Source organism: Sphingomonas populi, assembly GCF_004208535.1.
GTDB classification, from domain to species: domain Bacteria; phylum Pseudomonadota; class Alphaproteobacteria; order Sphingomonadales; family Sphingomonadaceae; genus Sphingomonas; species Sphingomonas populi.
Genome location: NZ_SGIS01000033.1, coordinates 1 through 56,895, shown reverse-complemented (window position 1 = coordinate 56,895; position 56,895 = coordinate 1). Strand labels below are relative to the sequence as shown.

Sequence of the window (56,895 nt, the reverse complement as noted above, 5' to 3'; positions counted from 1 at the left end):
GCGGATTTCCCCGGTCAGCCGGTCCACCACCACCGGCACCGTGTCGCCGGCGTAATCGACGAACAGCCGGTCGCCGCCGACGTGGTTCTGCCGCATCGTCACCGGCAGCCGGGCTTCCCAGCCGCGATACAGTTCGCAGAACCGGCTGTAGCGATAGCCGTCCGGATGAAGCTCGATATACTCGTCCCAAAGCACCTGCAGCGTAACGTGCTTGCGCTTGAGCTCACGGTTCACCGCCGCCCAGTCAGGCTCCGCGCGCCGTCGATGACCCTGCGACCCCGCCGGACCATATAGACGGCTCTCCAGCGCCGTATCGTTCAGCGCCGTTGGCAGCGGCCATTCCATGCCGGACGCCTCGAACCGACGCACCGTCTCCCGCACCGTCGAGGCCGCCACGCCAAGCTGGCGGGCAACCGCGCGGGCCGGCATGTCCGCGTCACGGATCAGCCTCAATATCTCGCGTACACGACGCATGCTCAGTCTCTCCGTCGGCATCGGACCTCCCCAAAAGGAGCGATCCTCGACGACCGAAACTGACCTTCCAAACACCGCACCGGGTGGGCGGCATCATTCCGGAATGATGGGCGGCATCAAATCGGAATGCCGGGCGACATCATCTCGGAATGCCGGGCGCGATCACCCCGGAATCCGCAATCTGACGATCTGCATCCCGGCGAGCGTGAGTGCCGATCATATCGAGCGCGTGTTCCTGGCGGCGCGAATGCTGTCGTGATCATCCCACCTGGGCCGTTGAAGGTGATGGTCGCGACGAAGCCCGTCGACTTCCGCAAGGGTGCGATCGGTCTTGCCGCACTGGTCGAGCACGAGTTGGCCAGCAAACCCTTCTCGGGCGTCGCATGGGTGTTCCGCTCGAAGCGGGCGAACCGGATCAAACTGCTGGTCTGGGACGGCAGCGGCCTAGTGCTCGCCTCGCCTATGTGCTCGCCATTATCGTGCTCCGCAACGATGAAGATCCGATCGATGACCTGCTGCCCTATAACTGGGTCGACAGCCGCATCGCCGCCGCAGATCCCGAGATCGCCAAAGCCGCATGAGGCCCCCGTGTGGGTGTCTTAGCGCTTACGATCTCCCGCATGGCTTCGCGGATGGCTCCATGGTCCGGCGGGCGTTCGCGCCGGACCGTTTTGGGATCGACACCGATTAGGACGCAGGCCCGGCGCTGGGAGATGGCATAGCCTTCCAGCACCTTGAGCACCGCGTCTCGCCGCAAACCCGGTGTCGTCAGACTTTTCCCAACAAATCCTTGAGGATCACATTGTCGAGCATACTGTCGGCCAGCAACCGCTTGAGCTTGCCATTCTCGTCCTCAAGCTGGCGGAGCCGGCGGGCATCGGACACTTCCATCCCACCGTACTTGCCCTTCAGCTTGTAAAACGTCGCCGTGCTCAATCCGTGCTTCCGGCAAATCTCGACCGTTGGCAGCCCGGACTCCTGCTCCTTGATCATCCCGATGATCTGCGCCTCGGTAAAACGGCTCTTCCTCATATGCCTGCTCCTTCTCGTGGACAGACTCTACATCAGAATGAGGGACCTTTCGGGGGGCAGGTCATGCGGCATGCCGCCGCCCGACAGTCCCCCTCCTCGAAGCCGTTGGTTCGTACCTTCAGTCCGAACCGAACAGATCGCGTGTGAAAATCTTCTCCCGTACATCCAAAATCTCAGCTGTTATGCGATTGGCGATGATGACGTCGCATTCCTGCTTGAAAGTATCGAGATCGCTGATGACCTTCGAGCCGAAAAATTCTGTTTCGTGCATCGCCGGCTCATAAATGACGAGTTCAATCCCCTTCGCCTTGATCCGCTTCATGATGCCCTGGATCGACGACTGGCGAAAATTGTCCGACCCCGCCTTCATAACGAGACGAAACACACCGACCTTGGCGGGCTTCCTCGCCATGATCTGATCCGCCAGGAAATCCTTGCGCGTGCGGTTGGCATCGACAATCGCGCGAATCAGATTTTGCGGCACTTCCGAATAATTGGCCAGAAGCTGTTTGGTGTCCTTTGGCAAGCAATATCCGCCGTAGCCAAAGCTGGGATTGTTGTAATGCCCGCCGATGCGCGGATCGAGACCGATGCCGTCGATGATCTGCCGCGTATCCATGCCACCAGCGATCGCGTAGCTGTCGAGTTCATTGAAGAAAGCGACGCGCATTGCGAGATAGGTGTTAGCGAACAGCTTGATTGCTTCGGCCTCATTCGCATCGGTGAAGAGGATTTCGACGTCCTTCTTCTCAGCGCCTTGAAGCAGCAGGTCGGCGAACACCCTCGCCCGCTCGGAACGCTCACCGACGATGATACGCGAGGGATGGAGATTGTCGTGAAGCGCACTGCCCTCGCGCAGAAACTCCGGGCTAAAGATCACTTGGGAGGTGTTGAAGCGCGCTCGCACGTCGTTAACGAAGCCAACGGGGATCGTCGATTTGATCACGATCGTCGCATCGGGATTCGCCGCGATCGCGGTGCGGATCACGGCCTCAACCGAAGAGGTGTCGAACTTGTTGGTCTCTACATCATAATTGGTCGGCGTGGCGACAATAACGTAGTCAGCACCGGCAAGCGCCTCGTTGGCATCGAGCGTCGCAGTAAGATCGAGCGGCTTCGTGGCGAGAAACGCCTTCAACTCCGCATCGACGATTGGCGACTTGCGAGCATTGAGCATCTCGACACGATCGACTGAGATATCAACCGCTGCTACCACGTTGTGCTGCGCGAGCAGCACCGCGTTGGAAAGACCGACATAGCCAAGACCAAAAACCGCAATTTTCATGCCTGCGTCACCATCCGCGCGCGCTCGTCGATATGCCACCGTGATGCCCACTCAAGCAAACGCTCGCTTCCGTACACAATCATGCACACTCCCAAAGTCGCCCATCAGCCATCCAACATCGTCGCCGACCACGCCAACGCGTTTATGCTGCACCTGCACAAAGCGCGTATGGGAGATTCTCTTATTAGATCAGAGGCAAGTTCGGCCACGCCGATTCCAGCTCTCAAGAGCCAGGATTCGCATCTCACGCGAAGTGTGAGAAAAGTGAGGGCTAAATGATCGAGGCCGAGCATATTTCGTTGTTACATCAAATTATACGGTGGAATGATTCCACCCGCGAGTTCGTATCCGATTTGTGGGCGGGGGCAAACCGCGCGTGAGATGCGCCCGACGAATCACCTCCAGCGCAGGCTCGTTTAATTGCATTTCGTCCAACTATGTTTTCCGTACATTTTCCGTACGGCCATCGCGGCATTCTGCTAAGTGATTGAAAAGATGGTGCACCCGACTGGATTCGAACCAGTGGCCTCTGCCTTCGGAGGGCAGCGCTCTATCCAGCTGAGCTACGGGTGCCTGGGGGCAAGCGCGTAGCAAAGCGCGGGCGCTTGCGCCAGTCGTTTTGTCAGGCGGCGTTCGCGCGTGAGGGCGGTGCGGGCGTCTTGGGTTTGTAGGCGCACAGATCGGCGACGATGCAGCGCCAGCATTCGGGCTTTCGCGCCTTGCAGACGTAGCGGCCGTGCAGGATCAGCCAGTGGTGCGCGTGGAGGCGGAACGGCGCGGGCGTCGCCTTGTCGAGCTTGAGTTCCACCGCGAGCGGGGTCTTGCCGCGCGCGAGGCCGGTGCGGTTGCCGACGCGGAAGATGTGCGTGTCGACCGCGAAGGTCTCTGCGCCGAACGCGACGTTCATCACCACATTGGCGGTCTTGCGGCCGACGCCGGGCAATGTTTCCAGCGCGTCACGGTCGGCGGGGACTTCGCCGCCGAAATCGGCGATCAGCTTCTCCGACAGCGCGATCACGTTCTTGGCCTTGGTGTTGAACAGCCCGATCGTCTTGATGTGCTGCTTCAGCCCCGCTTCGCCGAGCGCGACCATCTGTTCGGGGGTCTTCACCTCCTCGAACAGCGCGCGCGTCGCCTTGTTGACGCCGATATCGGTTGCCTGTGCGGACAGCGCCACCGCGACGACGAGCTGAAACGGATTGCCCGCTTTGAGTTCGGTTTCGGGGTGCGGATTGTCGGCGGCGAGTCGCGCGTAGAACTCGATGACGTCGGACTTCTTCAAACGCCCAATCCTCAGACTCCCAACACTTCCGCCATCGTGTAGCTGCCGGCGGGCTTGCCCGCGAGCCACAGCGCCGCCGTCACCGCGCCGCGCGCGAAGATCGCGCGGTTTTCGGCGCGGTGGCCGATCTCGACGCGCTCGCCCTCGCCCGCGAACACGACCATGTGATCGCCCGCGACCGAGCCGCCGCGTAAAGACGCCATGCCGATCGTCCCCTCGGAGCGCGCCCCGGTCAGCCCGGCGCGGTCGGTCACCTTGGCGTCGGACAAAGCAATCCCACGCCCCGCCGCCGCCGCCTCGGCGAGCAGCAGCGCGGTGCCGGAAGGCGCATCGACTTTATGGCGGTGATGCATCTCGACGATCTCGATGTCCCAATCGCTGCCGAGCCGTCCGGCCGCCTCGCGCACCAGCTTGGCGAGCAAGGTGACGCCGAGCGAGACGTTGCCGGTCTGGAGTACCGCGATCTCGCTGGCGGCTTCCTTGACGAAGGCGTGATGCGCGGCGCTGAGGCCGGTCGTGCCGATCAGGATCGGCGTACCGGCGGTGCGCGCGGCGGCGAGATTGGCGGCGAGCGCGGAGGGTGAGGAGAAATCGACCAGCACGTCGGCGCGCTCGGCCAATGCGGCGAGCGCGGCGCGATCGGCGCCGGCGTCGATACCGCCGGCGATGGTGCCGCCGAGATCGGGCACCGCCGCCGCGATGGCCTGGCCCATCTTGCCAGCACTTCCCAAGATGCCGATCGCCGTCATGCCCGAATCCCGCTTGTCTGGTGTCGCGGCGCGCATGACAGAAAGCGCGCGACGGGGACAGGGGCAATGCGCTTTTCCGGCGAGCCCCCTCGCCTTGCGGTGCGCAGGCGGGCTATCGTGCGCGCCATGTCCGACATGCGCAACATCGTCATCCTCACCGGCGCCGGCGTTTCCGCCGAGAGCGGGCTTGCCACGTTTCGCGGGCCGGGTGGATTGTGGGAGGGGCACCGCGTCGAGGATGTCTGTACCCCCGAGGCGCTCGCGCATGATCCCGAACTGGTCCACCGCTTCTACGATGCGCGGCGGGCGGCGCTTGCGACGGTCGTGCCCAATGCCGCGCATGTCGCGCTGGCGCGGCTCGATGCCGAATGGCTGGGCGACCTGTTGATCGTCACGCAGAATGTCGATGATCTGCACGAGCGCGCCGGGGCGACCCGGATGCTGCATATGCACGGCGAGCTGCGGTCGGCGCTGTGCGCGTTGTGCGGGGTACGGACCGAGTGGAGCGACGACCTGCCGCCGGGCGAGCCTTGCCCGAACTGCGATGCGCCCGCGCTCCGGCCAGACATCGTCTTTTTCGGCGAGATGCCGTACCAGATGGAGCGGATCGAACAGGCGCTGGCGAGCGCCGACCTGTTCGTGTCGATCGGCACCTCGGGCGCGGTCTATCCGGCGGCGGGGTTCGTGCGGGGCGCCACCGCCTACGGCGCTGATACGCTCGAACTCAATCTGGAAGCTTCGGCCGGGAGTGCCTATTTCGCCGCGACACGGCTCGGCCCGGCGAGTAAGCTGGTGCCCGAATGGGTCGATGCGATGCTGGCCTGAAGGAGATATCGATGCTTGGACGGACTATTCCCGACGTCACGCTGAAGACGCGCGTGCGCGACGAGAGCGTCGGCGGCCCCAACCCGTTCCGCTGGCAGGATGTCGCCACCGGCGAATTGTTCGCGGGCAAGCGGCTGGTGGTGTTCAGCCTGCCGGGCGCGTTCACCCCGACCTGCTCGACCGAGCAATGCCCGGCGTTCGAGCGCGATTACGATGCGTTGAAGGCGCATGGCGTGGACGAGGTCTATTGCATCTCGGTCAACGACGCGTTCGTGATGTACCAATGGGGCCGCCACCTCGGCGTGGAGAAGGTGAAGCTGCTGCCCGACGGCTCGGGCGATTTCACGCGGCGGATGGGCATGCTGATCCGCAAGGACCATCTCGGCTTCGGCGAGCGGAGCTGGCGTTACGCGATGGTGGTCGATGACCGTGAGATCGTCGGCTGGTTCGAGGAGCCGGGCATCAACGACGACGGGCTGGACGAAGATCCGTATGGCGAGAGCGCGCCGGACAAGGTGATCGCGTGGCTGGAGGCCAATCCGAAGTAAGGGCGGGCGTTTCGTTCCTTGCCTCAGCGAAGGCTAAACCTGCGCAAAGACCTTCTTGTTCTCCCGCGCACGCGGGAGTCCTGAGAGTCCCAAGAGCCGTGGATCGGTGTTTTGCTTGGCTCTGGATTCCCGCTTTCGCGGGAAAACCGGAAAGAATGCGCCTTTGAGGACTTGCGTAGAGGTCATCTGAAGGATGGCGACGGCGCGGCTATAGCGCCAGTTCCCACGTCTCGCCTTCAACGGGTTCGCCGAAATCGGTGTGGGTCGCGGTCGCTGTGATGCGGAAGCCGTGCGCGGCGTAGATGCGGCGCGCGCTGTCTAGGATCGTGTGCGTCCACAGCGTCATCCGTGTATAGCCGGTCTCGCGCGCGAAGGCGATGCAGCGGCTGACGAGATCGTTGGCGATGCCGAGGCCGCGTGCGTGCGGTTCGACATAGAGCAGGCGCAGCTTGGCGACGCCCCCGCCCCCATCGGTCGCGAAGATCGAGCCCGCGATCGTGCCGCCGCATTCGGCGATCCAGCAGCGTTCGCGGGCCGGATCGAAGCTGCGCAGGAACGCTGCCGTCACCTCGCCGAGCAGCGCTTCCATCGGCGCGCCCCAGCCGAACTGTTCGGCGTAAAGGATCGCCTGACGCGCGGTGACCATGCCCATGTCGCCGGGGCGGTGCGTGCGGATCGTGTAACCCGCGCGCGCTTCGCCGGAGAGCAGGCCGCGCGCGGTGTCGAGCGCGCCGACCAGCGCGCGCCGGTCGGCGCCTCCGAGCGGCTTGAGGCGAGTCTCCAGCACCGCGCGCTGGCGCGTGTCGAGATCGGCGAGCAGCGCCTGCCCTGCGTCGCTCAGCGCGACCGGGCGCTGGCGCGCGTCGCTGCCCCGCCCCCGCACGATCCAGCCTTCCGCCGCGAAACGGCGCAGCAAGCGACTCGCATAGCCGGGATCGAGCGCGAGGAAGTTTTGCAACTCGACCGCGAGCGCTTCGCCGCGCGTGCCGATCTCGTAGAGCAGCCGCGCCTCGGTCAGCGACAGCGGCGTGCCGAGATAGTGCGCGTCTAGGCCGACGACGAACTGAGTGTGGAAGCGGTTGAAGGCGCGCAGCGCGAGCAAGGTCTCGTCCATGCCGCGATCCTGCCGTAAAACTTGACGGAGTCAACTATTCGCGTGGACGCCGAAGAACTCGTCAAGCACTTCGCACGGGCGTTCGAACACCATGTCGGGTTCGCAGCGCAGCAGCACCTCGCGGTTGGCATAGCCCCACAGCACCGCGCCCGCCGCGATGCCGACTTTGCGCGCGGCGGCGATGTCGCGGGTTTCGTCGCCGATCGACAGCGTCGCCTCGCGCGCGATCCGCATCCGGCGCAGCACCTTGCGGTAGCGCGGCGCCTTGCCGAACAGCGACGCGCCGCATTCGAACATCTCGATGCGGTTGGCGAGCGACCCCAGCACGGCGCGGGCGTTGTGTTCCGAATTGGAGGTGACGACCGCGATCCGCACGCCTGCGTCGGCGAGCGTGTGGATCACGTCTTTAACGCCGTCGAACAGTGCGATCCGGTCGATCTGCTCGGCCAGCCGGGCATGGACGTAGCGGCCCATCGCCGGCAGCTTCCAGCGCGGAATGCCAAGGTGGCGGATCACCTCGCGCGTGGTGCGGCCGCGCAGCGATTCGACCTCGCCGGGCGCGACGCGGCGGAACTTGAAGCGATCGGCGAGTTCGTCGGCGATCGACAGGAACCAGTCGCCGCTGTCGGCGAGCGTGCCGTCGAAATCGAAGATCGCGAGTGCATAGCGCGCAGGCCGTGGGCCGGTCGGGTCGAGCATCTGGGTCACGGTGCCTCCGGCCCGCCGCGCGTCTTGCCGCGCTTGCCGGGCGGGCGGTCGCCGCTGCCGACGCCGCTGCGGATCGTCAGCAGCTCGGCGCGGGTGAGGTTACCATCATGGTCGCGGTCGAGCCGGGTGAAGATCGCGGCGAACCGCGCCTGCAATTCAGCGGGCGTGATGCGGTTGTCGCCATCGCTATCGACTTCGAACGGACTGGGCAGCGCGTTGGCGTCGCCCAGCCATGTCCGCGCCCAATCGCCATAATCGATATAGCCGATCGATCCCTTGTGGCCGGTGTCCGCGCTCGCGAAGCTGTGCGCCACGCAGGCCGTGAGTTCCGCGCGGCTGACGATCGCGTCGCCGTTCGCGTCGCACGCGGCGATCATCATCGCGGCCGGTTCGGCGACGATCGTGGCGAGCGGCTGGCCCGGTGCCGGGGTGCCGGTTGCGGGTGCGGGCTGTTGCGCGTTGCCCGCGCAGGTGAGCGCCGACAAAGCTGCAAGAGCGGCAATCCGAACACACGGTCTCATCACGCCTTCCCCCAGACATCAGCCACCAGCGTCGCCGCGGCCACCAAAGCGATAGCCGAAATTGGCGGCGTGGCGATAGGCTTGCCGCGCCGCGCTGAAGGCAGGCGCGAACCGGCGGCGATATTGCTGCACTGCGACACAATATTAAAACCGTGACAGAAACGTCACGGCGGCGAAATACATCACACCCACAGCGCCCCGAACTGATCTGGGGGACTGATCCATGTTGCCGTACTCGTTGTCATCGTCGCGCCGCCTGCTGGCCGCGACCGCACTCTGCCTGAGCCTCGCCGCCACGCCGGCCTTCGCCGAAGAGCCGGCACCCGCCGCGCCCGCACCCGCCGATGCGAGCGACACGCAGGGCCTCACCGATATCGTCGTCACCGCGCAGAAGCGCCCGGAAAGCCTCCAGAAGACGCCGATCTCGATCTCCGTCATCAGCGCGGAAGGGTTGCAGGACCGCCATGTCGTGTCGCTGGTCGATCTCGGCGACGGTGCGATTCCGTCGCTCAAGGTTGCGCCTTTCTATTCGCGCAACTCGGCGCTGATCGTGAACATCCGTGGCGTCGGCGTGCTGTCCGACGGCAACCAGCCAGCACGCGACCAGGGCGTCGGCGTCTATGTCGACGGCGTCTATATGGGCCGCGCGCAGGGCCTCGGCACCGCGTTGTTCGACATCAACAGCATCGAGGTGCTGAAGGGTCCGCAGGGCACGTTGTTCGGCCGCAACACCGAAGGCGGCGCGGTCAACATCACCACCAAGAAGCCGAGCGGCGAGTTCCACGTCAACGCGATCGGCGGCGTCGGCAATTACGGCAGCTACAAGGGCGAGTTGCACGTCGATCTGCCCGAGTTCAACAACATCAGCATCAAGCTCGATGGCGTCACCGCGCATCGCGGTCCGCTGGTGAAGAACCCGCTGCAGGGCGCCTATGGCTTCAATTTCTACGACAAACAGGGCGCGCATGTCGAAGCGCTGTGGCAGCCGACCAGCGATTTCAGCGCGGACTATTCGTATGATGTTTCACGCGACGCATCGACGTCGTTGTACCTGCAACTGGTCGCGCCCGGCACCAACAAGCAGGCGGTGCTCGGCACCGTCCAGTCCAAGCGCGCCAGCGTCGCCAACGTTGGCGTGCCCGAGCAGCCGAGCGTCGGCGACGTCAGCGGCCACCGCCTCACGCTGGAATACAAGATCGCGCCGAGCCTGTTGCTCAAGTCGATCACCGCATACCGCGAACTGACGCAGAGCCAGTATGACAACGGCTCGGCCGCGACGACGATGTCGGTGGCGCTCTCCGCGACGAACCCGACCGGCAATTTCACAAACATCGGCTTCGCCCGCTACAGCCTCGCGCAGTTCCGCCAGAACCAGTTCAGCCAGGAAGTGCAGGCGGTCGGCGATCTGCCGAGCTTCAAATACGTGGTGGGCGCGCTGTATTATCAGGAGCACGTTCAGGACAATGCGCAGGCGTTCAACACCAACACCTTCACCAACGCGGACGGCAGCGCCTATGCGCTTCTGACCGGCCCGAAGTTCCTCGACTATACCCAGCAATCGGTTGACCGCGCCAGCTATGTCCAGACCACCAGCATGGGCGTGTTCGGCCAGGGCACGTACACGCCGCCACTGCTCGACGATGCGATCCATATCACCGGTGGCCTACGCTGGACCCGCGACATCAAGCACGGCAAGCTGCTGACCGTGAACAATCTGCCGCCGGTGGATCGCAACGGCGTGTCGGGCGCGATCCACCTCGACCATAGCTGGTCGCGGATCGATCCGATGGTCAACGTCGCCGTCGATGTCGCGCACGGCGTGATGGTGTACGGCAAGTGGAGCACCGGCTATAAATCGGGCGGCGCCAACTCGCGCTCGCAGAATTATGACCCGTTCAACCCCGAGACCGTCTCAATGTTCGAGATCGGCGCGAAGACCGAGTTCCTCGATCGCCACGCGCGCTTCAACGTGGCCGCCTATGCCGGCAGCTACAAGGATATCCAGGTCGATTTCAGCCGCCCGTATGAGACCGGCGGCGTCCGCACCAACCGCACCACCACCTCAACGATCAACGCACCGGGTACGGGCGGCCTGCACGGCGTCGAGGCCGAACTCACGCTGCTGCCCGTGCGCGGGCTGACGCTGACCGGCTCCTATGCCTATAATTATGTCCGCATCCCGGCGACGGTGAACCCGTATCCGAATGCGGCAGGCGCGATCAGCACGATCGCGGTGCCGATCTACCAGACCTACACCCCCGAGCATTCGGGCAGCGTATCGGCCGATTACGAACTGCCGCTCGATGGCTTCACGGTGCGCGCGCATCTCGACGGCAATTTTGACTCCGGTTTCTACGCCAACGCCAACGATCCGGTGTATCTGGGCGTCGGCGCGGCGGGCAACGTGCCGCAGCCCAAGGGCGAGAAAGCCACCGTGTTCAACGGCAACATCGCGCTCGCCGATATCGAAATGGCCGATACCGGCGCGAAGGTCTCGCTGTCCTTCTGGGTGCGCAACCTGTTTGACGAACAGCACATGTTCTACAAATCGCTCAGCCCGACCAGCGGCGTGAATGGCTTCTTCAACGAACCGCGCACCTTCGGCGGCCAAGTGCAGGTGAAGTTCTGATGATCGCCAGCCAGGGAGCCACGATGATGCGTCTTTCCAACCGCCTGCGGCGTATCGCCGCGCCGATCCTTATCCTGTCGCTGGCGGCAGGCGTGCCGGTGATCGCCCGACCAACTCCTGCAGGGACAGTAGCGCACGAGCGCCTGCTGCCGTTGCAGGGTGGCCGCAACTTTCGCGATCTCGGCGGCTACCGCGCCGCCGATGGCCGCAGCGTGAAATGGGGCGTGCTGTTCCGGTCGGGATCGATGCACGGGCTGACCGAGGCGGACTACCGTTCGCTCGAAGCACGCGGCATCCGCGTGGTGTGCGATTTCCGTGACCGGCGCGAGCGGGCGAACGAGCCGGCCACCTGGCCGGCACCGGGCGCGCCGCGCGTGCTGAGCGACGATTATGATCTCGACATGCACTTCCTGCCCGCCGGCAGCCCGAAGAGCTGGACGCCAGACCAGGTCCGCGCGGCGATGACCAACGCGTATCCGGCGATGCTCGGCCAGTTCAACGGCCAGTATCGCCGCATGTTCGCGGAACTGCTCGCCGGCCACGCCCCGCTCGCGTTCAACTGCTCGGCGGGCAAGGACCGCACCGGCATCGCCGCCGCGCTGCTGCTCACCGCGCTGGGCGTGCCGCGCAAGGACGTGATCGCGGATTATCTGCTCACCAACCGCTATCTCGACGCAAGCGCGCTGACCAAGGGCACGCCGAACCCGGCCAACCCGCTCGCCGGCCTGCCGCCGGAGACCGCCAAGCCGCTGATGGCCGCCGATGCCGCCTATATCGAGGCGGCGCTGGCGGTGGTCGACGCACACAAGGACGGGGCGAAAGGCTATTTCCGTGACGAAATGGGCCTCTCCGCCGCCGACCTGACCAAGCTGCGCAACGCCTATCTCGTGCGCGCATGATGTGAGAGCGCGGGCGGCTTCTCCTTGGGAACGTGAGCCGCCCCGCTAGGATTTCGTTCGCGGATCGATCGTCCACGCCTGTTTCGCGCGGAGATCGGCCAGCGGGCCGGCGACGCGGGTCGGGCCGGTCGCCTTGCCACGGATGTCGCTTTCGACCCCGTCGAGCGCACGCACCCGTGGCAACGGCGGCGCCGCCGCTACGGTGAGCTTGAGCGTGGCGGGATCGAACGCAATCCGCGCCTCCGCCATCAGCGACGTGCGGTCCCAGCCGTGAGCATCCCGCCACGTCGCCAGATCGCTATATTGAACGCGACGCCACGCATCGGGTGCGGACGCCACGGTCTGCGGCTCCGCCAGCACGCCGAGAAACTCTTTCGGCATATCGACGTACACGTTGCCGTCTGACGTATTGTTCGTGCTGAGGAAAACGATTGCCGACTTGCACGCCACGAAGATGTTGTTGGCGACCTGATTGTTATCCGCGATCGGGCGGCGGCGATCGGGGCGGACGATCGTGAAGATGCCGGCATTGTCGCAGCGGCCGATCAAATTCTGCGCGATGACGAGGTTGCTGCTCGCATTGTCGAAGATGCCCGAGCCTGCGCAGCCGCGCTGGCCGGGCGTGCCGGGTTCGGCGTTGCGCACATCCCAGATGATGTTGGTGTCGATCATGTTGCGCGCCGGCGTCATCTCGAAATGGACTGCGGCGCTGACCGTGAGCACGTCGGCGACGACGTTGCGCGTCACGCGGCAATTGACGTTATCGACATCCCACCACGCCGCATTGGCGTGGCGGATGTGGCGGATGACGTTGCGGCGGAACAGCATGTTCTTGGCGCGGTGGAACTTGGCGCCGGCCGCTTCCCAGCCGCGTTCGGCATCGGCCCAGCCGCACCATTCGATCAGATTGTCCTCGATCAGCGCATCGGTGGTGCCCATGCCGCCGATCCCCTCGACGCCGCAGTAGCGGATGGTGTTGCGGCGGACGATGATCGCCGTGCCCGGATGCGGCGCACCGGCGCTGTCGCCATCGCTGCCGATGGCGAGACCGATGCCGTTCGCCCATTCGAAAACATTGTCCTCCAGGATCCAGTGATCACCACCGGCGAGCGACACCATGCCATATTGCGGAAACGGATAGGCATTGCCGACGTGACGGAAGGTGATCCCCTTGACCCGGATGAAGCCGATGCCGCTGTGTGCCGGGATGAAAGCATGCTGGCGGGTGGTGACCTCGATCTCGTGATCGGCGGGCGTGCCCGACGCCAGCCGCACGTACACCGCCGTGCCGGCATGATCGGCCCAGAAACGCGCGGTCGGCGTACCGCCGATCTCCTGCATGATCGGCCCGCCGCGCCGCCGCGCCGGCATTCCGCTCTGCGGCGTCGCCGGGCGGGTGAAGTCCGGCATTGGTGGCAGATCGGCCATCGCCAGCTCGCGGAGCTGCTCCATCGGCTCGAGCGGCTTGCCATCCACGAACACGAGGCCGCGCCGGCGCAGATACGGGCCGAGATCGGCGGTCGCGCCGTCGAGCCAGCCCCATGACCCCATGATACTCGGCAACGCGAACGGATTATAGGCATCGGGGAACAGCGCGCCCGTAAGGTCGTGCCGCCAGACGGTGACGCCCGGCCCGACGGGGCTTCCCGGAAAGGCGAAACCGGGCGCGACCGTCTGCTGCTGCCAGCCATCCTTCAGCACCTCCGACCCGGTGATATGGACCGTCGCGCCCGGTGCGGCTTCGTAGCTGATCATCTCGGTCGGGCTGGTGCCGCCGCGCGGCGGACGGACGCATTCGCGGTAAGTGCCTGCCGCGATGACGACACGCTCGCCGGGCTGGAGGATTTCGGCGGCCTTGCCGATGGTGCGGAACGGCCGGGCCGCGTCGCCGGGGCCGGCATCGTCGGCATTCGGCGCGGTGTTGTCGACGTAATAGGTCCTGGAGAAGGTCAGCGGCTGCTCCCAGCGCGGAAACTGGGTGCCATCCGGCAAGCGCGCGTCGCTTGCAGGGGCATCAGCGGCGCCGACCTGATCCCATGCGCCCGCCCCGAGACCGGCAAGCGCTCCGATCAAGGCCACGCTTTCCAAAAATCCGCGCCGGTCGACGCCAGCCAGCCGCTCCTGTTCTGAACTCACCAATCCTGCTCCTGTTGTTCTGCGTCGGCGTCGGCTGGTGTTCGGCGCGCGCGCTTAGCTGCCGGCCGGCTCCAGCACCACGGTCGCGCCGCCCGATGGCGCCAGCGTGAGCTGGATGCGGTCGCGCGACTGGACCTGCGTGGTCGACGTCCTGAGGTGGTTCATGTCGGCGCCGTCCTGCCAGATGCGCGCGCGCCAGCGCTTGCCGGCGCCCAGCATCGACAACGGCACGGACACCTTGCGCCCCTGCTCGTTGGTCATCGCGCCGATATACCAGCGGTCGCCCTTGCGCCGCGCCAGCACGATCGACTGGCCGATCTCGCCCGAGATGAAGCGGGTTTCGTCCCAGCTTGTCGGCACCTGCTTCAGGAAGTCGGCGCCATCGGTCAGCCGGCCATCGGCGCCGATATAGGCGTCGGGGCTGTCCGACAGCATCACCAGCGGCGATTCATAGACGACATACATCGCGATCGCCTGCCCGCGTGTGGTCTGGACATAGGGGCGCAACAGCCGGTGCCTGGTCGCAAACTCGGCAGGCGGGAGCGCGCGGAAGCCGCCGGGCGTATAATCCATCGGGCCGAGCAGCATGCGGGTGAACGGCAGCGTGACGTTGTGCGTGGCGGTGATCCGCGCGCCGAACTTGTTGTATTCGGCGCCGAGCACGCCCTCCTGAGTCACGAAATTGGGATAAGTGCGCAGCAGCCCGTCGGGCGGATACGCGCCGTGCAGGTCCACCATCAGGTGATGCGCCGCCGCCTTGGACAGCAGTTCATGGTAGAATTCGACCATCTCCTGGTCGTTGCGGTCCATGAAATCGACCTTGATGCCCTTGATGCCCCAGGCTTCGTACAGCGGCAGCGCGGCATCGAGCTGGCGCTGGAGCTGCTTCCATTGCAGCCACACCCACACGCCGACGTTGCGCTCGGCACCATATTTGACGAGGCCGGGGATATCGACCGCCGGCACCGGCACGGTCACGTCGGCCGGACGCGGGCCTTCGGAACTGCCCTTGTACCAGCCCTCGTCGATCAGGATGTATTCGAGGTTCATCGACTTCGCGAAATCGATATACGCCTGATAGGTCGCGGTGTTGATGCCGGCATTGGGCACGTTGACCGCCCAGCCGTTCCACCAGTCCCACGCGGATTTGCCGGGCTTGATCCAACTCGTGTCGGCAATCGCGGAAGGCGCGGCGAGAAGCTGGACGAGGCTCGACTGGATCAGGTCGCCCGGGCGGTCGCCGATCATCACCGTCCGCCACGGCGTCAGCAGCGGCCCCGCCGCGAGCGCGGCATGCGCCGATACCTTGAATGCCGGGCTGTCCGGGATATTGTCGCGCCGCGAGGTTAGCGCGACGCTCACACCTAGGCCGGCATCGGCGCGCCCGGCGTAATAGGCGCCCGGATAGTCGCGCTTGTCGGCTTCGACGATGGCGAAGCTGGTCTCGCCCTTGCCGGTCCGGCACAGCAAAGGCGCGTCATAGAGGTGGAAGCCGCGCATCGCCGATGCCTTGATGGGATCGAACTCGGTTTCGTGCGAATTCTCGAACCGGCCGCTGTTCGCGCCCCAGCAGCCATAATCGGCCGGAAAATAGAAGCCGGTCGTCTCCCAATATACGTCGATCGCCTGGAAGCGGGGCTGCGCCGCGACCGCGAAGCGAAAGGCGACGCCGTCGTCATAGGCGCGCGCGATGAGATCGTAAGTGACGCCGTCCTTGGCGCGGGTGAGGTGGAACACGATTTGATTGTAGCGGTCGGCGACACGGCTGGCCTTGCCCGCGACCGGAACATAGCTGTCGTTGACCGCGCTCGCCTCCGAAGACGTGACGGCGGACTCGCTGGTGCCGAAAGCGCCCTCGCTCGTGACCATGCCGATCGGCGACGTCGCGATCACCACGTTGCCGTCGCGCACCACACGGTAGCGCAGCCCCGAAGCGGAATCGATCTCGATCCGGGTGCGACCGTCCGGCGAGACGACGGCGGGCGGCGTCTGCGCGCTCGCCATCGTTGGTGCGAGCGCGGCGGCGGTGGCAAGCAGGATCGTTAGCAATTTCATGACCTTCCCCTTGTTCGTGCCGCAACGACGCGAAACGCCCGGCAGGCACGCACCCGCCGAGGTATCTACCGGGACGGCACCGAGACGCCGGCCTCGGTCTGGACCACCGGCTTCATCGTGCCATCGGGATTGTAGTGGAGATATTCGACCGTCACCGCGCGCCGCCCGATCGCGCCGCTCTGATCGCCGATCGCGATGTTCGCATTATGCAGGAACAGATACGACTTGCCCTTGAACTCGGCGATGCCGGGGTGAATCGTGAAGCTGTATTTGCCCGATCCGGTCAGTTCGCCGCGATAGGTCCACGGGCCGGTGATCGCCGGCGCGGTCGCGTAGGAGACATGCTCGTCGCGCTGGGTCGTGCGGTCGAGCGAGGCATAGGTGAGGTAATAGAGCTTGCCGTGTTTGTGCAGCCACGGCCCCTCTTCGTAATGCGGCGGCGTGATCTCGGTGATCGGCCCGTCGAGTTCGATCATGTTCGGCTTGAGCTTGGCGATGTAGCAGTTGCGGTTGCCCCACGCGATCCAGGTGGTGCCGTCGGTATCGGTCAGCACGGTGGGGTCGATGTCCTCCCAACTGTGCGGGCCTTTGGGGGTCATCTCGTTGGTGATGAGCGCGGAGCCGCGCGCATCGACGAACGGGCCGGTCGGTTTGTCCGAAACCGCGACGCCGATCGCCTTGCCGGGATGCGTATTGTCGTGCTCGACGGGCGCGTAGAAATAGAATTTGCCGTTCTTCTCGATCGCCTGCGGCGCCCAGGCGTCCTTCTTGGCCCATTTGAAATCGGTGACCTTCATGACCGGCGGGTGTTCGGTCCACGTCTTCATGTCGGTGGTCGAATAGACCAGCCACTCGCGCATGTTGAACATCTCGTCACGCTGCGCCTCGTCGTGATCGACGTAGAGGTAGAGCGTGTTACCCACCACCAGCGGCGCGGGATCGGCGGTGAACTTGTCGCGGATAATCGGGTTCGATCCGGGCGCGGCGCGGGGTTGATCCGCCGCGCCGGACGGCCCCGCCGTCAACGCCGCCAGCACCACCAGAGCCGCCGCACCGATTGTCCGTTTCATCATCATCTCCCGGTCTTCGTTAGCGTTAACAATAGTCCGACCAAACGCGCCGTCAACCGGCGGTCGCGCGACGAAAGCAGCGCGACGCGATGCGCGCGACGTCGCCATTTCGATGGAGGTCGCGTGGGACCAAATCGGCGCGCGTGCGTTGGCGCTGAAATCTTCATGAGAACAGGCGGCTGACATGGCGACGATCACGGCGACCTTCGACACGCGACGCGAGGCGGAACTTGCGGTGGAACATCTCGTCCAGGAGCATGAGATCGAACGCGGCGACATCGTGATCGAGAGCGCTTCGGACGAGAACAGCGCCGGCAACGAAGCGGGCGGCGCGGATCTCGAGACCGATTTCGAGGACGGCAATGAGGACGAAGCCGCCTTGAACGGCAGCGTCAAAGTAACCGTCACGCTCGACGACGAGGACTTGGCCGAGGATGTCGAGGACGTGCTTCACGAATTCGGCGCGAGCGACGTCCTGCAGGATTGAAGGCTGCTTCCCGCCGGCGCGGGGCTCGCCTAAAGGCGGGCGATGTTTCGTCTCGCGTCCATCCGAACGGCGTCGCTCGGCGGCGCGCTGCTCGCGCTGTCGGCCTGCGCCGGCGGCGGCTTCCGTACCCCGAGCGACGTTCCGGTCAGGATCGGCAAGCCCTATGTCGTGCGCGGCGCGACCTTCGTTCCGGCCGCCGACCCAAGCTACGACATGCTCGGCTATGCGAGTTGGTATGGTAGCGAATCGGGCAACCGGACGGCCAATGGCGAGCGGTTCCGGCCCGACTGGATCACCGCCGCGCACACGACGCTGCCGCTGCCGACCTATGTCGAGGTGACCGCGCTCGCCACCGGGCGGCGGATCGTCGTGCGGATCAACGACCGTGGCCCGTTCATTCCAGGGCCACGCATAATCGACCTGTCGCGCGGCGCGGCCGAGCGGCTCGGCATTCGCGCGGCCGGTCAGGCGGCGGTGCGCGTGCGCCGGATCGAACCCTCCGAGACCGAGCGGCAGCGCTTGCTCAAGGGCAAGCCGACCCCTGAGCTTCCCCCGGTGCCCCAGCCGGTGCTCGACACGCTTCGCCGGCAGTTCGAAGCCGCCGGAATGTCGGTTACCGGGCCGACGCGGCGGGCCGCCGGGCGGTAAGCGCCGGGCGGTTGCGGCCAGATATCGACACGATGGCGAAGCAACGCACGTCCGCGACCCGAAAGACGCAATCCGTCAGCGCCGTCCGTGGCGCCGCGTCGGACGGCTGGGTGTTGCTCGCCATCGTCGCTGCCGTCACCCTGATCGCCGGTGTGTTAAGCCCACTGGCGACGCACCCGCCCGACACCCGCCCCAAGCCGATGACGATGGCGCAAGCGCGCGCCTCGAACGCGGCGGTGCCGATCGATACGCGCCGCCGCCTCGCTGCGGCGCCCTATCGTTTCCGGGGCGGCCCGGCCCAGCGCGAGCAGGCGGCCGAATGCCTCGCGACCGCAGCGCTCTACGAAGCCGGCGATGACGCGCGCGGGCAGCAAGCGGTGATTCAGGTGATCCTCAACCGCGTCCGCGCGCCGGGCTTTCCGCGCACGATCTGCGGCGTGGTCTATCAGGGCTATACCCGCGCCACCGGCTGCCAGTTTTCCTTCACCTGCGACAGATCGTTCGATCGACGGCCAGTGCATCTCGGCTGGGCGGCGGCGCGGCGGGCGGCGAAGCGCGCGCTGGCGGGCCGCGTCTTCGCGGAGGTCGGGCGCGCCACGCATTATCATGCCGACTGGATGGTTCCCTATTGGCGGGACTCGCTGGCCAAGATCGCGCGGGTTGGCTCCCATGTCTTCTACGTCCGGCGCTGATAGCGCGCCATGACCTTGAAAGCGCCGGTTCCATCGGCCATCTGCTGCGCACGCTCACCTTGGAGATCATTGGAAAACACCATGACAACGACGACCGAAGCCGCGCCTGAAACCCGTTCCTTCGAAGCCGATGTCGCCAAGCTGCTGCACCTGATGGTGCATTCGGTCTACTCGGACAAAGACGTCTTCCTGCGCGAACTGATCTCGAACGCCGCCGATGCGTGCGAGAAGCTCCGCTACGAGGGGCTGAGCGACGCCGCATTGCTGGGTGACGACGGCCAGCCACGCATCACCGTGACGCTCGACGCCGAAGCGCGCCGCCTGACGATCGAGGACAATGGCATTGGCATGAGCGAGGCCGAGCTCGCCGACGCGCTCGGCACGATCGCGCGCTCGGGCACCAAGGCGTTCATGGACAAGATTGCCGGCGCGAAGGACTCGGGAGACAGCCATCTGATCGGCCAGTTCGGCGTCGGCTTCTATTCCGCGTTCATGGTCGCCGACCGCGTCGAGGTGGTCTCGCGCCGCGCCGGCAGCGATAGCGCCGCGTCCTGGGCGTCGGACGGCCTCGGCACCTATACGATCCAGCCGGTCGATACCGCTGATGCCCCGGCGCGCGGCACCCGCGTGCTGCTGCACCTGAAGGAAGATGCGGCGAGCTATACCGAGAGCTACACGATCGAGCGCACAATCAAGACCCAGTCGGGCCATGTGCCGGTGCCGATCTTCCTCAAGGACGCGCCGGACGCCGAGCCGAAGCAGATCGCCGATGGTGCGGCGTTGTGGACCAAGCCCAAGTCCGAAATCACGGCGGAGGAATATCAGGACTTCTACCGCAGCGCCGCCGGGCAGTTCGACGCGCCAGCGCTGACGCTGCACTACCGCGCCGAGGGCTTGCACGAATATACCGTGCTCGCGTTCGTGCCCGAGACAAAGCCGTTCGACCTGTTCGATCCCGATCGCGCCGGCCGCGTGAAGCTCTACGTGCGCCGCGTGTTCATCACCGACGAGGCGCAGATCCTGCCCCGCTACCTGCGCTTCGTGCGGGGTCTGGTCGATTCGAACGATCTGCCGCTCAACGTCTCGCGCGAGATGATCCAGGAAAGCCCGGTCCTCGCCGCGATCCAGAAGGCGGTGTCGAACCGCATTCTGTCCGAACTCGACAAGCTCGCCACCAGCGACACCGAGCGCTACCTCAAGATCTGGGACACTTTCGGCCCGGTCCTGAAGGAAGGTCTCTACGAGGATTTCGCACGGCGCGAGACGCTGCTCGGCCTCGCCCGCTTCAAGTCCACCACGTCGGGCGGCGCATGGCGTTCGCTCAAGGATTATGTCGCGGATCTCAAGGACAATCAGACCGCGATCTATTACGCGACCGGCACCGATCTCGAACGCCTCGCCACCTCGCCGCAGCTCGAAGGCTTCCGCGCGCGCGGGATCGAAGTGCTGCTGCTCGCCGATCAGGTCGACAGCTTCTGGGTCACGTCGGGCGTGGATTATGAGGGCAAGCCGTTCAAGTCGGTCACGCAAGGGCTCGCCGATCTCAGCCTGATCCCGCTCGCGGATGGCGAGCAGCCAGCGGCGGCGGCCTCGGATGCCGTCAACGACTTCATCGCATTCGTGAAGGAGACGCTGGGCGATGCCGTCGCCGACGTGCGCGCGTCCGACCGCCTCACTGAAAGCGCGGCCTGCCTCGTCGCGCCCGAACACGGCATGGACCGCCAGCTCGAAAAGCTGCTCGCGGGTGCGGGCCGGCTCGACGCGGCGGCGAAGCCGGTGCTGGAGATCAACCCGCGCCACGCGCTCGTCGAGCGGCTGAGCGCGGCCGATGCCGGTGACGCCGATGTGCGGGCGGATGCGGCGCATCTGCTGTTCGACGAAGCGCGCATCGCCGACGGCGAACTCCCGGTCGATCCGCGCGCGTTTTCGGCGCGGCTGATGCGGGTATTGCAGCGTGGGATGAACTGATCCGGGGCGGCGGGCGCGGTGAAGACCGCTTGCTGATCCGCGTGGATCAGGCCCGCCGGCGCAGGCTGACGATTTGCAACGCTGCCGCGACCAGCGCGAAACCGCCGCCGAGCAGCACCACCGCCGTCCAGCCGCCCGCGTTCCAGGCGATCGTCGCCCCGGCCGATCCTACCGCGCCGCCGAGGAACATCCCGCCCATGAAGATGGTGTTGAGCCGGGAGCGCGCCTCGGGCCGCAGCGCGTAGACGATGTGCTGGTTGGAGACGAGCGCGCTCTGCACCGCGAAATCGAGCAGGATGACGCCAGCGACCAGCCCCGCGACCGACGTCCACAGGCCGAACACCACCCACGACGCCAAGGTCAGCACCGCGCCGAGCGCGATCACCTGATGCGGCCCGCGCCGATCGGCGACGCGGCCGGCGATCGGCGCGGCCAGAATCCCGACCGCGCCGACGACGCCGAACAGCCCGGCGATCTCGGCGCCGAGCGCGAAGCGCGGCTCCTGCAAGTGCAGCGCGAGGATCGTCCAGAACGCACTGAACGCGGCGAACAGCAGGGATTGCGTCACCGCCGCCAGCCGCAGCGCACCGAACTCACGCCACAGATCGACCAGCGAGCGCAGCAACGCGCCGTAGCGCAAGCCGCTGTCGGGCTGGCTGCGCGGCAGGCGCAGCGCCATCAGGGCGGCGGCGGCGATCGCCATCGGCACGCCGACCCAGAACATCGCCCGCCATCCCCAATGCGTCGCGACGAAGCCCGCCAGGGTGCGGCTGAGCAGGATGCCGCAGAGCAGCCCGGACATGACCACGCCGACGGTCGCGCCACGCCGTTCGGGCGCGGAAAGATGCGCGGCGAAGGGCACGATCTGTTGCGCGACCGTCGCCGCCGCGCCGACCAGCAGCGAGGCGAGGATGACCAGACCGACCGTAGGCGCCGCCGCCGCCGCGACCAGTGCCAGCGCGAGCACGCCGAACTGGATCAGGATCAGCCGCTTGCGCTCGACCAGATCGCCGAGCGGCACCAGCAGAAACAGCCCGGCGGCATAGCCCAATTGCGTCGCGGTCGGGATCATCCCTGCGGCAGTGCCGGGGAAGTCGCGCTCGATGATGCCGAGCATCGGCTGGTTGTAATAGATGTTGGCGACGCCGATCCCCGTCGCCGCCGCCATCGCCAGCGTGACGCCATAGGTCAGCGGCTGCGCGGGCGGTGTTTGTGTATCCACGGGCACTCTGGTCGACATCAGATACTCCTGGGAAGATCGTGGATCATCTATCCACGCGCGCCTGCCCGACATACCGATAGGAAGATTGGGGGCGATCGGCCAGCCGGGCCGGGGCTCGGCCGCGATCGTTACCCGGGCGTCATCGCAGCCGCTGCGGCACATTCAACCCGCTATCGATACGGCCTAGCCGCGCCACGCCTGCATCGCCGCATCGTAAGCCGTCTGCGCCTGCTCAGCCTCAGCGCGCAACGCGGCGACCTCGGCTGCCTGGCGCTTCTCGGTTTCGCGCCGTTCGCGCGCCAGTGCCGCCTCACGCTCGCCGAGGGTGTCGCGTTCGCGGCGGTGGCGGGCGGCCACGTCGTCAAGCGCGGCGCGGGCCGCGTCGAGCGGCGCGCGATCCGGCCTTGGCTTGGGCTTAGGTTTGGCCTTGGGTGCGGGCCGGGGTGGCTCCGCCGCAGCTTCGCGCGCACGCTTCGGGCGATCGGGCGGAAGCGCGGCGATCTGTTCGGCGGTGGTGCCGCGCGACCGACGGATCACCTCGCCGGGCTTGGCGAGCGGCTCGCGAGTCAGGTCTGGGTCCTCGACCAGCTCCGCGATGCCGCGCGCGAACAGATCATGGTCGCTGCCCCATGCCGCCAGCGCCGCCTTCTGGCTTGGCGCGGCGACATAGGCGTCGTGAAAGCCGATCGGGGTGCGATAGACCTTGAGCTTTTGCGTGCGCGTCAGTTGAACACCCAATCCACCGACAGCCACAGCTTGTCAGTATCGGTCGCGAACGTATCGGCGCGGTAATGCGCGTAGCGTGCGGCCACGGTATAGCGCGCGATCTTGGCCTGCGCGATCAGATCGAGTTCGTCGCCATAATGGCGCGCTGCGCGATCGCTGTCGAAGCGGTGGACGGTCGCGCCGATGCCGTAGCTGCTGACCAGCCCGGCGTGCTTCCAGGTGGCGCCGAGCGTCGCATAGCCGTCGCGCACGCCATCGGGCGGGGTGGTGGCGAACTTGTCGGCCCAGCCCTGAAAGCCGAAGATCGATCCGAGCGGCGTCTGCACGCTGGTCAGCGCGGTGCCTGCGGCACCGCCCCGCGCGGCGCCGAGCACCTCGTAGCCGAGCGTGCCGCTCAGCGCCTTGCGCGACAGCGTCGCCTCGCCGAGCCAATAGGTCGCCGCATAGCGATTGGGGTTGCGGGCATAGTCGCTCTGCCGCGCGACGCTGGCGATATAGCCGAGCGTCCACCCGCCCCCGCCCAGCTTGTGATTGCCCGCATAGCGCCCGCCATAGGTCTGGCTCGACAGCCGCGCGCCGGCGATGCCGTTCGATCGCTCGTCGATCAGATAGGCGAATCCGGTGAGCGTGCCGAGCGGCATCGCATACGCGACATTGCCGAACCAGAAATTGCCGCCGATCGCCTGTGGACGCGCCGGCGTGCCCTGGATGCCGGTGATATCGCGCTCGGACCAGGCATAGGTCGCATCCACGCTGAGGTCCGGCACCACCGTCCATTGCCCGCGCACCGCATCGAAGGTGCGCTGGTTCTGCCGCCAGCTCGCCGAGCCGACGAAGCGCTGGTCGCCGAGGGTGACCAATTGCCGGCCGGCGGTGAGCGCGACGCCGTGATCGGCATAGCGGAGCTGCGCGCGGTTGAGTTCGATGTTCTGCGCATCGCCCACCACCGGCAGCGGCTTGCCGTTATAGCCGTCGTTATAGTGCGGGCCGATCGCGAGCATGCTTTCCGCCTCGACCAGCGCCGAGAACGGCCCAGTGCTCGCCTGCACGCCGCTGCGCACACGCAGCGTCACCGCATCGGCGGTGTCGGCGATGCCCTGCTGGTCGACATGTTCATAACGCAGCCGCGCATCGATCAGCGGCTTGAGCACGATTTCCTGAGCCTGCGCGGCGGACGCACCCGCCACACAGGCGGCGAGCGCCAATGCGCTCGCAACCACGTCTTTCATGAAGTCTCCCGGTTCAGGCGGCCTTGGCCACCATTTGGCTGTCGAGCGTGCCGAGTTCGCCTTCGGCGCGCGCGCGGCGGCCATAGACGAGTTCGAACAGCGGCCCGGCCATCATCGTCGTGACGATCGCCATCAGCACCAGCATCGCGAACAAGGTCGGCCCGATGATGCCCTTTTGCAGCCCGATGTTGATGATGATGAGTTCCATCAGCCCGCGCGAGTTCATCAGCGCGCCGATGCCGAGCGCGGTGCGATTGTCCTCGCCCGACAGTCGCGCCGCCGCCCAGCACGCGCCGAACTTCGCCAGCACCGACACCATGAGGATGACGAGCGCAACCAGCAGCAGTTGCGCCGAATTGACCATGTCCATGCGCGTGTTCAGCCCCGAATAGGTGAAGAACATCGGCAGCAGCAGCACGACCGCGAGCGGCTCGACCTTGCGCTTCAGCTCCGCGACGAAAGCCCCGCGCGGCATGCACGCGCCGAGCAGGAAGCCGCCGAAGATCGCGTGGATGCCGATCGCGTCCATCAGGAACGCCGACAGGCAGAACAGCGCGAGCGTGATGGCGAGCACCGTCATGCTCATCTCGCCGCGTGCCTCGACGGCCCGGCCGAGCAGGCTCAGCAGCCGCCGCCCGACGAGAATCATGAAGGCGACATACAGTATCGCCCCACCGATCGCGAGCACCGCCACGCCCGGCCCACCGCCGAAGGTCGCCAGCACCACCGCGAGCACGCACCACGATGCGGCATCGTCGAACGCGCCCGCCGTCAGCGACAGCGTGCCGAGCGACGATCCCGCCAGTCCGCGTTCGTTGATGATCCGCGCCAGCATCGGAAAGGCGGTGAGCGCGATGCACGCGCCGAGGAACAAGGTGGCATTGGCCTGGCTGATACCGGGCGCGAACAGTCCGTCGATCCCGGTCAGCCACGGCGCCAACAGTGCGGCGAGCAGGAACGGCACGATGATGCCGGCAGCCGAAACCATGCTCGCGCTGCGCAGCTTGCTCTGAACGTGATCGAGCCGGAGCGTCAGCCCGACCAGAAACATATAGAGTCCGACGCCAAGTTGCGCGCCGGCATACAGCACGTTGCGGGTTTCCTTGGGAAACAACGCGAGCTGGAAATCGGGGAACAGCAGCCCGAGCAACGACGGCCCGAGAATGACACCGGCGATCATCTCGCCGACCACCTGCGGCTGGCCGAGCAGTTTCTGCCCGAGCCAACCCGCCACACGGCAGGTCAGCAGGATCACCGCCAGTTGCAGGAAGAAATGCACGCTGAAATCGCCGGGCGTATAGCTGGCCGCGGATTGCACCGCCGGCCCGTGCGGCGAAAGGATTCCCGCGATCGTCTTCGACAGACTTTCGATTGCGTCCTGCGCCATACCCGCCCCTATGATCCCCCTGTCGCAATCCGTTCATCGCGACACAGGGCAACGAACACCAGACCCGGGAGGATCGCAAGCGGTAAGTGGTAGCGCTACAATCATTCGCTCCAGCATAGCCGAGCGGATGTTGCAGGCGCGTTGCTGATACTTGACGTTATGTATCCGCCCTCGCCCCATCATGCCGGACTTGCCCCGCCGGCCTGACGCGTCCATCGGCGACCTATGGCACGCGACGAACAACATTGGTGGCGGCGCGAAGCGCTGGCGATGGTGGTACTCGCCTATCCACTGGTGCTGACCAATCTCGCGCAGGCGCTGATCGCGACCACCGATGTGGTGCTGCTCGGCTGGGCTGGGCCGCATCCGCTGGCGGCGGCATCGCTCGGCGTCAACCTCGTCAACGCCTGTGTGTTCTTCGGAACCGGCCTCGTCACCGCCGCCGCACCGATGATCGCGCGCGCGCTCGGCGAGCGCAGCAACGCGGTGCGCGACGTGCGCCGCACGGTGCGGCAGGCGTTGTGGGTATCGGTCACGTTGGTCGTGCCGATGTGGCTGCTACTGTGGCAGGCCGAGCCGATCCTGCTCGCGTTCGGCCAGCAACCCGATCTCGCCCACGATGCGGTGAAGCTGGTCCACCCGATGATGCTCGGGCTGTTGCCGCTGATGGGCTATTACGTGCTGCGCGCGTTCGTCTCGGCGCTGGAGCGGCCGATCTGGGCGTTCGTGATCGGCGTTATCGCGGTGCTGCTCAACGCGGTGCTCAACTATGCGCTGATCTTCGGGCGATTCGGCCTGCCAGCGCTCGGGCTGTTCGGAGCCGGCCTCGGCAGCGCGCTGTCGAACCTGTGGATGTTCGTCGGCCTCGCCGTCGTGGTGGCGCGGCACAAGCGCTTCCGCCGCTATCATCTGTTCGGCAGGTGGTGGCGCGCCGACTGGCCGCGCTACCGCGCGCTGTGGCGGCTGGGCCTGCCGATCGCGGTGACGGTGGGGCTGGAGGTGACGATCTTCAACTGCGCGGTGTTCCTGATGGGGCTGATCGGCACGCCCGAACTCGCCGCGCATGCAGTCGCGATCCAGCTCGCCGCTCTGTGCTTCATGATCCCGCTCGGCCTCGCGCAAGCGGCGACGGTGCGCGTCGGCCTTGCCTTCGGGCGCGGCGATGCAGTCGGCGTGGGTCGCGCCGGCGCGGCAGCGCTGGGCCTGACGATGGCGGTGATGGCGTGTACCGCGACGATCCTGCTGACGCTCCGCCATCCGCTCGTCGCCATGTTCCTCGCGTCCGACACGCCCGCCGAGGCGCATGTCGTGTCGCTGGCGGTGTCGTTCCTCGGCGTGGCGGCGCTGTTCCAGTTCTTCGACGGCGCGCAGGCGGTCGGCGCGGGGATGTTGCGCGGGCTGCATGATACGTTCGTGCCGATGCTGCTCGCGCTGATCGGCTATTGGATCGTCGGGCTTGGGACGGCGGTGGTGCTCGGCTTCTGGCTCGGCTGGGGCGGCGTCGGCGTGTGGGTCGGGCTGGCCGCCGGTCTCGCCACGGTGGCGGTACTGATGGTCGCGCGCTGGGCGATGCGCGACCGCCAAGCCGGATAGTCAGCGCGCGCCATGCCACCGGGGGCATGGCGCGCGCTGATCGGCTCAGTTCGCGTTCTGCACGGCAGGCGCGGGGGCCGCCGCGCCTGCGGGTGCGGGAGCCGTACCGGCCGGAGCGACACCAGCCGGCGGCGGGGGCGGCGGGGCGCGATCGGGGCCTTCGCCCGGGCCGGGGCCATGCGGGCCGGGACCGCCCGGGCCACCGGGGCCGCGTGGTCCATGCCCGATCTCGACCACCTTGCCCGACGGATCGATCAAGAACATCGGGTGCAGCGTGCCGCGATCGAAGCGGCCCTGCACGCTGACGATCGCGCCCTTGGGCGCAAGCGAACCGTCCTCGACCGCCGGGCCGCCGTCGATCAGCGCCTTGCCGGTGCCGTCCTCAATGGTGAACTGGTTGCCATAGGTCTCGGCGACGCGGCCCTTGACGGTGACGATGCCGCCGTCATCGGAGAGGCTCTTGATCGCGACCGCGTGCGTCGGCGCCATCGCGATCGACGGCTGGATGGCGTGGCTGGCGACCGCACCGGCAGCGCCGCCCACGGCGAGCAGTGCGATCGCGGCGGCACTGAGGCCAAGCTTGCGGCGTGACGTGAAAGTATCGGTCATGGGATGCTCCGTTCGTGGTTGATGCCTCCTTCTACAGCCGCCATGCCGACGCGGTCTGAACCACGGCGTTCAGTTTCGGTTTAGGCCCGTGGCATAGCGGGTGCCGCGAAGGAGCGAGACGATGCGGGTATTGCTGGTCGAGGACGATGCCGCGCTGGCCGAATCGATCGCGCGCGCGCTGCGCGCCGAATCGTTCGCGGTCGACGTCGCCGACAATGGCGAGGACGGCGGCCATCTCGGGTCGACCGAAGCCTATGACGTCGCCGTGCTCGATCTCGGCCTGCCCCGCCGTGATGGCTTGTCGGTTCTTGCCGAATGGCGCGCTGGCGGGCGCACCCTGCCCGTGCTGATCCTCACCGCGCGCGATGCCTGGTCGGACAAGGTGCTCGGCTTCAAGGCCGGTGCCGACGATTATCTCGTCAAGCCGTTCCGCGTCGAGGAGCTGGTGATGCGGCTGCGCGCGCTGGTCCGCCGCGCCGCCGGACATGCCGCGAGCGTGATCCAGTGCGGCCCGCTCAGCTTCGAGGCGCAGACCGGCCAGTTCCAGCTCGACGGCATGCCGCTCAAGCTCACCGCGTTCGAATGGCGCGTGCTGTCCTGCCTGATGCTGCGCAAGGACGCGGTGGTCGAACGGCTCGACTTGCTCGAGCGCGTCTATGAAGGCGATGCCGATGTCGATTCGAACTCGCTTGAAGTCATCATCGGGCGGTTGCGCCGCAAGATCGGCGCGTCGCTGATCGAGACGGTGCGCGGCCTCGGCTACCGGCTGACGGCGGGGCCGGCATGAGGCTGCTCCCGCGCTCGCTGTCAGGCCGACTGCTCGCCACCGCCGCCGTGACGATCCTGATCGCGCTGGCGCTCGCCGCCGCCGCGATCGGCCAAGTCCTCGAACGCTTCGTGATGAGCGGGCTCGACGACCGGCTCGACGCGCAGATCGCGATCGTCGCGCGTGCGGTCGGGCCGGATGGTACGCTCGACGCGGCCAAGGCGGTCGATCTGCCGCCGTTCGACCAGCCCGGCTCGGGCTGGGCATGGGAAGTGATCGGCCCGGCCAAAACGCTGCGCTCGGCCTCGCTTCGAGGCGCGGACCTGCCGCTGCCGCGCGACGACGGCCCGCCCCCGCCCCGCGAGCGCGTGCGCGAACGCCCGCACCCGCTTGAAGGCACCGACGCCTCGGGCCTGCGCATCCATTACCGGATCATGCGGTTGCCGACGCTGCGCGGCGATGCGCTCGTGCTGGCGGCGGGGCCGCGCGCGATCGTCGATCGGCCGATCCGCGCGGCGATGCTGCCGTTGCTGCTGTCGGTGCTGCTGCTCGGCGGCTTCTTAGCGCTGGCTTTGGTCGTGCAGTTGCGGATTGGCCTGCGCCCACTCGCCAAACTGCGTGACCGGGTCGCCGAGGTCCGCGCCGGCCGGGTGCGCCACATCACCGTCGAGGAGCCGACTGAATTGCTGCCGCTGGTCGCCGAACTCAACGCGCTGATCGACGCCAACGAAGCGGCGGTGTCGCGCGCGCGCGGCCACGTCGCCAACCTCGCGCATGGGCTGAAGACGCCGCTCGCGACGCTCAAGCTCGATCTCGCCGAGGGTGACGGGCGTTTGCGTGATCAGGTCGAACGGATGGAACGCCAGATCCGCCACCACCTCGGCCGCGCCCGTGCCGCCGAACCGGGGGCGGCGGCGGCGCGGGTCGCGCTGGCGCCGCATCTCAACGATCTGATCGCGGCGATGGCGCGCATCCATGCCGATCGCGACATTACGCCGCTGGTCGATCTCGCACCGGCGCTGGAGGTGCAATGCGACGGGCAGGATCTCGACGAGATGCTCGGCAACCTCCTCGACAACGCGTGGCGACACACCCGCACGCAGGTTCGGATCACGACACGATCGGCGGATCGGATGGTGCGGATCGAGATCGCCGACGACGGCCCCGGCATGACGCCCGCGCAAATCGCCGAGATCACCCGTGGCCACCGCCTCGACGAGCGCGGCGAAGGCCACGGCTTCGGCCTGGCGATCAGCCGCGAACTCGCCGAACTGCATGGGGGGTCGCTGGAGCTTGGCGTGAGTGCGGCGGGTGGGCTGGCGGTTGTGCTGAGCCTGCCGGGCGGCGTGGCTTAGGCCGAACAAGCTCCCCTCCCTGAAAGGGAGGGGCGGGGGTGGGTCGGCTTGGGGCGGGCGCAGCGTTCCCACGCGAATGACCCACCCCCGCCCCTCCCTTCCAGGGAGGGGAGAAGGTCGTCCGCCTCAATACGGCCTCACGCCCCCTACAGTCGGCGTGTCCTTGCCGCGCAGATGGTCGATCTCGGCCTTGCGCCCGTTGAGGTAGAAATCGCGGCGTGCGCTATACGGATCGCTGGTCGCGCGGAACGCCTTGAGCTGGTCGTCGAACTTGACGCGGCGATCGAGCGTGACGCCGGTGCCGGTGCCGATGTTGTAATAGGGGCTGGTGAACGGCGAACCGATCAGCGTCGGCAGGATCAGCCGGTCGAGCGTCCCGCCGATCAGATCGCGCAGCGTCGTCGGCCCCGCAATCGGCAGGAAGAAGAACGGACCCGTCCCGATCCCGTAGAAGCCGAACGTATCGGCGAAGCCGTTGGGCCGGCGGCGCAGATGGAACGGCTTGCGCTTGGCGATGTCGAACAGCCCGGCGACGCCGATCGTCGAATTGATGACAAAACGCCCGACCGTCTCGGTCGCCTTGCCGATCTTGTGCTGCAGCACGAAGTTGATGAACACGGCGGGTTCGCGCAAATTTTTGATGAAATTGCCCAAGCCGTCGCGCATCGGCACCGGCACCACCGAATCGAACCCCATCGACACCGGCTCGACCACCGCCGTATCGAACTTCTGGGTCAGTTCGAAGCTCTTGGCGTTGAGCGCGACGAACGGATCGCCGGGAACGTTGCGGCGCGCATTGACGACAATGTCTTCGGGCTCTGCCGGATGCGGCGCGGGTTTGACGACAGGGTCTTGGACCGGCTCCTCCGTTGGCACGGCGGCTTGCAGCGCGACCGGCGCGATGGCGCCCGGCGCAGGCGCGTCGGCATCGGGAGACCCCGGCGAAAGCATTAACGCGGCTATGGACAATGCAACGCTCATCAGTGTGTGTTCGCCATCTTTGGTTGCATCATCGCGCCTCGGTATTTGCGTCTGCTCGTTAGACGCCGCCGATCACCATGACCGCATACCAATTTGATGACAAATTATTCATCGACCGCAACCTGTGGTTTGTTCCGCAGGCGACGTCTCACGCTCGGGGCAAGGGTGGGCTGATCCACCCGACGGGAGCGAGTGGGACCGAATGTATCAAAGTTTCGGAAGCGACGAAAAGGCGTCGATGGTTCGGATTGGCGACGCGCGGGGGCGCGTCTGTGCATGGAGCGTCGTGCTGCCCTTCTTCAACGAAGCGGAGCATCTCGCCGACACGATCGCCGGACTGGCCAGCCAGAGCGTGGCGTTCGAGCTGATCCTGGTAGATAATGGCAGCACCGACGGCAGCGCCGAGATCGCAAGCGCCGCCGCGCGCCGGTTCGGTCTCGACTGGCGGCTGCTGGTGCAGCGGCGGCCGGGCAAGGTCTCGGCATTGGCGATGGGGCTTGCGGCCGTGACGACGCGCTGGGTCGCCACCTGCGATGCCGATACCTGGTATCCGCCGCACTATCTCGAAGCCGCTGGCGCTTTGCTCGCGCAAGATGGCTGCGTCGCGGCGGGCGCCTATTACGTCCGCACCGATCAGCCGATCGAACGCGCCGAGCGCGCCGCACGGAAGATCCTGCTCGCGTCGCGGCTGCTGCCCGGCCAGTGCCATACCGGCGGCGCCGGTCAGGTGTTCGACACCGCTGCGCTCCGCAGGGCGGGCGGCTTCGATCCGGCGCGCTGGAATCTGGTGCTGGAGGATCATGAGATCATCCATCAGATGCTCAAGCATGGCCGCGTCGACTATGCGGAAACCTTGTGGTGCGCGCCCTCCCCACGCGAGCGCAAGCGCCCCTCGACGCGCTGGACGCTGGTCGAGCGCATCGCCTATCATCTGCTGTCCGATAGCGTCGGCGACTGGTTCTTCACCGGCTTCCTCGGGCCACGCCTCGCCCGCCGCCGGCTGACCAGCGAGCGCCTGCGCGAGACGCCCACGCCGGTCTGGCAGCCGCAGCGGCTCGCGGCCTGACGCTGTGCAAGCCGGGCACGCCATACCCCTTGACGGCGCGGGCATGCACAATGCCGTGTCATGGCCTTGCCCGGCCCGGCAAACCACGCCACACATCGCCCCCTTCTCTGTCGAGGGATACCGGCCCGTTACCACGCATTTGTCCGGCCTTATGCAAATCTATCAGGAGTCGCGTGGCGAGCTGCTGCGTTTCCTGACGGCACGCGTCGGTGACCGCGCCGAAGCGGAGGATTTGCTTCACGATCTTTGGCTCCGCATCCAGAGCAGCGACGCCGGGCCGATCGCCAATGGCCGCTCGTACCTCTACCGGGCTGCGCAGAATCTGGTTCTCGACCGTGCCCGCGCACGACAGCGCCGGCTGGTGCGCGAAACCGCATGGTCGGGCTATGGCGACGATGGCGCCACGTCCGAACCGGCCGATCCGCGCGCCGACATCGAGGCGGAGATCGCCGCGCGCGAAGATGCCGCCGCGCTCGCCGCCGCGCTGGCGAAGCTGCCCGAAAAGGCCGGCATGGTGTTCCGTCTCCACAAGATCGACGGACTGCCGCATGCCGAAATCGCGGCACGGCTCGGCATCAGCCGCAGCGGCGTGGAAAAACATATCGCAACCGCCATGACGCATCTGCGCCGGGCGCTCGACGGGGGCACCGCATGACCGACGCGATTACGGAGGCCGCCGCACGCTGGCACGCCGCGCAAGACCACGACACGATGGACTGGGACGGCTTCACCGCATGGCTGGAAGAAAGCCCGGCGCATCGGGACGCCTATGACGCTGTCGCCCTGCTCGACGACCGGATCGATCGCGCCATCCCGGCGCTGCGCGATCTGCTGCCCGAGGAGGAACCCGTCGCCCCGCGCCGGCACCTCCGCCTGGTCGGCTGGAGCGCGGCTGCGGCTGCGCTGCTGGTCGGCGCGATCGGTTTCAGCACATGGCATACCCCGCAGCCAGGCGCCTCGGACATCGCGCTATACCGCGCGCCGGCCGGGCAGACCCGCGCGGTCGCGCTCGCCAACGGGTCGCGCGCCACGCTCGCGCCCGGCGCAACGCTGCGCGTGTCGCACGGCGCCGACGTCGCGCTGGAAGGCAAAGGCTATTTCGAGATCCGGCATGATCCCGCGCACCCCTTCACGGTGACGGCCGGAGCTTACCGAATCCGCGACATCGGCACCCGCTTCGAAGTGGTGTCGGACGCGGGCATGCTGCGCGTCGCGGTGGCGGAGGGTATCGTGGGGGTAACCTCCCGTACCGCGGACGGCGAAGTGACGGTCGGGGCCGGCAAGACGCTCACCGCGTTCGCCGCCGATCAGCTCGCCGAAGTGCGCCCCACCCCGCCCGCGCCGATGGCCGCGTGGCGGGGTGGACGCTTCAGCTACGATAACGAACCTTTGGGGTTGGTGGCGGCCGACATATCCCGCTATGCGGGCGCTCCGGTGCTGATCGACGGCGTCCTGGCGCGGCGGCGATTCTCCGGGATCATCGCGCCGGGGTCGCGGGCGGTCATGGTCCGCAATCTGGAGCAGTTGACGGGTCTCAATGGCACGACCGAAGGCGACGCGATCCGTCTTGGCGACCGCACTGGCGGTTAGCGGCATGGTCTGCGCGCACGGCGCAGCCGCGCGCGAGGCACGCTACCGGGTCACGGTCGCACGCGGCGATCTCGCCACCGCGCTGGAAACGCTGGGGGCGCAGACCGGCATGTCGTTCGGCTGGGACGGCGCGTTGCCGCGCACCTCCGCCGCTGCGGTCACCGGACAGATGACCGCGCGCGCCGCGCTCGACCGTCTGTTGCGCGATACCGGCCTCCACGCGGTCCGCGCCGGGCCGACCACGTTCCGGCTCGTCCAGACCGGACCCGGTGGCGCGCCCCGCACGGACATCCCCGAGACGATGCCCGACGTGATCGTCACCGCGCGCAAACAGCCCGAGGCCTTGTCGACCGTCGCCGCGCCGGTCGCCACCTGGGTGCCCGGTGCCGATGCCGCCCCGTCCCGAAACGATACGCACGGCGTCGCGGCGAGCGTCGAGGGCATGGTCGTCACCCATGCCGGCACCGGCCACGACCGCGCCTTCATGCGCGGCATCGCCGACAGCCCGTTCAACGGCTTCAGCCAGGCGACCGTCAGCGTCCAGCTCAACGACGCACGCATCACCTACGACGCCGCCGAACCGGGGCTGAGCCTGATCGACGTCGCCCGCGTCGAGGTGTTGAAGGGGCCGCAAGGGCCGCTCTACGGAACGGGATCGCTGGGCGGGGTGTACCGCATCGTCACCAATCCACCCGTGCTCGGATCGGTGGCGGGATCGGCGGGCGCGGCCTTCACTGCGATCCAGCACGGCGGGATCGGTGCGTCGTCCGAAGCGACGTTCAACCTGCCGGTGATCGACGACCGTGCCGCGATCCGGCTGGTCGGTTATGCCTCGGTCATGCCCGGCTGGGTGAACGTGGCCGGCGGCGCGCGCGGCACCAACCGTAGCGAGACCTATGGCGGCCGCGTGTCGGTACGGATCGTGCCGGTGTCCGGCTGGATGATCGACGTGGTCGCGACCCAGCAGTCGACGGGTGCGCGCGACAGCGCCTATGTCGATCTCAACGCCGACGATCTCACGCGTCACGTCGCGTTCCTGGAACCGCGCGACGGGCGCGTGCGCGTGGTGGAGGGCAAGGTCGCCGGGCAGATCGGTGCGGCCCAACTCGTGCTCGTCACCGGCTATACGCGACAGGACCAGAGCGAGACGTATGACGCCTCGGCATCGGCGGTGCCGTTGGGCCTGCCGCGCGGATCTGTGGCCAGCTATCAAGACACGCGCGCCTACAGCGTGTTCGATCAGGAGGTGCGGCTCTCCGCACCGCCGGGACAGATTTTCAACTGGGTGGTCGGCGCGTCCTATCTTTCGGCGACCACCGCTGCCGATGGCGAACTCGCGCAGCCGGGGCGGCCGGTGCGCCCGATCTTCGCGCTGTCGCGCCAGGCGACCGAAATCGCTTTGTTCGCCGACACCTCCTTTCCGCTGTTCGATCGGTTGCGCGCGTCGGTGGGCGCGCGCGCCTTCCGCGCCACCACCGAGGACAGCCGGCGCGAGCGGCGCAAGCTTCAGGCCGACGCCAAGGCGACCCTGGGGCTCACCCCCAGCGCATCGCTGGCCTATAGCTTCGCGCGCAACCAGCTCGTGTTCCTGCGCTTCGGATCGGCGTTCCGCTCGGGCGGGCTCGATTCGACCAACACCGTCACCGGCCGCTATGCCGCCGACAAGGTCCGCACGCTCGAACTCGGCGGGCGGCTGCGCGTCGGTGACCGGCTCTCGGTCGAGGCCGATCTGTTCCGTTCGGCGTGGACGCATCTCCAGTCGGATTATCTCGAGGCGAACGGGCTGACCGCGACGCACAATGTCGGCGACGCAGTGATTCCGGGCGGCGAACTCGCGGTGGAATGGCGCCCGCGGTCGGTTTGGCACATCAAGGGCGGCGTCACATGGCAGCGCCCCCGCCTCGACCGGGCGATGGATGGCAAGCATCTCATCAAGGATGCGCGGCTGCCGGTGGTGCCCGATCTGTCGGCGCGGCTGGAGATCCGGCGCGACATCACCGCCGGCGCGTGGCGGATCTCGCCCTATGCGGCGGCGAACTATATCGGCGCGTCGCGGCTGAGCTTCGATGCCGGGCTGGACCGCCACATGCCCGGCTACGGCCTCGCCCGCGCCGGTGTCGCCGCCGTCTCGGATGCGGTGACGGTGCGGCTCGACATCGACAATCTGTTCGACGCGCGCGCCGACACCTTCGCGTTCGGCAACCCGTTTTCGGTGCGGACTACGCCGCAATTCACCCCGGCACGGCCACGCGCGATCACTCTCTCGGTATCGCACCACTTCTAGCGGCGGCGCCGTGCCGCTATCGTACGCTTCACCACATGGGAAAACCGGAAATGACCAAGCCGATGGTTGGGCGCGACACCAAGTTGTGCATGTCGCTGGCGGCGCGGCCGGGCACGTTCGGATCGCGCTTCCAGAACCGCCTGTACGAGATGCTCGGGCTGGACTTCGTCTACAAGGCGTTCACCACCACCGATCTGCCCGCTGCCGTCGGCGGCATCCGCGCGCTCGGGATTCGCGGATCGGCGATCTCGATGCCGTTTAAGGAAGCGGTGATCCCGCTGCTCGACAGCCTCGAAGCGTCCGCCGCCGCGATCGACAGCGTCAACACGATCGTCAACGATGACGGCCGGCTGACCGGCTACAACACCGATTACAGCGCGGTGCGGACGTTGCTGGAGGACAGCGGTCTGGCGCCGGACACGCCGTTCCTGCTGCGCGGATCGGGCGGGATGGCGAAGGCGGTTGCCGCCGCGCTGCGCGACGCGGGCTTCACCACCGGCACGGTCGTGGCGCGCAACGCCGCCGCCGGGCGCGCGATCGCCGACACCTACGGCTTCGCATGGCGCGCCGAGACCGGCGACCAAGGCGCACCGCTGCTCGTCAACGTCACCCCGCTCGGCATGGCCGGCGCCGATGCCGACGCGCTCGCCTTCCCGCAGGACATGATCGCGGCCTGCACCGCCGCGTTCGACGTGGTCGCGCTGCCGGCGGAGACGCCGTTCCTAAAAGCCGCCGCTGCGGCGGGCAAGCAGCGCATCACCGGCACCGATGTCGCCCAATTGCAGGCGCTCGAACAGTTCGTGCTCTACACCGGCGTCACGCCCACGCCGGATCAGGTCGAGGCCGCCGCCGCCTTCGCGCGCGGCGAAACCGACTGAGCCTCAGATCACGCCGGTGCCGCCGTTCGCGCCGAACACGCTGCCCGAGGTGAAGCTGGTGCCGCTCTCGGCCAGCGTGACGTAGAGCGAGGCGAGTTCGGCGGGCTGGCCGGCGCGACCAAGCGGCGTGTCCTGCCCGAATTCGCCCATCTTGCCCGGCAACTGCCCGCCCGCGACCTGAAGCGGAGTCCACACCGGCCCCGGCGCGACCGCGTTGACGCGGATGCCCTTGGCGCCAAGCTGCTTGGCCAGCCCCTTGGTGAACACCAGGATCGCGCCCTTGGTGGTCGCATAATCGAGCAGTTCTTCGCCCGGATCGACCGAATTGACCGAGGCGGTGTTGATGAAGCACGCGCCCGGCTTCATCAGCGGCACTGCCGCTTTGGAGATGTGGAACATCGCATAGACGTTGGTCTTCATCGTGCGGTCGAACTGTTCCGCCGTGATCTCGGCGATCGACGCCTTCGATTGCTGATAGGCGGCGTTGTTGACGACGATGTCGAGCCCGCCCAGCGCCTTCGCCGCCTTGGCCGGCAGGCCGTCGCAAAACGCCGCATCGGTGAGGTCGCCGGGGATCAGCACCACCTTGCGGCCTTCACCCCGCAGCAGCTTGGCAACATCCTGCGCGTCCGGCTCCTCGGTCGGATAATAATTGATCGCGACATCGGCGCCTTCGCGCGAAAAGGCGATCACCGCCGCGCGGCCGATGCCCGAATCGCCGCCCGTCACCAGCGCCTTGCGCCCGGCCAGCCGCCCGCTGCCGCGATAGCTCGCCTCGCCGCAATCGGGCACCGGCTTCATGTCGCGCTGGAGCGCCGGCCACGGCTGCTTCTGCTCGGGGAACGGCTCGCTGGGGAACTTGGTCGTGGGATCGGGCGCGGTGCGGCCCGTCTGTGCCAGCGCAGGCGCGGCGGCGAGGCCGGCGCCGGCTACAGCCGCGCCTTTTAACATCGCGCGGCGGGTGGTTTCGTCGGTCATGGAAGGCCTCGTCATGTCAATGGACAAGGGCCGCGATGCGACGTCGGCGGTTCCGCAGACGCGCTCGAAAGCCTGTGTCCTCAACACTTTGCAACGTGCCGCGTTCCGCAAAACCTGATTGATATGGATCGAGTTCGCTAGGCTATAGCGCAACGATCCCGCACGTCACCGCCAGCCGCCCGTCGAAATCCGCGCGCACCCGGTCCCCTGCGGCGACGGGATGGACACCGGTAACCGCGCCCGTCGAAATCCACTGCCCGGCCTCGACCGGAATGCCGCGCGCGGCGAGCAGTTCGAACAGGAACCGCGCCGCGCCGAACGGGCCGTCGAGCATCGTCGCGGTCGTCGCGCTGCCGATCAGCGCGTCGTTGATCCACAGCTCCACGGGCCAGGCATCGAGATCCACGTCGCGCCAATCGTCGATCGCCGCGCCCACGATCAGCCCGTTGTTGTTGCCGAAATCAGAAACGGTGACGGTCGGGCCGTGATCGTTGATGCCCGGAAACGGCGAACTCGCGATTTCGATGCCGACATGCACCGCGTCGATCAGCGCGGTCGCCTCCTCGGTGGTATAGCGCATCTTGGCTGGGTCGGGCGCGGTGCCGATGCGCAGCAGGAACTCGGCTTCGGCAGCGCCGAACCCTTGCGCGAAGATCGGCATGGCAAGATCGTCGGTCGCCGGCACGACATGATCGGCGAAGATCGGGCCGGCGAGCCGATCGACTCCGTCGAACGGCGGGCTGATCTTGCCGACCTTCCACCCGGCGATCCGAGCATCCGACAGCGCGATTGCCCGCTCCTGCACGGCATAGGCCTGCGCCAGCGAGTCCGGGAAACGGCCGGGAAATTCCGGCAGGGCCACGCCGGCGCGGCGCGCGTCCGTGAACGATCGCGCGATCCGCTCTGCATTGTTGTCCGGCGTCACCGCATCCCTTTCTCGGTCCGATATGGCAAAGATGTGTAATGGAAACCGGTGTCAATGACAAGCATCCCGCCGAGACTGGTTCCCGCCATTAGCAGCGTCTATGCAAGCGGGATGGAGAAGACCGGCCAGCCCACCATCAACGATGTCGCGCGGATCGCCGGCGTGTCAAAAAAGACCGTCAGCCGGGTCATCAACCGCTCGCCGCTGCTCAACGAAGATACCCGCAAGCGCGTCGAGGAGGTGATCGGCGACCTCGGTTATATCCCCAACCCGCAGGCGCGCGCGCTGGCGCTGGGGCGCAATTTCCTGATCGGCCTCGTCCACGACAATCCCAACGCGCAGACCGTGATGAACGTGCAGCAGGGCATGCTCGAAGCGCTGTACGATACCGAATTCGAGATGATCGTACGCCCGCTCAACCGCGGCTCGCTGACCATGCTCGACGATCTGCGCCATTTCCTCGAACGCCAGCGGCCGTTCGGCGTGTTGCTGATGCCGCCGATCAGCGAGAATGACGTGATCGCCAAATTGTGCGCCGATATTGGCTGCCGTTATGTGCGGATGGGATCGACCGAGCTCGACAGCGACGAGCATATGGTCGCCTCGAACGATCGCGAGGCGGTGCGCGACGCGACGCGCCATCTGATCGACCTCGGGCATCGCCGCATCGGGCTGGTATCAGGCCCGCACGGCTTCCGCTCGGCGCGCGAACGCCGGCTCGGCTTCGAGGATGCGATGCGCGACGCCGGTATCGCGCTCCCGCGCAGCATGATCGCCGACGGCGACTATCGTTTCGAATCCGGGCTGGTCGCGGCCGACCGGCTGCTTGACGTCGTGCCGCGCCCGACCGCGATCTTCTCGTGCAACGACGAGATGGCGGCGGGTGTCATCCACGCGGCCTGCCAGCGCGGCCTTACCGTGCCGCGCGACCTGTCGGTGATCGGGTTCGACGACACGCCGATCGCGGCGCATATGTGGCCACCGCTGACGACGGTGCGCTGGCCGATCGCAACAATGGCGCGCTCGGCGGCGTTGAAACTGATCGCGGGCATGACCGCGCAGGAGAGTGATGCGGCGGTGAGCGAACCGTCGCTGTTCCGCTCGACCCTGATCCGCCGCGCCTCGGTCTCGGCACCCGCAGCGGAGTGACATGGAGGACAGTATGCCGACGGCTACGGTTGGACTCGTCTGGTATCGCCGCGCCGACTATGCGCGTGCGCTCGACATGATGGCGGACGCGCACGACCTCCCTGAGACGTTCGATGCATGGAAGCGGCAGGCGAAGGCGATCGAGGACAGGCTAAAACGCGAGGGGTTCGTCTCGCGCCGTGTCATCATCGATCTCGACGCCTTCGCGATCTGGTGCGTCCTCAACGGCCGCGAACGCGACGGCCCCGCACGTTCCAGCTACGTTGCGAATCCGGCGCACTGGCCGTCCACGCCATCGGCCGTCAGCGGATCAGCGTAGCTCGTCCTTCTTGCGACTGACGAGGCGCACGGCGATCGACATGCCCGCGAGGATGGCCGGGTACAGCCATTTGCCGCGAACCGACTCCCACATGCCGCCGGGCTTACGCCGCGATGCCTGCGGCCGCTTCGAGGCGGTGCGTGCCGTCCCTCGCGCATCGCCGGATTGGCCGGGACGGGGCAACCGGACAACCGACGACCCGGCTTGAGACATGGACTCTTTCCGCGACTTCGCCATCCGATACACCGATCCCTGAAAGCGCTCGTTACGCCGGAGCGCTCGTATGACACGGATCGGAGGAGATCGACACCCTTTCGATATTATCCCGGCACCGCATAGAAGGCGCGATACCAGGCGGCGAAGCGCTTGAGTCCATCTTCCAGCATCACCTGCGGGTGGTAGCCGGTCAGCGCATGCAGCTTGGACACGTCGGCGTAGGTCGCGGTTACGTCGCCGGGTTGCATCGGCCGCATGATCTTCTTCGCAGTCTGACCGAGCGCGGCCTCAAGCGCGTCGATCATCTCCATCAGCCCAACCGGGCGGCTGTCGCCGATGTTGAGAACACGGTGGCCGCCCGTTGCCGGCGGATGATCGAGCGCGCCGATGATGCCATCGACGATATCGTCGATATAGGTGAAGTCGCGCGCCATCTTGCCTTCGCCGTAGACGTCGATGGCATCGCCCTTGAGGATCTTCTGCGTGAAGCCGAAATAGGCCATGTCGGGCCGACCCCACGGGCCGTAGACCGTGAAGAACCGCAACCCCGTCTGCGGGAAGCCGTAGAGCTTGGCATAGCTCTGGCTCATCAACTCGCACGCGCGCTTGGTCGCGGCGTACAGCGAGACCGGATCGGTCGCCGGCTCGTCCTCGGTAAAGCCCGCCCCGCCCATCGGCTTGTCGCCATAGACCGACGAGGAGGAGGCATAGACGAGATGCTCGAAATCGGGCGCGTGCCGGCTCGCCTCAAGCAGCGACAGATGCCCGGCGAGGTTGGAGCGTTCATAGGCGAACGGGTTCTCGATGCTGTAGCGAACCCCGGCTTGCGCGGCGAGGTGGACGATCCGCTTTACTGTATTGTCACGCACCAGCGCGGCGATCGCGGCGGCATCGGCGATGTCGAGCTTGTGGAAGCTGAAATTCGGCACGCCTTCGAATGTCGCCAATCGCGCCGCTTTCAGCGCCGGATCGTAATACGCATTGACGATATCGACGCCGATCACGCTCTCGCCGCGCGCGAGCAAAGCATGTGCGGTGGCGTGGCCGATGAAGCCCGCCGCGCCGGTGACGAGCACTGGGTCGGAACGGCTCACCGGCCCACCCCCGTATAGGAAAAGCCCGCCGCCTCGACCATGTCGCGCGGATAGATGTTGCGCAGATCGACCAGGATCGGCTGCGACAACAAGCCCTTCACCCGATCAAGATCGAGCGCGCGGAACGCATCCCATTCGGTGACGATGACGAGCGCATCGGCCCCCTCCATCGTTTCATAAGCGTTGCCGCAATAGTCGACGTCGCTCAGCACCCGTTTCGCCTGTTCCATCCCCTCGGGATCATACGCGCGTACCGTCGCGCCGGCATCCTGCAAGGTCTGGATGACGGAGATTGCGGGGGAATCGCGCATGTCGTCGGTATTGGGCTTGAAGGTGAGGCCGAGCACCGCCACCGTCTTGCCGCGCACGTCGCCGCCCATCGCCGCGATCGCCTTGCGCCCCATCGCCCGCTTGCGGTTGTCGTTGACGGTGACCACCGCCTCGACGATCCGCTGCGGCGCGTCGTAATCCTGGCTGGTCTTGAGCAAGGCGAGCGTATCCTTGGGGAAGCACGACCCGCCATAGCCCGGCCCGGCATGGAGGAACTTCGCACCGATCCGGTTGTCCAGGCCGATGCCGCGCGCGACCTCTTGCACGTCCGCGCCGACCTTCTCGCACAGATCGGCAATCTCGTTGATGAAGGTGATCTTCACCGCGAGGAAGGCGTTGGCGGCATATTTGGTCAGCTCCGCGCCGCGCCGGCTCATCTCCACAATCGGCGAACGGTTGAGGTAGAGCGGGCGGTACACCTGCCGCATCACCTCCAGCGCGCGCGGATCATCGCCGCCGATGACGATGCGGTCGGGCCGCTTGAAATCGTCGATCGCGGCGCCTTCGCGCAGGAATTCGGGGTTGGAGACCACCGCGAAATCGGCGTCGGGGTTGGCCTCGCGCATGATTCGCTCGACCGCGTCGCCGGTGCCGACCGGCACGGTCGACTTGTCGACGATGACGGTGAAGCCGGTGATCGCCTGCGCGATCTCGGCGGCGGCGGCATAGACATAGGACAGATCGGCATGGCCATCACCGCGCCGCGACGGCGTGCCGACCGCGATGAACACCGCATCCGCGCCCGCCACGCCCGCCGTCACGTCGGTCGTGAACGACAACCGCCCGGCCGCGACGTTGCTGGCGACGAGCTGATCCAGCCCCGGTTCGAAGATCGGGATGCGCCCCGCCTTGAGCGCATCGATCTTCGCGGAATCCTTATCGACGCACACCACGTCATGCCCGAAATCGGCGAAACAGGCTCCCGATACCAGGCCGACATAGCCTGAACCGATCATCGTGACCTTCATGGATTATTCCCCCGGTTGTGTGTGCGATATGGGTAAAAGGTTACAGATTTGGCGCGATGTCGGTCGCATCACGAGCCGAACGCGCGGGTAACGGAAAACGTCACCGCATCCGCGACATAGGGAAAGGCGACCCTGGTAGAGTCGCGCTGCGCATGTTCATAGGCGAGGTTCAGCGCGAATTTGGAGCCGGTGACATAGGAGATGCCGGCACTGGCGCGCGTCGTCACCTCGTTGCGGTCAAGCGCGAGCGCCGCCGGCGCCTGCACGTCGTAGCGGAAACGCCGGCTCCCCCGGCTCACGCCGAGATTGAAATTGACCCGGCCGAACAACGTCTCGCTCGCGCTGATGCCGTAGCTCGTCACCTGGACGCCGTTGGAGAACACCCGGCTCTCGGTCGAGAAGCCGCGGCGAAAGCTCGGCGTGATGACAAGGCCCGGCAGCGGCGACCAGACCAGGGCGATATCGGCCTGGATACCCCGGCCATCCTTGTCGAGCACCGAGCGATCGTCGTGCCACGCATAGCCGAAGCTGCCGCGTAGGCTGGTGATGCCGGTGAGCTGATAATCGATGTACGAGACGATCGACCGCTCCCGGAAATCGCTGCGATACGCCGCCAGCCCGGCCCCGGTCTGAACCTGCGTGGTGGCGAGACCGTGCGCGCGTTGCTCCGAATATTCGAGCGTGATGCTGTTGCCGGTCGGCGAGAAATAACCGAACCCGCCCGAGACGCGGACGATACGGGTGCCGTTCGCCTCAAGCTCGCGGCTACCGATCGCCGACCGCTGATAGCCGCCGCGCCCGACCGCGCGGAAATTGCCGAGCAGATTGCGCGAGGCGACGATGGTCACATCGGCGGTCGAGCGCAATGTCTTGTGGGTGATGAACGCGTCGTCGAACACCACCGGCTCATGCAGATAGGATGCCGTCGCATCGACCTGGCCCTGCCCGGTCTTGTACGTCGCCGATGCGCTGCCGGCATAATTCAGCGCGTTGAAGCGCGGGTTGTAGGCATGGATGCGCTGCCCCGCCGTGCCCTTGAGGTTGACCGCAATCACGCCGATCCGCGTCGCCACCCCGCCGCGCACGACGAGATAGGTGACGACTTCCTCGCCGCTGTTGGGCAGCGTCTTCCGCAAGCCCGAGGGGACGCGATAGAGGTTGTCGTCATACCGGATCGACGCGGTCGCCGCGAGATCGTGGCTTTGCGCCTGCGCTACCGATGGCAGCGCGGCCAGCGTGAGGCCGGCGAGCAGGCACGCCGCATGGGCGCTTCCGGCACGCGGACTCGCGTCGTTCGTCAGCGTCGGCATTCTGTCTCTCCCTATCATGCGGAGATCCCGCCGAGCAGTTCCGGGACGCTGTCCCGCGCGCACTTCGCCCAAGTGAAGCCGCTGGCCCGGTCGCGCGCCGCCGCACCGCATTCGGCGCGCAACGCCGCGTCGCCCGCGTACATCGCGATCTTCGCGGCGAAGCTCTCGATGTCGCCGTCCGCGACCAGCGATCCGGTATCCCCCAGCACTTCGGGAATGCCGCCAGTCGCAGCGGCGATCGATGGGCAGCCCTGCGCCGCCGCTTCGAGCAGCACGAGACCGAAGCCCTCGATCTTGCCCGGCAGCGCGCGTGCGAACAGCAGATGCGCCGCCGCACGGCGATAGACGCGCTTGATATCATCGATCGAGAGCCGCCCCGGCATCACGATCCGCACACCGACATCGCGCGCCGCATCGCGGATCGCGCGCGCATAGCCGTCATCCTCGGCGCGACCGATCACGACATAGACCGGGTCCACCATGCCGTGCCGGTCGCGTGCCATCGCGAGCGCTGCCAGCGTTTCGACATGTCCCTTGCGCGGCTCCAGCCGGCCGACGCTGCAAAACAGCGGCGCATGCTGCGGCAACGCGGCGAGCGCCGGATCGCCGAACACGCCGCGCGCCGGCGGATCGAACCAGTCGCCCCCGACGCCGAGATAGGTGATCGCTTCACGCCGGGGCTGACCGAGCTGCGCGCGGAAGATGTCGCGCGTCGCGCGCGAATTATAGGCGACCAGTTCGGCGCCGAGATAAGCGTTGCGCGCGGCCGCGAACATGACGCCGCCTCTGCGGAACTTGCTCGCCTCGCTGCCGTGGACCATCACGCGGTAGCGGCGATGGTGCAGCGGTTGCAGCATCCGCACCAGCAACAGGCTGCGGATATCGGCGGCGAGCACGATCGCGCCGGCGGGCAAGCGCCGCAGGATTGCGAGCAGTGCCAGCACCGCGCGCGGCGGGATGGCGTGGTGGCGCAGGATGAGATGATGCTCGACCTCCTCGGGTAACGCCGCCGTGCCGGCGTCATAGGCTGGCGCGACGACGACGACACAGCATCCGGCGTCGGCGAGCGCACGCGCGAGTTCGACCGAATAGGTGCCGATCCCGCCAGCGAACGGTGCATATTCGCAGGTGATGATGACGACGGTTCGCCCCGACCGCTGCAACATCACATCGCCCCCAGCGCGGCTTGCCGCGCGCGCCCGCCGCTGCCGAGCAACCGCAAGGCCAACGCGGGAAACACGGTCGCGGCGAGCAAAGATTGCCATGCCCGCCGGTTGAGCGGATCGAGCCGAACCGCCAGCCGCAACAGCCGCACCGCGCCGGCGCGGTCGCCCAGCAGGAAGCGCTGGTTGCCGAGCTTGCGCGCCCGCTCGGCCAGCCGGCGCGGGACGAGCGGCAACAGCGCCGGCTCCTCCGCCGCCGCCTTCAAGGCGACGAACGCGTGGTGCGCCATCAGGTCACTGCGCCCGCCGGTGATGCTGCTGCCGCGCTGCCGCTTGTACAGCAAAGGCGCATCGACCAGCGCGAACCGCGTGACGCGCGCGAGCCGCAGGTAGAAATCGGTATCCTCGAACACGCGCACCGCCGCATCGAACCCGCCCGCCGCATCATAAGCGGTGCGGCGTAGCAAGGTGGTGGACGGGATGATCGGCGGGTCCTTGAGGAAATAGGTGTGCGACAGCCGCGCATGGCCGGTGATGTCGAGCACGCCGGCGCGGCGTGCGGCGGCGAGGTTGTGGTTGGGGAAGACGCAGAAATCCGCATAGACCAGCCCGATCGTGGCATCGCCGGCAAGTACCGGCAGTTGCCGTTCGAGCTTGTCGGGCGTCCACAGATCGTCGCCGTCGAGGATCGCCAGCACCGGCGCATCGGTCTCGGCGATGGCCGTGCGCCGCTGACCCGGCAGACCGACGCCGCCCGGCCCGTACAGCACGCGGATGCGCGCATCCCACGCTTCGATCTCGCGCAGCACCGCCAGCGTTTCGGCGTCCGATCCGTCGTCGGCGATCACGATCGCGGTGATCCACTCGGCCCGGCTCTGGTCGAGCACGCTGCGCACCGCCGCGCCGATATACGGACCTTCGTTATAGCACGTCATGATGACCGCCACGTTTGGCGGCGCGACAGGCTCCGGCATTGGCCGGGCATCTGGCAGGGACAGGGCCATCGCTCAGGCGACCGGCGCTTCGACCGACCGCGTCGGCGCGACCGGGTTCGGTCGGGCGAAGCGTTCGAACAGCCGCTGCCCGGGCAGCTCGATCCAGCGATAGCTCAGCACCGCCAGCCCGATCACGGACCCCGCATAGGCCAAAGCCAGCAGGTCCATCGTCCCCGGCGGCCCAAAGTCTATCAGCGTAACGCCGCCAACATCGCGATACAGCGGCACATGCAGCACGCTCTGCGCCGCACGGACGACCCCGCCGAGCACCGACAGCAGCACGAAATGCAGCAGATACACCGAATAGGAAACTTTGCCGAGCAACGCCCACGGCTGCCCCGCAAGCACGCGCGAGACCGCGCCGCCCTCGAAAGCGAACACCAGCACCACCAGCGCGAAGACGAGGATCGACGAGAAACCATCGAGCGGCGCGAACCAGTATAGCCCGGCGATCAGCACGACCGCCGCCACCTCAAACATGGTCGCATAAGGAAGCCGCACTCCGCGCAGGCTCTGGAAGATACGGTACACGACGTGCCCGGCGAAGAAGCCGCAGATGCAACTCGCCAGCCCCTTGAACTCCGTTTCGTGCCAGTCCGGGCGGTACAGCTCCAGCGCCACCAGCGCGGCGCCCGCCAAGCCGACCAGCAGCACCGCCGGCACGATCGTCCGCCCGCGAAACGTCACGGCGACCGCGCCGAACAGCAGGCAGGTGTAGAATTCGACGCTGATCGACCAGCTCGGGCCGTTCCAGCTATAGTCGGGCAGCGGAATGATCGCTTGCAACAGGAACAGATTGGCGATCAGCGAACCAATGCCGTTCGCGCCGACGAACGGTGGCTGGCCACTCGGCAAGCCGATCCGCACCAGCGCCCATTTGACCAGTTCGAGCGCCACCAGCGCGCCGAGCGTGACGATATGCAACGGGTACAGCCGCCCGATCCGCCGCACGACGAACCGGCGGCCCTCACCTCCGCCCGCCAGCCGTGCGCCATAAGCATGGGTGATGACGAACCCCGACAGAACGAAGAAGAACGGCACCGACAGGCCGCCATGCCGCACCGGCGGGAAGGCATAAAACGCGCCATTGGCGGACAAATGGAAGAACAGCACGAGCAGCGCCGCCACGCCCCGCCAGGAATCGAGCGCGTGAAACCTCATGCCCCGCCTTCCCCGATCAGCCTACCGCGCACCGGCTGGGGCGCCCTCGCGCGCGGGTCAGGTCGCACGCTGGCGATCGCCGCCAGCGTGCGTTCCGCAATCGCGTCGATACCGATATTGTCCTGCGCGAAGCCCCGCGCGGCGAGCGACATTTCACGCCGCGCCGCCGGGCTGAGCGCCAGCGCCTGACGCATCGCCTCCGCAAAGGCATCCGGCGTCGCCTCTTCGACGATGAAGCCGTTCCAGCCGTGCGATATGACCTCGGCGACGCCGCTTGCCCGGAACACGATCGGGATGACGCCCGCCGACATCGCTTCCAGCAACGCGTTCGACTGCCCCTCCCGCTGCGACGCGCACACGAAGAAGTCGCTCGCCTGCAACTCGGGATAGACATCGGCGACGAAGCCCGCGAACGTCACCGGCGATCCGGCGGACGCGAGCGGTTCTAAGCGGTCCTTCTCCGGGCCGTCGCCGACGAGCCGCAAGCGCAGCTTTACACCGGCCGCCGCCAGCGCCGTCGCCGCATCATGCAGCACACCGACATTCTTGTCGGGGTGAAGCCGCGCGGCATAGATGAAACCCCGCCCGTCGCGTTTGGCGAGCGCCCGGTGCAGGTCGTCGAGCGGCGGCAAGGCGACGCCGTTGGGAAACTCCGCTATCCGAGCTGGCGCGACCCGGAGTTTTCGCAATTCGGTCGCGATCTGCTTGCTGTTCGCGACGAAAACATCGACCCGCCGCCGCAGCAACCCTTCGACCAGCCGCCCGTACAGGAACTTCTTGCCGCGCAATGCCGCGAACTCGGACGCCTCGCCGCCGCCACCGAGCTTCACCAGCAGCGGCGAAGCGTTGCGCCACGCCGCCAGCGCCGGCCCCAGCGCGTGCAGCCGCGCGTGGAACACATACACCGGAACGCCGCGCCATTCCGGGCCGCGCAGCCGCCACGGCACCCACAGGCTCCACGCCAGAAACGACAGGATGTTGCGGCCACCAAGGTTGGGCCAGGCACGCACGCGTTTGCGCACGATGCACCCGAAGCTGGTCGGCTCCTCCAGCGGCACGTCGCGCGCGAGCGTCGGCGCGACCAACGTCACCGTCACGCCCTTGCGCCCCAGCGCCTCGGCGAGAATGCGCGCCTGCCGCTCCGCACCGCCATAGCTGTCGGGGAAATAGGTCGCCACGGCGAGGATCAAGGATCGATCCGCCATTGTACCGGCGATTGGGTGCAGGGCCGAACGCGCCGCGCCGCCTTCGCTGCCGTCGTATATCGAGCGCATCGCCGCCCCCTCAGACGAAGGATACATCGCTATTTGTAGACCCGCACATTATCGAAGGAGACCGACTGCGGCAGTGTCCTGACACTATCCTGAGGATTGATGGACAGGGTCATGTTGACGTAAAACGGTCGCGTGAAATAGTCGGCGTCCGCGGCGATCCGCGCGACTTCCTTGCGGTCCATGTACACGACCAAAGCCCGCTTTCCGTCGAGCGTCGCGATCCCGCGCAGATCGACCCCATAGATATGCCAGCCGAAATCGGCGATCGCGTCCATGCCGGTGTAATCGGATCGCTTGATATGGCCACCCGGCTCCTGCGGGCCCCAGCGATGTATCGAGTGATGATGCCCGCGCTTGTCACCCGCACCGAAATATTCGATCGCATCGACCTCGAGATGGCCGCGCTGGCGCGGATCGTCTGGCGTCAGCAGCCAGAAGCTCGCCCAGGTGCCGCGCGCATTCGGGAAGCGCGCGCGCGCCTCGAAATAGCAGCCCACGCAGGTGAAGCCGTTCGTGCCCGGCACAATCTGCGCGCCCTGATAGGCCTGATTGGCGTTGGTCGACTGGACGGTGCCGCTGTGGATTCCGTCCGCAGCTTGGTAGGCGCGCAGCGTCAGAATTCCCCCAGAGGTCGCATATGCAAGGCCACCTGCCGAATCGAACTTTTCCAGCCCGATATCGGCATGTTGCTTCGCCCACAGGATCGGCCCTTTGAAGGTGTGCGCGCTGCCGAACGTGTCTTCGAAGATCAGCTTCGATGTGCCGAACGCGAACCCGCTGCCGCGCAATGCCTCGCTCCAGCCATTGTCGGCGGACGCGACGGACGGCCACAACCCAAGCATCGGCGCGAGCAGCAGCGCGGCCAGCGACGATCGGGCACTGCCGATCACGCCGCGAATGTCCAATGCCTTCATGTCTCGAAACCCCTGTCACCGTGGCTTTTGCCAATCGGCATCCTCTCCCGAACCTCGCCGCCACGCCGCATCATGCCCAGCGATAGACTTCCTGCTCCCCGCGCGCGGCGTCGCGCGCAGCCAGTCGCGCCGCGACGCGCGGCAGCGCCAGGGTCTCGCGATAGGCTTGGTCGAGTTGTGCGAACATCGACGCGAACTTCCAGCCGTCGACCGTTACAGACGACGCCGCATGCGTCATCCGTGCAAGCCGCATGTCATCGCGCACCAAGTTCGCCGCCTCGCGCGCGACCGATTCCGCGTCGGTACGCTGCACCACGATCCCGTTGACGCCGCTCTCGATGATTTCCTCGATACCCCGTAACGGACTGACCACTGCGGGCTTGCCGCCTGCAAGACTCTGCACGATCGTCCGGGGTAGGCCTTCCCGAAGCGACGCGAGCGCGCAAAGATCGGCAAGCGCGACGAGGCGCTCGGGGTCCGAGCGATGCCCGAGCAATTTCACCCGGTCGCCGACATCGAGCTCCGCGACCAACGCGGCGAGCCTGTCGCGATCGGGTCCGTCCCCGGCGATCAGCAGCCGGATGTCCTCACCCCGCTGTGTCACCCGGGCGAAACCGGTGATGAACTCGGCCTGCCGCTTGCGCGCCTCCAGCACTGCCATCATCAGGATCGTGCGCGGTTTGGCGGCGTCTGGTGCGACCCCGATCAAACCCCGCCAGTCTTCGGGCCATGCTGCGTTTTGGTACCGGTCGATGTCCATTCCCGAGCGCACCACCGAGTGCAGCCGATTCCCGCCGAGCCGCGCGAGCGCATAGGCTTCGCGCGTGCCGTGGCTGACGTGGATGAAATGATCGGTCATCGGCGCGGCGATATGTTCCGCCGCGAGATAGACCACCTTCTCGGCCAGGCCGACATTGCTGAACGGCAGGATGTGGACACCGTGAACGATCGCCGGCACCTTGGCGTTGCTCGCCGCGAGACGGCCGACGATACCTGCCTTGCTGGTGTGGGTATGCACGACGTCGGCCCGGATTTCCCCGAACAGGGCCGACAGCCGGCGGTAAGCGGCGATGTCGCCTTGCGCGGACACGTCGCGGACCATCTCGTCGACAAGATGCACCCGGACCGGCGTGCCGCGCGCCGCATATTCCTCGACATCCGATGATCGTCCGCAAAACAGATGCACGACATGCCCGGATTGCGCCTGATGGACACACGATGCCCAGGTATTCTCCTCCGCCCCCCCAGATCGGTTCATCCGCGTCTGGACATGCGCGATGACAAGCGGCTGCTCGAAGCGAACCGACCGTGCGACATTCTCCCGCGCTCGATGTATCATAACGGATTTCCCCAATTTTCGCGCACCGTTACCTGCAATTCGCAATACGCGCATCGCATTTTCATTTTGAGATTGAATTACTGTAAGTATCGCGACCACTATTGCAGTGATCTTGGACGTATTTTTATGATTTTTGCAGTTTTACGTCAATGATCTAAGCCGCATTTAAGCGTGTGACTTAGCCATTTTGGACGTATCGACTTCGGCCTACACTCAGTTTTAAAATCGACATCCAGCAACATGCCAATACGGAATCATTTGATCCGTGCGTATGAACGCATGCGAGCACCGATCTGCCGGTACGGCGTCAGAACTGAAAACCGGTCGCAGGCTGTTGTATCGCCCCACGCGCATCACCGACCAGCATCTCCCAAAGCGGCCGTTCCGCGCCGGCAAGCAGCGCCCGGAAAAACCCGGCGAGCATTTTGTCCGCGTCGGCCGGATCGTTGCTTTCGAGCTCGTCGGTCAGGAACGAGGCGCGCACCATCACCCCGTCCGGCAGGCGCAGCGCCAGACTCTGGCGGAACAAGGCGGCGCGCACCGCCAGCGACCCCGCCGGCAGCGCGTCCCCGATCCGCATAAAATAGCCGACCAGTTCGTTGCGCCCGGCGCGATCGCCGATGAAGCGCGTCACCACCGGCCCATTGGCCAGCGCGAGTGGCGCCAGTCGGCGCACCTTGAAGCCCTGGGTCGCGTAACAGAATTCGGGCCAGTGGAACCTGTCCTCCTGACGAAGCTCGCGCTTGTAGACGATGTTGAGCATGATACGCGGCAGCGCTGGCGCGACATAATCGCGCTCGACGACGCGGTCGTACATGTCGAGCGCTGCCGCGAAGGCCACGTCGATCTCGATCGGATCGACCATGTCCGCGCTGGACGCCTGCAATTGCCACACACCAAGGCGCGGCGGCAACTGTGTCAGCACCACATCGCCCCCCGGCGGCACCGTGCGCTGCGCCCGCCGAAAGCCGATCGCCCCTGCGGACGTGACACCAGCAAGCCCGGCAAACGCCCCGGCGCCCAACAGATCGCGACGGCGGATCATGCCTGCGCCTCCACTGGCCCCAACGCGCGGCCGAGCACCATGAACGCGGTCAGCACCACACCGACTTCGACATAAGCGGCGACATCATGGACGATCGCTTCACCCGACACACCGAACAGCGCCGCAGTGAGGATCAATGCGAACACACGGAAGAAATTCGCCGCCAGTGCGATCACCGGCATCAGCACCACGAACAGTAATCCGGCACCGAGCGACCTTGCCGGAAAAAAATGCAGGAACAGGAAACCGATCGCCGTCATCGACACCATCGCGCGCAGCCCGACGCAGGCGCCCGCAACGTTGAGCTGGACGAAGCCGACATAGATGAACACGCCCGAGGTCGTCACCGGAAAGCCCAGCACCGCAGCGAGCCGCGCGGCTGAATGCGTCAGCGCCAGTCGCAGCGGCACCAGCAGCGCGTCGGCGATCGGCCCGAACCACGGCACGATGAAGATCAACAACACGGCGAGCAGCAGCCACCGTCGCGCGAGCGCCGTCCCGCCGGTCGCAAGCGCGAGGCTGGTCATCACGATCGGCAGCGACACGCCTTGAAGTTGCACCGAATCGGTAACGCGGCCGACAAAGTACAGGATCAGAGCGGCGAAGATCGCCACCGCCCCGGCGATCTGTTCACGCTGGGTCGATGACCAGGTGAAGGCGCGCCGATCGCGCCAATACCCGAACAGCACCAAAGCGAGCAGCAACCCGCTATGATTGTCGTCCTCACTCCACAGCAGCAACGCGCCATATTCGATCAGCACCGGCACGTAGAGCGCGATCAGCCCGAACAGGATCAGCCCGAGCGCGACATTGCTGCGCCCAAGCACGGCGGGCGGCACGGCATCCTTCTGCGCGCAGACCGAGTCTAGCGTGGCGGTGGCGCCCGGCATCATGACCGCAACATCACGCCGCCGACGATCGCGATGCCGGCGTCTTCGCACAGATCGAGCATCCGCGACGAGCGGCGCGCGCGGGTCGCGCCGGCGCGCGTCACGCATAACGCGCCCGTCGTGGCGAGCGCGGCGATCTGATACTCGTTCGAGGTCGCCGCCGCCGGCGTATCGACGAAGATCACCTCGAACGCGTCGCCCATCGCTTCGATCAGCGATTGCAGCGCGGACTGCATGAATCGGTCGTACCGCAGTTCGGTCAGCGTCGCCGCCGGGATCACCGACAGGTTCTCGACACCACGCACGGGCCGGTGAATCACCCCGGACGCCGGGTCCGCCAAGCCGAACTTGGTATGGATCGCGGGATTGCGCAGATCGGCGTCGATCAGCAGCGTGCGAACGCCTGATTGCGCGAAGATGCAGGCGAGATTGCTGGCCACGGCGGTGCGCCCTTCGCGCCGGTCGGCGCTGATGATCGACAGCGCCTTGTGCTTGGGTTCGGCCAGGAACCAACGCATCGCCAACGTCTGCGCGACGCGCCGCAGATCGGCGACACGCGGCGAATGCGGGCTTTTCAGCACGAACAGATCGTCGGCAACGTTCGCGCTGCCGGTTCCAGTCGCCGGCGACCATGCGCTCTGCCCGGCTCCGACCGAGGCGTCGCCGAGCATCGCAGCGGCGCGGCGGAATAAGACGGTCCGATCCTGCGACAATCTCGCCGCCTCCTCTGGCCGATCATCGTCGACCCGTGCCTCGGCGACGAGCAGGTCGGCGATCCGCACCGACAGCTCGTCCCACTCGCGGCTGTTGTACTTCATTCCTCAACCCTCATGTTCGGCAGCAGGCCAGCCACCATCCTCGGCAGGCGCAGCGGTTGCGGCGGGCTGATGCGGATGCTGCCGAGGTCGGGGATGCCGAGCCACGTTTCCATCTCGCCGCTGAAGCGGATGCGACGGTCGAAGAAGGCGATGCCGATCACCAGCACTATGCCCGCGGCGACGCCGAAGACGAGACCAAACACCATCGTCACGAAGCGCCGTGGCAACACCGGCTTCTCGCTCGGTGTCGCCGGGGAGAGGATCGAGATGTTGGTCTGCGCGGTGGTGTCGAGCACCTGCAATTGCGCGCGGCGCTGCGCGATCTGGTCGTAGGACGCCTGTTGATTGGTGATGTCCTGCTGCAAGATCGACACTTCGCTCTGCGCCGCGCGAACCTTGGTGACGCGGTCGCGCTGTGCGGCGACCGCGCCGCTCAGCCCGGCTTGTATGGTTCGCGCCTGCGCCGCACTCGCCGCCGCCGACCGGCGGATCAGCGCTTCCTGCCCGGCGAGTTGGCCGCGCATCGCGGTGATCTGCGCGACGAGCTGGCGATAATCGGGATTGTTGGGGCCGGCGGTCGCGCTGAGCTGGCTGCGTTGCGCTTCCAGCCGGGCGATCTCGCTTTGCAGGCCCATCACCACCCCGCTCGCCATCGTATCGGGCAGTGCCGCGCCACCGACATGCGACGATGCAGCAACGCTCTGCGCCTGCGCAGTCGCGAGTTGCGTCGACAGCGCGTTGAGCCGCGCGCTGTCGGGATCGGCCTCGCCCCTGCCGGCGACGAGGTTGAGCGCACCCTCCTTGGCGACGAGTTGCGCCTGCATCTCATGCAACGTGCGGCTCATGTCATTGAGCTGCCGGGTATAGGATGCGACCGTGCGACGCGCCGGATCGGCCTGGAGCTGGATGTTGACGTCGATAAATGCCGCCGCGAACGCATTGGCCATCGTCGCCGCGAAGCGCGGATCGCCGCTGAGGAAACTGATCTCCATCACCCGCGAATTGACCGCGCTCGAATCGATCATCAGCGAGGCGCGAAGCTGGCGCGCGAGGAAGTCAGGCAGCGCGCCGTCCTTGGGCTTCCAGCCGAACTGGCGCGCCGCGTCGGGTACGCTCGCCAACCCGGTATCGGTGACGACCTGCCGCGCGACGCGGTCGCTCTTGAGGATGTCCTCCTGCGTCAGCAGATAGTCGGCCGAAAGCTGCTCGGCGACCGATTGCGGCCCGATCGTCTCCGGCGCGCGCACCCCTGCCACCACGGTCGCGGTCGATTTGTAGATCGGCCGCGTCACCACCAGGTTCAGCACCGCCAGCGCCAGCGACACCGCGACGCAGGCGGCGATAATCCGCCACTTTTCGAACAATATTCTGCCGATATGCCTGGGAGTCACACTCTCGCCCCTCGCCTAGAATAGTCGCGCGCCGACCAGGATCAGGTCGCGCGGCTTCACCGGGTCTTGCAGCTTGGCGCGGACGATCGCGTCGGCGGCGCCCTCGTGGCGCGTCACCTTGAGCCGGCTACGCGCGCCGCGCTGAGTGATGCCGCCGGCCAGCGCGATCGCGCGTTCCATCGTCAACCCCGGTTCGAGCGGGAAGTTGCCCGGTCGCTGCACCTCGCCCGAAATGTAGAAGGTCGCGCTCTCGGTTACGATCAGCGTGTCGTGCGGTTGCAGCATCTGATTGGCGGCGCCCGCCAGCAACTGCTCGGCAGGCAGATCCTGCTGCGTGCCATCCCGCCGCACCACCCGCACCGTGCCACCGCCGACGCCCAGCGTCGCACCGGCGCGCGCGAGGATCTCGGTGATCGTCAGGCCGCCGCGATCGAGCGGATATTCGCCCGGCTTGCCGACCGCACCCAGCACCGACACTGTGCGGCTGCGATAGGTCTGCACCATCACGTTGACGAGCGGATCGCGGAAAATCCCGCCCGATTGCAGCCGCCGCACGATCTCGTTGCCGACCTGCGCCGGCGTCATCCCCGACGCTTGCACCCGACCGACCGCGTTCAGCACGATTGTGCCATCCTCGGCGACTTCGACGACGCTGTTGTAATCGGGCGCGCGATACACCGTCACCGCCAGCACATCGCCCGCGCCGACCAGATAGGCGGCGTCGTTGGCGTGGCTCACGGCAGGGACCGCGCCGGGCGCGGCGGTCTGCGCCTGCGCCACGGAAGAGGCCACCGATACGAAGAGCGCGAGCCCGCAGACGACCCGCCTCACGACTGTGGCGCCTTGGGCGAGACTTCGGCGACCGCTTGTTTCAAATTGGCGTTGAGAATTTCGACGTTGCGGGATTTGCGTAGCGTCTTCACCGTGGCTTGCGCGATGTCCGCCGCCCTATCGGCCGCGAGGCTTTGCTCAATCCGCCCGGTTGCCGCTTCCAAAGGAACCGGCTCGACCGTGATCGACTGGATGCGGCCAAGGTGGACCTGGCCCGGTGACTGATAGACGATGTTCGATCCCGGGGTCAGCTTCTCGAGCGCCCCGTCTCGGTTTTCCGGGAGTTCATCGCTGAACCGCGCGACGACCGCCGGCTGCAAAAAGGGTATCTTGTTCGAGATCATCGCCGAGAGCGCATTGAAATCGCCGTGGTCGAAGGCATCTGTATAGCTGCGGATATCCGGGATATTGCTCGTCAGGACATATTCCTCGATGAGAAAACGACGCCGGTTCGAGAATAATGCGGGATGCGTCTTGTAATAGGTCTCGATTTCCCTCGGATCCGCCTTCGGCAACTTGCCGGTCAGATTGCGGAGATAGGCTTGCGCGAGGATCGCGCGCTTCGCGGCAGCGACCGCCTGGCTGGTCTCGGGATCGTCGTCCATCCCCGCTGAAACCGCAGCTTCCGCGAGCAGCTTCTCGTCGATGAGGTGCTGGAGCAGTATCCGCCGCATCGGCGCGACCGACTCCTTCATGACCGGCGGCATTTGTCGCAAAACCTGGTCATATTCCTGTAAAGTGACCTCGAACTTGTCACCCTTGACGATGAGCTGCCCTGGAGTCTTGGTTGCGCCGCAGCCGGCGAGGCTCGTGGCGACACCCAGCATTGCAGCGATTTTCATCGCGACCTGAACGCGCCGGGAAACCCGGCACACTATGCCATCTTCGAACATCAACACCCCGCATATATGATTCCGCCGCTACGCACCGCGTTGACACGGCGGCCACCCCCGTCCGGCGAAGACCGGTGCGACCGC

General features: G+C 66.7%; 53 protein-coding genes, 1 tRNA gene and 1 pseudogene (1 of these 55 only partly in view). 19 read left to right on the top strand and 36 right to left on the bottom strand.

The window, feature by feature from the left end; genetic code table 11:
- Positions 1–474, bottom strand: the 5' portion of a protein-coding gene (gene istA / locus EWE75_RS18350) for an IS21 family transposase (protein WP_165388442.1). The gene continues 1,023 nt to the left of window position 1, outside the view; 474 of the gene's 1,497 nt are visible here — the first part of the coding sequence; it begins with the start codon at positions 472–474; its stop codon lies beyond the left edge, outside the window.
- Positions 475–600: 126 nt separating this feature from the next.
- Between istA and tnpB the strand changes: the two genes are divergently transcribed.
- Positions 601–1,077: an IS66 family insertion sequence element accessory protein TnpB gene (gene tnpB, locus EWE75_RS26295; protein WP_130159552.1), complete on the top strand. Its 477-nt coding sequence runs from the start codon at positions 601–603 to the stop codon at positions 1,075–1,077.
- Here the strand turns inward: tnpB and EWE75_RS18340 are convergent.
- The 5 genes and pseudogenes from EWE75_RS18340 to dapB form a co-directional block, all read right to left on the bottom strand.
- Positions 1,073–1,506: pseudogene (locus EWE75_RS18340) on the bottom strand (transposase); the annotation flags it as partial. The gene tnpB and the pseudogene EWE75_RS18340 overlap by 5 nt on opposite strands.
- A gap of 118 nt (positions 1,507–1,624) precedes the next feature.
- Positions 1,625–2,791 (bottom strand): nucleotide sugar dehydrogenase, encoded by a 1,167-nt coding sequence (locus EWE75_RS18335; RefSeq protein WP_130159560.1) that lies wholly within the window; start codon positions 2,789–2,791, stop codon positions 1,625–1,627.
- 496 nt (positions 2,792–3,287) lie between these two features.
- A tRNA-Arg gene (locus tag EWE75_RS18330) sits at positions 3,288–3,364 on the bottom strand.
- A 49-nt stretch (positions 3,365–3,413) separates the two neighbouring features.
- Positions 3,414–4,073 (bottom strand): endonuclease III, encoded by a 660-nt coding sequence (gene nth, locus EWE75_RS18325; protein WP_130159551.1) that lies wholly within the window; start codon positions 4,071–4,073, stop codon positions 3,414–3,416.
- An 11-nt stretch (positions 4,074–4,084) separates the two neighbouring features.
- A complete protein-coding gene (gene dapB / locus EWE75_RS18320) occupies positions 4,085–4,822 on the bottom strand; it encodes a 4-hydroxy-tetrahydrodipicolinate reductase (protein ID WP_130159550.1) in 738 nt (245 codons plus the stop codon).
- Positions 4,823–4,948: 126 nt separating this feature from the next.
- On the opposite strand from dapB, the gene EWE75_RS18315 reads away from it, so the two are divergent.
- Together EWE75_RS18315 and EWE75_RS18310 are read left to right on the top strand one after the other, a co-directional pair.
- The gene (locus tag EWE75_RS18315) at positions 4,949–5,647 is read left to right on the top strand and encodes an NAD-dependent deacylase (protein ID WP_130159559.1); all 699 of its coding nucleotides are present in this window, start codon (positions 4,949–4,951) and stop codon (positions 5,645–5,647) included.
- A gap of 11 nt (positions 5,648–5,658) precedes the next feature.
- Positions 5,659–6,195 (top strand): peroxiredoxin, encoded by a 537-nt coding sequence (locus tag EWE75_RS18310; protein WP_130159549.1) that lies wholly within the window; start codon positions 5,659–5,661, stop codon positions 6,193–6,195.
- A gap of 208 nt (positions 6,196–6,403) precedes the next feature.
- Here the strand turns inward: EWE75_RS18310 and EWE75_RS18305 are convergent, their stop codons facing one another.
- The 3 genes from EWE75_RS18305 to EWE75_RS18295 are packed head-to-tail and all read right to left on the bottom strand — an operon-like array spanning position 6,404 to position 8,538.
- Positions 6,404–7,309: a bifunctional helix-turn-helix transcriptional regulator/GNAT family N-acetyltransferase gene (locus tag EWE75_RS18305; protein WP_130159548.1), complete on the bottom strand. Its 906-nt coding sequence runs from the start codon at positions 7,307–7,309 to the stop codon at positions 6,404–6,406.
- A gap of 30 nt (positions 7,310–7,339) precedes the next feature.
- The gene (locus EWE75_RS18300) at positions 7,340–8,008 is read right to left on the bottom strand and encodes an HAD hydrolase-like protein (protein WP_130159558.1); all 669 of its coding nucleotides are present in this window, start codon (positions 8,006–8,008) and stop codon (positions 7,340–7,342) included.
- A gap of 5 nt (positions 8,009–8,013) precedes the next feature.
- Complete coding sequence (locus EWE75_RS18295; protein WP_130159547.1) at positions 8,014–8,538, bottom strand: EF-hand domain-containing protein; 525 nt, start codon at positions 8,536–8,538, stop codon at positions 8,014–8,016.
- A 223-nt stretch (positions 8,539–8,761) separates the two neighbouring features.
- On the opposite strand from EWE75_RS18295, the gene EWE75_RS18290 reads away from it, so the two are divergent.
- Together EWE75_RS18290 and EWE75_RS18285 are read left to right on the top strand one after the other, a co-directional pair.
- Entirely contained in the window at positions 8,762–11,167 is a 2,406-nt protein-coding gene (locus tag EWE75_RS18290; RefSeq protein WP_130159546.1) for a TonB-dependent receptor, read from the top strand.
- Positions 11,168–11,190: 23 nt separating this feature from the next.
- Positions 11,191–12,066 (top strand): tyrosine-protein phosphatase, encoded by an 876-nt coding sequence (locus EWE75_RS18285; protein ID WP_231708441.1) that lies wholly within the window; start codon positions 11,191–11,193, stop codon positions 12,064–12,066.
- Between the two features lie 45 nt (positions 12,067–12,111).
- On the opposite strand, the gene EWE75_RS18280 is transcribed toward EWE75_RS18285, so the two are convergent.
- From EWE75_RS18280 to EWE75_RS18270, 3 genes are all read right to left on the bottom strand, one after another.
- On the bottom strand, positions 12,112–14,202 hold the full coding sequence (locus tag EWE75_RS18280) for a right-handed parallel beta-helix repeat-containing protein (RefSeq protein WP_206364807.1): 2,091 nt from the start codon (positions 14,200–14,202) through the stop codon (positions 12,112–12,114).
- A 54-nt stretch (positions 14,203–14,256) separates the two neighbouring features.
- Positions 14,257–16,257 (bottom strand): glycoside hydrolase family 97 protein, encoded by a 2,001-nt coding sequence (locus EWE75_RS18275; protein WP_130159545.1) that lies wholly within the window; start codon positions 16,255–16,257, stop codon positions 14,257–14,259.
- Positions 16,258–16,322: 65 nt separating this feature from the next.
- Complete coding sequence (locus tag EWE75_RS18270; protein ID WP_130159544.1) at positions 16,323–17,327, bottom strand: glycoside hydrolase family 43 protein; 1,005 nt, start codon at positions 17,325–17,327, stop codon at positions 16,323–16,325.
- Positions 17,328–17,511: 184 nt separating this feature from the next.
- Between EWE75_RS18270 and EWE75_RS18265 the strand changes: the two genes are divergently transcribed.
- The 4 genes from EWE75_RS18265 (at position 17,512) to htpG (ending at position 21,122) form a co-directional block, all read left to right on the top strand.
- Positions 17,512–17,814 (top strand): hypothetical protein, encoded by a 303-nt coding sequence (locus tag EWE75_RS18265; RefSeq protein WP_130159543.1) that lies wholly within the window; start codon positions 17,512–17,514, stop codon positions 17,812–17,814.
- Between the two features lie 42 nt (positions 17,815–17,856).
- Positions 17,857–18,462, top strand: a complete 606-nt coding sequence (locus tag EWE75_RS18260) for a septal ring lytic transglycosylase RlpA family protein (protein WP_130159542.1) — start codon at positions 17,857–17,859, stop codon at positions 18,460–18,462.
- Between the two features lie 32 nt (positions 18,463–18,494).
- Entirely contained in the window at positions 18,495–19,154 is a 660-nt protein-coding gene (locus tag EWE75_RS18255; protein ID WP_130159541.1) for a cell wall hydrolase, read from the top strand.
- 81 nt (positions 19,155–19,235) lie between these two features.
- A complete protein-coding gene (htpG, locus tag EWE75_RS18250) occupies positions 19,236–21,122 on the top strand; it encodes a molecular chaperone HtpG (RefSeq protein ID WP_130159540.1) in 1,887 nt (628 codons plus the stop codon).
- Between the two features lie 46 nt (positions 21,123–21,168).
- Here the strand turns inward: htpG and EWE75_RS18245 are convergent, their stop codons facing one another.
- The 4 genes from EWE75_RS18245 to EWE75_RS18230 all read right to left on the bottom strand — a co-directional run bounded on the left by EWE75_RS18245 (position 21,169) and on the right by EWE75_RS18230 (position 25,686).
- Positions 21,169–22,362: an MFS transporter gene (locus EWE75_RS18245; protein WP_130159539.1), complete on the bottom strand. Its 1,194-nt coding sequence runs from the start codon at positions 22,360–22,362 to the stop codon at positions 21,169–21,171.
- Between the two features lie 165 nt (positions 22,363–22,527).
- The gene (locus EWE75_RS18240) at positions 22,528–23,082 is read right to left on the bottom strand and encodes a hypothetical protein (RefSeq protein WP_231708440.1); all 555 of its coding nucleotides are present in this window, start codon (positions 23,080–23,082) and stop codon (positions 22,528–22,530) included.
- Positions 23,067–24,299: an alginate export family protein gene (locus EWE75_RS18235; protein WP_130159538.1), complete on the bottom strand. Its 1,233-nt coding sequence runs from the start codon at positions 24,297–24,299 to the stop codon at positions 23,067–23,069. Before EWE75_RS18235 ends, EWE75_RS18240 begins: the two co-directional genes overlap by 16 nt.
- Before the next feature lie 13 nt (positions 24,300–24,312).
- Positions 24,313–25,686 (bottom strand): cation:proton antiporter, encoded by a 1,374-nt coding sequence (locus EWE75_RS18230; RefSeq protein WP_130159537.1) that lies wholly within the window; start codon positions 25,684–25,686, stop codon positions 24,313–24,315.
- 225 nt (positions 25,687–25,911) lie between these two features.
- On the opposite strand from EWE75_RS18230, the gene EWE75_RS18225 reads away from it, so the two are divergent.
- Positions 25,912–27,279, top strand: coding sequence for an MATE family efflux transporter (locus tag EWE75_RS18225; protein ID WP_130159536.1), 1,368 nt, complete (start codon positions 25,912–25,914; stop codon positions 27,277–27,279).
- A 45-nt stretch (positions 27,280–27,324) separates the two neighbouring features.
- Here the strand turns inward: EWE75_RS18225 and EWE75_RS18220 are convergent, their stop codons facing one another.
- The gene (locus EWE75_RS18220; RefSeq protein ID WP_130159535.1) at positions 27,325–27,888 is read right to left on the bottom strand and encodes a hypothetical protein; all 564 of its coding nucleotides are present in this window, start codon (positions 27,886–27,888) and stop codon (positions 27,325–27,327) included.
- Between the two features lie 121 nt (positions 27,889–28,009).
- Here EWE75_RS18220 and EWE75_RS18215 point away from each other — a divergent pair, with 121 nt between their 5' ends.
- Both EWE75_RS18215 and EWE75_RS18210 read left to right on the top strand, forming a co-directional pair.
- Positions 28,010–28,675, top strand: coding sequence for a response regulator (locus tag EWE75_RS18215; protein ID WP_130159534.1), 666 nt, complete (start codon positions 28,010–28,012; stop codon positions 28,673–28,675).
- Positions 28,672–30,009, top strand: a complete 1,338-nt coding sequence (locus EWE75_RS18210) for a sensor histidine kinase (RefSeq protein ID WP_130159533.1) — start codon at positions 28,672–28,674, stop codon at positions 30,007–30,009. Before EWE75_RS18215 ends, EWE75_RS18210 begins: the two co-directional genes overlap by 4 nt.
- Positions 30,010–30,135: 126 nt before the next feature.
- Here EWE75_RS18210 and EWE75_RS18205 read toward each other — a convergent pair whose 3' ends face one another.
- Positions 30,136–30,990 (bottom strand): MlaA family lipoprotein, encoded by an 855-nt coding sequence (locus EWE75_RS18205; RefSeq protein ID WP_130159532.1) that lies wholly within the window; start codon positions 30,988–30,990, stop codon positions 30,136–30,138.
- Between the two features lie 238 nt (positions 30,991–31,228).
- Between EWE75_RS18205 and EWE75_RS18200 the strand changes: the two genes are divergently transcribed.
- The 5 genes from EWE75_RS18200 (at position 31,229) to EWE75_RS18180 (ending at position 36,808) form a co-directional block, all read left to right on the top strand.
- On the top strand, positions 31,229–32,056 hold the full coding sequence (locus EWE75_RS18200) for a glycosyltransferase family 2 protein (RefSeq protein WP_130159531.1): 828 nt from the start codon (positions 31,229–31,231) through the stop codon (positions 32,054–32,056).
- Between the two features lie 151 nt (positions 32,057–32,207).
- Entirely contained in the window at positions 32,208–32,711 is a 504-nt protein-coding gene (locus EWE75_RS18195; RefSeq protein WP_130159530.1) for an RNA polymerase sigma factor, read from the top strand.
- Positions 32,708–33,646 (top strand): FecR family protein, encoded by a 939-nt coding sequence (locus EWE75_RS18190; protein ID WP_130159529.1) that lies wholly within the window; start codon positions 32,708–32,710, stop codon positions 33,644–33,646. Before EWE75_RS18195 ends, EWE75_RS18190 begins: the two co-directional genes overlap by 4 nt.
- Positions 33,624–35,930, top strand: coding sequence for a TonB-dependent receptor (locus EWE75_RS18185; protein WP_165388441.1), 2,307 nt, complete (start codon positions 33,624–33,626; stop codon positions 35,928–35,930). Before EWE75_RS18190 ends, EWE75_RS18185 begins: the two co-directional genes overlap by 23 nt.
- Before the next feature lie 50 nt (positions 35,931–35,980).
- On the top strand, positions 35,981–36,808 hold the full coding sequence (locus tag EWE75_RS18180; protein WP_130159527.1) for a shikimate 5-dehydrogenase: 828 nt from the start codon (positions 35,981–35,983) through the stop codon (positions 36,806–36,808).
- Positions 36,809–36,811: 3 nt separating this feature from the next.
- Here the strand turns inward: EWE75_RS18180 and EWE75_RS18175 are convergent, their stop codons facing one another.
- Both EWE75_RS18175 and EWE75_RS18170 read right to left on the bottom strand, forming a co-directional pair.
- Positions 36,812–37,786: an SDR family oxidoreductase gene (locus tag EWE75_RS18175; RefSeq protein ID WP_130159526.1), complete on the bottom strand. Its 975-nt coding sequence runs from the start codon at positions 37,784–37,786 to the stop codon at positions 36,812–36,814.
- 142 nt (positions 37,787–37,928) lie between these two features.
- Positions 37,929–38,711, bottom strand: coding sequence for a 2-keto-4-pentenoate hydratase (locus EWE75_RS18170; protein ID WP_130159525.1), 783 nt, complete (start codon positions 38,709–38,711; stop codon positions 37,929–37,931).
- Positions 38,712–38,822: 111 nt separating this feature from the next.
- Here EWE75_RS18170 and EWE75_RS18165 point away from each other — a divergent pair, with 111 nt between their 5' ends.
- Entirely contained in the window at positions 38,823–39,860 is a 1,038-nt protein-coding gene (locus tag EWE75_RS18165; protein ID WP_130159554.1) for a LacI family DNA-binding transcriptional regulator, read from the top strand.
- A gap of 13 nt (positions 39,861–39,873) precedes the next feature.
- Positions 39,874–40,179 (top strand): hypothetical protein, encoded by a 306-nt coding sequence (locus EWE75_RS18160; RefSeq protein WP_130159524.1) that lies wholly within the window; start codon positions 39,874–39,876, stop codon positions 40,177–40,179.
- Here EWE75_RS18160 and EWE75_RS18155 read toward each other — a convergent pair.
- From EWE75_RS18155 to EWE75_RS18080, 16 genes are all read right to left on the bottom strand, one after another.
- On the bottom strand, positions 40,171–40,392 hold the full coding sequence (locus tag EWE75_RS18155) for a hypothetical protein (RefSeq protein WP_130159523.1): 222 nt from the start codon (positions 40,390–40,392) through the stop codon (positions 40,171–40,173). The two genes, EWE75_RS18160 and EWE75_RS18155, sit on opposite strands and share 9 nt — an antisense overlap.
- 107 nt (positions 40,393–40,499) lie before the next feature.
- Entirely contained in the window at positions 40,500–41,489 is a 990-nt protein-coding gene (locus tag EWE75_RS18150; RefSeq protein WP_130159522.1) for an NAD-dependent epimerase/dehydratase family protein, read from the bottom strand.
- Positions 41,486–42,787 carry a UDP-glucose dehydrogenase family protein gene (locus tag EWE75_RS18145; protein ID WP_130159521.1) on the bottom strand — a complete coding sequence of 434 codons (1,302 nt, stop codon included), beginning with the start codon at positions 42,785–42,787 and terminating at the stop codon, positions 41,486–41,488. The genes EWE75_RS18150 and EWE75_RS18145 overlap by 4 nt, the downstream gene beginning before the upstream one ends.
- A 68-nt stretch (positions 42,788–42,855) precedes the next feature.
- Positions 42,856–44,097 (bottom strand): outer membrane beta-barrel protein, encoded by a 1,242-nt coding sequence (locus tag EWE75_RS18140; RefSeq protein ID WP_165388440.1) that lies wholly within the window; start codon positions 44,095–44,097, stop codon positions 42,856–42,858.
- Between the two features lie 14 nt (positions 44,098–44,111).
- Complete coding sequence (locus EWE75_RS18135) at positions 44,112–45,263, bottom strand: glycosyltransferase family 4 protein (RefSeq protein ID WP_165388439.1); 1,152 nt, start codon at positions 45,261–45,263, stop codon at positions 44,112–44,114.
- Positions 45,263–46,234 (bottom strand): glycosyltransferase family 2 protein, encoded by a 972-nt coding sequence (locus EWE75_RS18130; RefSeq protein ID WP_282432713.1) that lies wholly within the window; start codon positions 46,232–46,234, stop codon positions 45,263–45,265. The genes EWE75_RS18135 and EWE75_RS18130 overlap by 1 nt, the downstream gene beginning before the upstream one ends.
- Positions 46,235–46,267: 33 nt before the next feature.
- Positions 46,268–47,416: an acyltransferase family protein gene (locus tag EWE75_RS18125; protein WP_130159517.1), complete on the bottom strand. Its 1,149-nt coding sequence runs from the start codon at positions 47,414–47,416 to the stop codon at positions 46,268–46,270.
- Positions 47,413–48,690, bottom strand: a complete 1,278-nt coding sequence (locus EWE75_RS18120) for a glycosyltransferase family 4 protein (protein WP_165388437.1) — start codon at positions 48,688–48,690, stop codon at positions 47,413–47,415. Before EWE75_RS18120 ends, EWE75_RS18125 begins: the two co-directional genes overlap by 4 nt.
- Positions 48,691–48,719: 29 nt before the next feature.
- Complete coding sequence (locus EWE75_RS18115; protein WP_130159515.1) at positions 48,720–49,604, bottom strand: glycoside hydrolase family 16 protein; 885 nt, start codon at positions 49,602–49,604, stop codon at positions 48,720–48,722.
- 70 nt (positions 49,605–49,674) lie between these two features.
- Entirely contained in the window at positions 49,675–50,943 is a 1,269-nt protein-coding gene (locus EWE75_RS18110) for a glycosyltransferase (protein WP_165388436.1), read from the bottom strand.
- Between the two features lie 307 nt (positions 50,944–51,250).
- Entirely contained in the window at positions 51,251–51,988 is a 738-nt protein-coding gene (locus EWE75_RS18105) for an exosortase C-terminal domain/associated protein EpsI (RefSeq protein ID WP_130159513.1), read from the bottom strand.
- The gene (locus EWE75_RS18100; protein WP_165388435.1) at positions 51,985–52,881 is read right to left on the bottom strand and encodes an exosortase/archaeosortase family protein; all 897 of its coding nucleotides are present in this window, start codon (positions 52,879–52,881) and stop codon (positions 51,985–51,987) included. Before EWE75_RS18100 ends, EWE75_RS18105 begins: the two co-directional genes overlap by 4 nt.
- Complete coding sequence (locus tag EWE75_RS18095; protein ID WP_130159511.1) at positions 52,878–53,696, bottom strand: CpsD/CapB family tyrosine-protein kinase; 819 nt, start codon at positions 53,694–53,696, stop codon at positions 52,878–52,880. Before EWE75_RS18095 ends, EWE75_RS18100 begins: the two co-directional genes overlap by 4 nt.
- Positions 53,693–55,087: a GNVR domain-containing protein gene (locus tag EWE75_RS18090; RefSeq protein WP_130159510.1), complete on the bottom strand. Its 1,395-nt coding sequence runs from the start codon at positions 55,085–55,087 to the stop codon at positions 53,693–53,695. The genes EWE75_RS18095 and EWE75_RS18090 overlap by 4 nt, the downstream gene beginning before the upstream one ends.
- Before the next feature lie 15 nt (positions 55,088–55,102).
- On the bottom strand, positions 55,103–55,918 hold the full coding sequence (locus tag EWE75_RS18085) for a polysaccharide biosynthesis/export family protein (RefSeq protein WP_130159509.1): 816 nt from the start codon (positions 55,916–55,918) through the stop codon (positions 55,103–55,105).
- Complete coding sequence (locus EWE75_RS18080; RefSeq protein ID WP_165388434.1) at positions 55,915–56,760, bottom strand: EpsD family peptidyl-prolyl cis-trans isomerase; 846 nt, start codon at positions 56,758–56,760, stop codon at positions 55,915–55,917. The genes EWE75_RS18085 and EWE75_RS18080 overlap by 4 nt, the downstream gene beginning before the upstream one ends.
- Positions 56,761–56,895: the final 135 nt, after the last annotated feature.

Bases quoted from the DNA above. Each gene is read 5' to 3' on its own strand.
- tnpB (WP_130159552.1), top strand. From the start codon at position 601: ATGCCGGGCGACATCATCTCGGAATGCCGGGCGCGATCACCCCGGAAT.
- EWE75_RS18335 (WP_130159560.1), bottom strand. From the start codon at position 2,791: ATGAAAATTGCGGTTTTTGGTCTTGGCTATGTCGGTCTTTCCAACGCG.
- dapB (WP_130159550.1), bottom strand. From the start codon at position 4,822: ATGACGGCGATCGGCATCTTGGGAAGTGCTGGCAAGATGGGCCAGGCC.
- EWE75_RS18315 (WP_130159559.1), top strand. From the start codon at position 4,949: ATGTCCGACATGCGCAACATCGTCATCCTCACCGGCGCCGGCGTTTCC.
- EWE75_RS18310 (WP_130159549.1), top strand. From the start codon at position 5,659: ATGCTTGGACGGACTATTCCCGACGTCACGCTGAAGACGCGCGTGCGC.
- EWE75_RS18305 (WP_130159548.1), bottom strand. From the start codon at position 7,309: ATGGACGAGACCTTGCTCGCGCTGCGCGCCTTCAACCGCTTCCACACT.
- EWE75_RS18300 (WP_130159558.1), bottom strand. From the start codon at position 8,008: ATGCTCGACCCGACCGGCCCACGGCCTGCGCGCTATGCACTCGCGATC.
- EWE75_RS18295 (WP_130159547.1), bottom strand. From the start codon at position 8,538: ATGAGACCGTGTGTTCGGATTGCCGCTCTTGCAGCTTTGTCGGCGCTC.
- EWE75_RS18290 (WP_130159546.1), top strand. From the start codon at position 8,762: ATGTTGCCGTACTCGTTGTCATCGTCGCGCCGCCTGCTGGCCGCGACC.
- EWE75_RS18285 (WP_231708441.1), top strand. From the start codon at position 11,191: ATGATGCGTCTTTCCAACCGCCTGCGGCGTATCGCCGCGCCGATCCTT.
- EWE75_RS18275 (WP_130159545.1), bottom strand. From the start codon at position 16,257: ATGAAATTGCTAACGATCCTGCTTGCCACCGCCGCCGCGCTCGCACCA.
- EWE75_RS18270 (WP_130159544.1), bottom strand. From the start codon at position 17,327: ATGAAACGGACAATCGGTGCGGCGGCTCTGGTGGTGCTGGCGGCGTTG.
- EWE75_RS18265 (WP_130159543.1), top strand. From the start codon at position 17,512: ATGGCGACGATCACGGCGACCTTCGACACGCGACGCGAGGCGGAACTT.
- EWE75_RS18260 (WP_130159542.1), top strand. From the start codon at position 17,857: ATGTTTCGTCTCGCGTCCATCCGAACGGCGTCGCTCGGCGGCGCGCTG.
- EWE75_RS18255 (WP_130159541.1), top strand. From the start codon at position 18,495: ATGGCGAAGCAACGCACGTCCGCGACCCGAAAGACGCAATCCGTCAGC.
- htpG (WP_130159540.1), top strand. From the start codon at position 19,236: ATGACAACGACGACCGAAGCCGCGCCTGAAACCCGTTCCTTCGAAGCC.
- EWE75_RS18245 (WP_130159539.1), bottom strand. From the start codon at position 22,362: ATGTCGACCAGAGTGCCCGTGGATACACAAACACCGCCCGCGCAGCCG.
- EWE75_RS18235 (WP_130159538.1), bottom strand. From the start codon at position 24,299: ATGAAAGACGTGGTTGCGAGCGCATTGGCGCTCGCCGCCTGTGTGGCG.
- EWE75_RS18230 (WP_130159537.1), bottom strand. From the start codon at position 25,686: ATGGCGCAGGACGCAATCGAAAGTCTGTCGAAGACGATCGCGGGAATC.
- EWE75_RS18225 (WP_130159536.1), top strand. From the start codon at position 25,912: ATGGCACGCGACGAACAACATTGGTGGCGGCGCGAAGCGCTGGCGATG.
- EWE75_RS18220 (WP_130159535.1), bottom strand. From the start codon at position 27,888: ATGACCGATACTTTCACGTCACGCCGCAAGCTTGGCCTCAGTGCCGCC.
- EWE75_RS18215 (WP_130159534.1), top strand. From the start codon at position 28,010: ATGCGGGTATTGCTGGTCGAGGACGATGCCGCGCTGGCCGAATCGATC.
- EWE75_RS18210 (WP_130159533.1), top strand. From the start codon at position 28,672: ATGAGGCTGCTCCCGCGCTCGCTGTCAGGCCGACTGCTCGCCACCGCC.
- EWE75_RS18205 (WP_130159532.1), bottom strand. From the start codon at position 30,990: ATGAGCGTTGCATTGTCCATAGCCGCGTTAATGCTTTCGCCGGGGTCT.
- EWE75_RS18200 (WP_130159531.1), top strand. From the start codon at position 31,229: ATGGTTCGGATTGGCGACGCGCGGGGGCGCGTCTGTGCATGGAGCGTC.
- EWE75_RS18195 (WP_130159530.1), top strand. From the start codon at position 32,208: ATGCAAATCTATCAGGAGTCGCGTGGCGAGCTGCTGCGTTTCCTGACG.
- EWE75_RS18190 (WP_130159529.1), top strand. From the start codon at position 32,708: ATGACCGACGCGATTACGGAGGCCGCCGCACGCTGGCACGCCGCGCAA.
- EWE75_RS18180 (WP_130159527.1), top strand. From the start codon at position 35,981: ATGACCAAGCCGATGGTTGGGCGCGACACCAAGTTGTGCATGTCGCTG.
- EWE75_RS18175 (WP_130159526.1), bottom strand. From the start codon at position 37,786: ATGACCGACGAAACCACCCGCCGCGCGATGTTAAAAGGCGCGGCTGTA.
- EWE75_RS18165 (WP_130159554.1), top strand. From the start codon at position 38,823: ATGGAGAAGACCGGCCAGCCCACCATCAACGATGTCGCGCGGATCGCC.
- EWE75_RS18160 (WP_130159524.1), top strand. From the start codon at position 39,874: ATGCCGACGGCTACGGTTGGACTCGTCTGGTATCGCCGCGCCGACTAT.
- EWE75_RS18155 (WP_130159523.1), bottom strand. From the start codon at position 40,392: ATGTCTCAAGCCGGGTCGTCGGTTGTCCGGTTGCCCCGTCCCGGCCAA.
- EWE75_RS18145 (WP_130159521.1), bottom strand. From the start codon at position 42,787: ATGAAGGTCACGATGATCGGTTCAGGCTATGTCGGCCTGGTATCGGGA.
- EWE75_RS18140 (WP_165388440.1), bottom strand. From the start codon at position 44,097: ATGCCGACGCTGACGAACGACGCGAGTCCGCGTGCCGGAAGCGCCCAT.
- EWE75_RS18135 (WP_165388439.1), bottom strand. From the start codon at position 45,263: ATGTTGCAGCGGTCGGGGCGAACCGTCGTCATCATCACCTGCGAATAT.
- EWE75_RS18130 (WP_282432713.1), bottom strand. From the start codon at position 46,234: ATGCCGGAGCCTGTCGCGCCGCCAAACGTGGCGGTCATCATGACGTGC.
- EWE75_RS18125 (WP_130159517.1), bottom strand. From the start codon at position 47,416: ATGAGGTTTCACGCGCTCGATTCCTGGCGGGGCGTGGCGGCGCTGCTC.
- EWE75_RS18120 (WP_165388437.1), bottom strand. From the start codon at position 48,690: ATGCGCTCGATATACGACGGCAGCGAAGGCGGCGCGGCGCGTTCGGCC.
- EWE75_RS18115 (WP_130159515.1), bottom strand. From the start codon at position 49,604: ATGAAGGCATTGGACATTCGCGGCGTGATCGGCAGTGCCCGATCGTCG.
- EWE75_RS18110 (WP_165388436.1), bottom strand. From the start codon at position 50,943: ATGATACATCGAGCGCGGGAGAATGTCGCACGGTCGGTTCGCTTCGAG.
- EWE75_RS18105 (WP_130159513.1), bottom strand. From the start codon at position 51,988: ATGATCCGCCGTCGCGATCTGTTGGGCGCCGGGGCGTTTGCCGGGCTT.
- EWE75_RS18100 (WP_165388435.1), bottom strand. From the start codon at position 52,881: ATGATGCCGGGCGCCACCGCCACGCTAGACTCGGTCTGCGCGCAGAAG.
- EWE75_RS18095 (WP_130159511.1), bottom strand. From the start codon at position 53,696: ATGAAGTACAACAGCCGCGAGTGGGACGAGCTGTCGGTGCGGATCGCC.
- EWE75_RS18080 (WP_165388434.1), bottom strand. From the start codon at position 56,760: ATGAAAATCGCTGCAATGCTGGGTGTCGCCACGAGCCTCGCCGGCTGC.